Origin of the sequence: Pseudonocardia kujensis, assembly GCF_021283305.1 — a bacterium.
GTDB lineage: Bacteria > Actinomycetota > Actinomycetes > Mycobacteriales > Pseudonocardiaceae > Pseudonocardia > Pseudonocardia kujensis.
The window spans coordinates 1-57,194 of the sequence record NZ_JAJSOK010000017.1; the positions used below are offsets into that span (position 1 = coordinate 1).

Annotated in this window: 52 protein-coding genes and 5 pseudogenes (1 of these 57 running past the window's edge); 22 read left to right on the top strand and 35 right to left on the bottom strand. The window is 68.9% G+C overall.

The genetic code is table 11. The features are described from left to right. Window positions 1-220, top strand: a 220-nt coding sequence (locus tag LWC35_RS14290; protein WP_232870601.1) for a transposase, incomplete at its 5' end; no start/stop codon positions are given. Between the two features lie 51 nt (window positions 221-271). Here LWC35_RS14290 and LWC35_RS14295 read toward each other — a convergent pair. The 4 genes from LWC35_RS14295 to LWC35_RS14310 all read right to left on the bottom strand — a co-directional run bounded on the left by LWC35_RS14295 (window position 272) and on the right by LWC35_RS14310 (window position 4,675). Further along, window positions 272-739: a hypothetical protein gene (locus LWC35_RS14295; protein ID WP_232870705.1), complete on the bottom strand. Its 468-nt coding sequence runs from the start codon at window positions 737-739 to the stop codon at window positions 272-274. Window positions 740-1,035: 296 nt separating this feature from the next. Next, on the bottom strand, window positions 1,036-2,307 hold the full coding sequence (locus LWC35_RS14300; RefSeq protein WP_232870602.1) for an amidohydrolase family protein: 1,272 nt from the start codon (window positions 2,305-2,307) through the stop codon (window positions 1,036-1,038). Window positions 2,308-2,447: 140 nt separating this feature from the next. Continuing rightward, on the bottom strand, window positions 2,448-3,296 hold the full coding sequence (locus tag LWC35_RS14305; protein ID WP_232870603.1) for an HpcH/HpaI aldolase family protein: 849 nt from the start codon (window positions 3,294-3,296) through the stop codon (window positions 2,448-2,450). 14 nt (window positions 3,297-3,310) lie between these two features. Beyond that, complete coding sequence (locus LWC35_RS14310) at window positions 3,311-4,675, bottom strand: NAD-dependent succinate-semialdehyde dehydrogenase (RefSeq protein WP_232870604.1); 1,365 nt, start codon at window positions 4,673-4,675, stop codon at window positions 3,311-3,313. Window positions 4,676-4,860: 185 nt separating this feature from the next. Between LWC35_RS14310 and LWC35_RS14315 the strand changes: the two genes are divergently transcribed. Then, a complete protein-coding gene (locus tag LWC35_RS14315; protein ID WP_232870605.1) occupies window positions 4,861-5,661 on the top strand; it encodes a cyclase family protein in 801 nt (266 codons plus the stop codon). Between the two features lie 75 nt (window positions 5,662-5,736). Here the strand turns inward: LWC35_RS14315 and LWC35_RS14320 are convergent, their stop codons facing one another. Continuing rightward, window positions 5,737-6,237 (bottom strand): carboxymuconolactone decarboxylase family protein, encoded by a 501-nt coding sequence (locus LWC35_RS14320; RefSeq protein WP_232870606.1) that lies wholly within the window; start codon window positions 6,235-6,237, stop codon window positions 5,737-5,739. 118 nt (window positions 6,238-6,355) lie between these two features. On the opposite strand from LWC35_RS14320, the gene LWC35_RS14325 reads away from it, so the two are divergent. The 5 genes and pseudogenes from LWC35_RS14325 (at window position 6,356) to LWC35_RS14340 (ending at window position 8,707) form a co-directional block, all read left to right on the top strand. Beyond that, window positions 6,356-7,291, top strand: coding sequence for an IclR family transcriptional regulator domain-containing protein (locus LWC35_RS14325; RefSeq protein WP_269804145.1), 936 nt, complete (start codon window positions 6,356-6,358; stop codon window positions 7,289-7,291). Window positions 7,292-7,336: 45 nt separating this feature from the next. After that, window positions 7,337-7,582 (top strand): annotated as a pseudogene (locus LWC35_RS14330) (IS21 family transposase); the annotation flags it as partial. Between the two features lie 607 nt (window positions 7,583-8,189). After that, window positions 8,190-8,414 (top strand): annotated as a pseudogene (locus LWC35_RS40925) (SDR family NAD(P)-dependent oxidoreductase); the annotation flags it as partial. A gap of 25 nt (window positions 8,415-8,439) precedes the next feature. Next, window positions 8,440-8,490, top strand: a pseudogene (locus LWC35_RS40930) (hypothetical protein); the annotation flags it as partial. Between the two features lie 40 nt (window positions 8,491-8,530). Next, window positions 8,531-8,707 carry an SDR family oxidoreductase gene (locus tag LWC35_RS14340; protein WP_232870607.1) on the top strand — a complete coding sequence of 59 codons (177 nt, stop codon included), beginning with the start codon at window positions 8,531-8,533 and terminating at the stop codon, window positions 8,705-8,707. A 326-nt stretch (window positions 8,708-9,033) separates the two neighbouring features. On the opposite strand, the gene LWC35_RS14345 is transcribed toward LWC35_RS14340, so the two are convergent. Genes LWC35_RS14345 through LWC35_RS14360 form a run of 4 tightly spaced genes read right to left on the bottom strand, consistent with a single transcriptional unit; the run spans window position 9,034 to window position 12,947 of the window. Next, the gene (locus LWC35_RS14345) at window positions 9,034-10,557 is read right to left on the bottom strand and encodes a CoA-transferase (RefSeq protein ID WP_232870608.1); all 1,524 of its coding nucleotides are present in this window, start codon (window positions 10,555-10,557) and stop codon (window positions 9,034-9,036) included. Next, window positions 10,554-10,910 (bottom strand): amidohydrolase family protein, encoded by a 357-nt coding sequence (locus LWC35_RS14350; RefSeq protein WP_232870609.1) that lies wholly within the window; start codon window positions 10,908-10,910, stop codon window positions 10,554-10,556. The genes LWC35_RS14345 and LWC35_RS14350 overlap by 4 nt, the downstream gene beginning before the upstream one ends. After that, complete coding sequence (locus tag LWC35_RS14355) at window positions 10,865-11,950, bottom strand: amidohydrolase family protein (RefSeq protein ID WP_232870610.1); 1,086 nt, start codon at window positions 11,948-11,950, stop codon at window positions 10,865-10,867. The genes LWC35_RS14350 and LWC35_RS14355 overlap by 46 nt, the downstream gene beginning before the upstream one ends. Window positions 11,951-11,981: 31 nt before the next feature. After that, a complete protein-coding gene (locus LWC35_RS14360) occupies window positions 11,982-12,947 on the bottom strand; it encodes a cyclase family protein (RefSeq protein WP_232870611.1) in 966 nt (321 codons plus the stop codon). Window positions 12,948-13,427: 480 nt separating this feature from the next. Between LWC35_RS14360 and LWC35_RS14365 the strand changes: the two genes are divergently transcribed. The 4 genes and pseudogenes from LWC35_RS14365 (at window position 13,428) to LWC35_RS40935 (ending at window position 16,589) form a co-directional block, all read left to right on the top strand. After that, window positions 13,428-14,687, top strand: coding sequence for an MFS transporter (locus LWC35_RS14365; protein ID WP_232870612.1), 1,260 nt, complete (start codon window positions 13,428-13,430; stop codon window positions 14,685-14,687). A 54-nt stretch (window positions 14,688-14,741) separates the two neighbouring features. Further along, window positions 14,742-15,743, top strand: a complete 1,002-nt coding sequence (locus LWC35_RS14370; RefSeq protein WP_372463050.1) for an aldo/keto reductase — start codon at window positions 14,742-14,744, stop codon at window positions 15,741-15,743. A gap of 46 nt (window positions 15,744-15,789) precedes the next feature. Beyond that, window positions 15,790-15,942, top strand: a pseudogene (locus LWC35_RS14375) (CoA transferase); the annotation flags it as partial. Window positions 15,943-16,280: 338 nt separating this feature from the next. Then, window positions 16,281-16,589 (top strand): hypothetical protein, encoded by a 309-nt coding sequence (locus LWC35_RS40935; RefSeq protein WP_372463044.1) that lies wholly within the window; start codon window positions 16,281-16,283, stop codon window positions 16,587-16,589. Between the two features lie 328 nt (window positions 16,590-16,917). Here LWC35_RS40935 and LWC35_RS14380 read toward each other — a convergent pair whose 3' ends face one another. The 4 genes from LWC35_RS14380 to LWC35_RS14395 all read right to left on the bottom strand — a co-directional run bounded on the left by LWC35_RS14380 (window position 16,918) and on the right by LWC35_RS14395 (window position 20,595). Beyond that, the gene (locus tag LWC35_RS14380) at window positions 16,918-17,664 is read right to left on the bottom strand and encodes a GntR family transcriptional regulator (RefSeq protein WP_232870613.1); all 747 of its coding nucleotides are present in this window, start codon (window positions 17,662-17,664) and stop codon (window positions 16,918-16,920) included. 172 nt (window positions 17,665-17,836) lie between these two features. Continuing rightward, the gene (locus LWC35_RS14385; protein ID WP_232870614.1) at window positions 17,837-18,760 is read right to left on the bottom strand and encodes an NAD(P)-dependent oxidoreductase; all 924 of its coding nucleotides are present in this window, start codon (window positions 18,758-18,760) and stop codon (window positions 17,837-17,839) included. Continuing rightward, window positions 18,744-19,121, bottom strand: coding sequence for a carboxymuconolactone decarboxylase family protein (locus LWC35_RS14390; RefSeq protein ID WP_232870615.1), 378 nt, complete (start codon window positions 19,119-19,121; stop codon window positions 18,744-18,746). Before LWC35_RS14390 ends, LWC35_RS14385 begins: the two co-directional genes overlap by 17 nt. Before the next feature lie 10 nt (window positions 19,122-19,131). Next, a complete protein-coding gene (locus LWC35_RS14395) occupies window positions 19,132-20,595 on the bottom strand; it encodes an aldehyde dehydrogenase (RefSeq protein ID WP_232870616.1) in 1,464 nt (487 codons plus the stop codon). A gap of 141 nt (window positions 20,596-20,736) precedes the next feature. Here LWC35_RS14395 and LWC35_RS14400 point away from each other — a divergent pair, with 141 nt between their 5' ends. The 4 genes from LWC35_RS14400 (at window position 20,737) to LWC35_RS14415 (ending at window position 26,017) form a co-directional block, all read left to right on the top strand. Beyond that, complete coding sequence (locus LWC35_RS14400) at window positions 20,737-22,980, top strand: acetate--CoA ligase family protein (RefSeq protein ID WP_232870617.1); 2,244 nt, start codon at window positions 20,737-20,739, stop codon at window positions 22,978-22,980. Further along, a complete protein-coding gene (locus LWC35_RS14405; RefSeq protein WP_372463045.1) occupies window positions 22,958-23,416 on the top strand; it encodes a Zn-ribbon domain-containing OB-fold protein in 459 nt (152 codons plus the stop codon). Before LWC35_RS14400 ends, LWC35_RS14405 begins: the two co-directional genes overlap by 23 nt. Continuing rightward, window positions 23,413-24,555, top strand: coding sequence for an acetyl-CoA acetyltransferase (locus LWC35_RS14410; protein WP_232870618.1), 1,143 nt, complete (start codon window positions 23,413-23,415; stop codon window positions 24,553-24,555). Before LWC35_RS14405 ends, LWC35_RS14410 begins: the two co-directional genes overlap by 4 nt. Window positions 24,556-25,594: 1,039 nt before the next feature. Next, entirely contained in the window at window positions 25,595-26,017 is a 423-nt protein-coding gene (locus LWC35_RS14415; RefSeq protein WP_308194550.1) for a transposase, read from the top strand. A 491-nt stretch (window positions 26,018-26,508) separates the two neighbouring features. On the opposite strand, the gene LWC35_RS14420 is transcribed toward LWC35_RS14415, so the two are convergent. The 18 genes and pseudogenes from LWC35_RS14420 to LWC35_RS14510 all read right to left on the bottom strand — a co-directional run bounded on the left by LWC35_RS14420 (window position 26,509) and on the right by LWC35_RS14510 (window position 46,455). Continuing rightward, the gene (locus LWC35_RS14420) at window positions 26,509-27,504 is read right to left on the bottom strand and encodes a helix-turn-helix domain-containing protein (protein WP_232870620.1); all 996 of its coding nucleotides are present in this window, start codon (window positions 27,502-27,504) and stop codon (window positions 26,509-26,511) included. Window positions 27,505-27,735: 231 nt separating this feature from the next. Beyond that, a complete protein-coding gene (locus LWC35_RS14425; protein ID WP_232870621.1) occupies window positions 27,736-29,058 on the bottom strand; it encodes an MFS transporter in 1,323 nt (440 codons plus the stop codon). 32 nt (window positions 29,059-29,090) lie between these two features. Continuing rightward, window positions 29,091-29,780 (bottom strand): VOC family protein, encoded by a 690-nt coding sequence (locus LWC35_RS14430; protein WP_232870622.1) that lies wholly within the window; start codon window positions 29,778-29,780, stop codon window positions 29,091-29,093. Between the two features lie 66 nt (window positions 29,781-29,846). Beyond that, window positions 29,847-30,542 (bottom strand): VOC family protein, encoded by a 696-nt coding sequence (locus tag LWC35_RS14435; RefSeq protein ID WP_232870623.1) that lies wholly within the window; start codon window positions 30,540-30,542, stop codon window positions 29,847-29,849. A gap of 151 nt (window positions 30,543-30,693) precedes the next feature. Further along, window positions 30,694-32,421, bottom strand: a complete 1,728-nt coding sequence (locus LWC35_RS14440; RefSeq protein ID WP_232870624.1) for a CocE/NonD family hydrolase — start codon at window positions 32,419-32,421, stop codon at window positions 30,694-30,696. Continuing rightward, window positions 32,418-32,726 carry an EthD family reductase gene (locus LWC35_RS14445; RefSeq protein ID WP_232870709.1) on the bottom strand — a complete coding sequence of 103 codons (309 nt, stop codon included), beginning with the start codon at window positions 32,724-32,726 and terminating at the stop codon, window positions 32,418-32,420. Before LWC35_RS14445 ends, LWC35_RS14440 begins: the two co-directional genes overlap by 4 nt. 295 nt (window positions 32,727-33,021) lie before the next feature. After that, on the bottom strand, window positions 33,022-33,717 hold the full coding sequence (locus LWC35_RS14450; RefSeq protein ID WP_232870625.1) for a GntR family transcriptional regulator: 696 nt from the start codon (window positions 33,715-33,717) through the stop codon (window positions 33,022-33,024). A 55-nt stretch (window positions 33,718-33,772) separates the two neighbouring features. Further along, window positions 33,773-35,458 (bottom strand): class I adenylate-forming enzyme family protein, encoded by a 1,686-nt coding sequence (locus LWC35_RS14455; RefSeq protein WP_232870626.1) that lies wholly within the window; start codon window positions 35,456-35,458, stop codon window positions 33,773-33,775. A 21-nt stretch (window positions 35,459-35,479) separates the two neighbouring features. Then, window positions 35,480-36,289 carry an enoyl-CoA hydratase/isomerase family protein gene (locus LWC35_RS14460; RefSeq protein ID WP_232870627.1) on the bottom strand — a complete coding sequence of 270 codons (810 nt, stop codon included), beginning with the start codon at window positions 36,287-36,289 and terminating at the stop codon, window positions 35,480-35,482. Between the two features lie 56 nt (window positions 36,290-36,345). After that, window positions 36,346-36,873, bottom strand: coding sequence for a nuclear transport factor 2 family protein (locus LWC35_RS14465; protein WP_232870628.1), 528 nt, complete (start codon window positions 36,871-36,873; stop codon window positions 36,346-36,348). A 20-nt stretch (window positions 36,874-36,893) separates the two neighbouring features. After that, a pseudogene (locus tag LWC35_RS14475) lies at window positions 36,894-37,645 on the bottom strand (SDR family NAD(P)-dependent oxidoreductase). Window positions 37,646-37,661: 16 nt separating this feature from the next. Continuing rightward, on the bottom strand, window positions 37,662-40,169 hold the full coding sequence (locus LWC35_RS14480; RefSeq protein WP_232870631.1) for an ATP-binding cassette domain-containing protein: 2,508 nt from the start codon (window positions 40,167-40,169) through the stop codon (window positions 37,662-37,664). Then, entirely contained in the window at window positions 40,166-41,308 is a 1,143-nt protein-coding gene (locus LWC35_RS14485; protein WP_232870632.1) for a substrate-binding domain-containing protein, read from the bottom strand. Before LWC35_RS14485 ends, LWC35_RS14480 begins: the two co-directional genes overlap by 4 nt. A 45-nt stretch (window positions 41,309-41,353) precedes the next feature. After that, entirely contained in the window at window positions 41,354-42,244 is an 891-nt protein-coding gene (locus tag LWC35_RS14490) for an ABC transporter permease (protein ID WP_232870633.1), read from the bottom strand. Between the two features lie 127 nt (window positions 42,245-42,371). Then, window positions 42,372-43,355 carry a quinone oxidoreductase family protein gene (locus LWC35_RS14495; protein WP_232870634.1) on the bottom strand — a complete coding sequence of 328 codons (984 nt, stop codon included), beginning with the start codon at window positions 43,353-43,355 and terminating at the stop codon, window positions 42,372-42,374. 41 nt (window positions 43,356-43,396) lie between these two features. Continuing rightward, a complete protein-coding gene (locus tag LWC35_RS14500; RefSeq protein ID WP_232870635.1) occupies window positions 43,397-44,407 on the bottom strand; it encodes a zinc-dependent alcohol dehydrogenase family protein in 1,011 nt (336 codons plus the stop codon). Then, window positions 44,407-45,243, bottom strand: coding sequence for a mycofactocin-coupled SDR family oxidoreductase (locus LWC35_RS14505; protein WP_232870636.1), 837 nt, complete (start codon window positions 45,241-45,243; stop codon window positions 44,407-44,409). The genes LWC35_RS14500 and LWC35_RS14505 overlap by 1 nt, the downstream gene beginning before the upstream one ends. Window positions 45,244-45,282: 39 nt before the next feature. After that, complete coding sequence (locus tag LWC35_RS14510) at window positions 45,283-46,455, bottom strand: thiolase family protein (RefSeq protein ID WP_232870637.1); 1,173 nt, start codon at window positions 46,453-46,455, stop codon at window positions 45,283-45,285. Between the two features lie 402 nt (window positions 46,456-46,857). Here LWC35_RS14510 and LWC35_RS40940 point away from each other — a divergent pair, with 402 nt between their 5' ends. From LWC35_RS40940 to LWC35_RS14520, 3 genes are all read left to right on the top strand, one after another. After that, window positions 46,858-47,142, top strand: coding sequence for an MFS transporter (locus LWC35_RS40940; protein WP_372463046.1), 285 nt, complete (start codon window positions 46,858-46,860; stop codon window positions 47,140-47,142). Window positions 47,143-47,173: 31 nt separating this feature from the next. After that, entirely contained in the window at window positions 47,174-47,683 is a 510-nt protein-coding gene (locus tag LWC35_RS14515; RefSeq protein WP_232870638.1) for a helix-turn-helix domain-containing protein, read from the top strand. A gap of 97 nt (window positions 47,684-47,780) precedes the next feature. Then, a complete protein-coding gene (locus LWC35_RS14520; protein ID WP_269804147.1) occupies window positions 47,781-48,107 on the top strand; it encodes a P27 family phage terminase small subunit in 327 nt (108 codons plus the stop codon). A gap of 566 nt (window positions 48,108-48,673) precedes the next feature. On the opposite strand, the gene LWC35_RS14525 is transcribed toward LWC35_RS14520, so the two are convergent. Both LWC35_RS14525 and LWC35_RS14530 read right to left on the bottom strand, forming a co-directional pair. Further along, entirely contained in the window at window positions 48,674-49,720 is a 1,047-nt protein-coding gene (locus LWC35_RS14525) for a coiled-coil domain-containing protein (RefSeq protein ID WP_232870640.1), read from the bottom strand. Then, on the bottom strand, window positions 49,717-49,971 hold the full coding sequence (locus tag LWC35_RS14530) for a hypothetical protein (RefSeq protein WP_232870641.1): 255 nt from the start codon (window positions 49,969-49,971) through the stop codon (window positions 49,717-49,719). The genes LWC35_RS14525 and LWC35_RS14530 overlap by 4 nt, the downstream gene beginning before the upstream one ends. Window positions 49,972-50,735: 764 nt before the next feature. Here LWC35_RS14530 and LWC35_RS14535 point away from each other — a divergent pair. The 3 genes from LWC35_RS14535 to LWC35_RS14540 are packed head-to-tail and all read left to right on the top strand — an operon-like array spanning window position 50,736 to window position 54,471. After that, a complete protein-coding gene (locus tag LWC35_RS14535) occupies window positions 50,736-51,047 on the top strand; it encodes a hypothetical protein (RefSeq protein WP_232870642.1) in 312 nt (103 codons plus the stop codon). Window positions 51,048-51,067: 20 nt separating this feature from the next. After that, window positions 51,068-51,829 (top strand): nucleotidyl transferase family protein, encoded by a 762-nt coding sequence (locus tag LWC35_RS40945; protein ID WP_372463047.1) that lies wholly within the window; start codon window positions 51,068-51,070, stop codon window positions 51,827-51,829. Next, window positions 51,826-54,471, top strand: a complete 2,646-nt coding sequence (locus tag LWC35_RS14540; RefSeq protein ID WP_232870643.1) for a class III lanthionine synthetase LanKC N-terminal domain-containing protein — start codon at window positions 51,826-51,828, stop codon at window positions 54,469-54,471. Before LWC35_RS40945 ends, LWC35_RS14540 begins: the two co-directional genes overlap by 4 nt. Here LWC35_RS14540 and LWC35_RS40265 read toward each other — a convergent pair. Beyond that, window positions 54,443-56,278 carry a M36 family metallopeptidase gene (locus LWC35_RS40265; protein WP_232870644.1) on the bottom strand — a complete coding sequence of 612 codons (1,836 nt, stop codon included), beginning with the start codon at window positions 56,276-56,278 and terminating at the stop codon, window positions 54,443-54,445. The two genes, LWC35_RS14540 and LWC35_RS40265, sit on opposite strands and share 29 nt — an antisense overlap. Before the next feature lie 134 nt (window positions 56,279-56,412). Here LWC35_RS40265 and LWC35_RS14550 point away from each other — a divergent pair, with 134 nt between their 5' ends. After that, complete coding sequence (locus LWC35_RS14550) at window positions 56,413-56,574, top strand: hypothetical protein (protein ID WP_232870645.1); 162 nt, start codon at window positions 56,413-56,415, stop codon at window positions 56,572-56,574. Here the strand turns inward: LWC35_RS14550 and LWC35_RS14555 are convergent. Beyond that, a protein-coding gene (locus tag LWC35_RS14555) for a hypothetical protein (protein WP_232870646.1) crosses the window boundary here: on the bottom strand, window positions 56,561-57,194 show its 3' portion. Its footprint extends 179 nt past the window's final position; 634 of the gene's 813 nt are visible here — the last part of the coding sequence; the start codon falls outside the window, past its right edge; its stop codon occupies window positions 56,561-56,563. The genes LWC35_RS14550 and LWC35_RS14555 overlap by 14 nt on opposite strands.

Below are 57,194 nucleotides of genomic sequence, written 5' to 3' on the forward strand. Positions count from 1 at the left end.
GCCCCGCCGGTGGGTGGTGGAACGAACCTTCGGCTGGTTGACGAGGTGTAGACGGTTGGCCCGGGACTACGAACGCAAGACCGCTCACGCCGAGGCGATGATCAAGTTCGCGATGATCCGGCTGATGACCGCCCGGCTCGCCGGTGAGGAACTCCCCGCTCCCCGCAGTGAGATCGAGAAGGAAGCCGCTCGCCGGTTAGCAGAAGACCTCAAGGACTGATCGCGAAGGTTCTACAACACTCTCTAACTAAGAGCGCCCGGCAAATGATCGTTAGCGGAGGCGGCGGGTAGTCGGCCGGGTGGGCCAGCGGTAGCGGGTGCGGGCTCGGTTGATCAGACGGCGGATGACGGTGAGCGCCGCGGCGAGGTTGAGATAGAACTTGACGATGGCCTTGCGCTTGTCCGCGCAGCGGGCCTTGGTGATCGCCCCGTCCACGGACAGGTCGTCGAGGTCGAGCCCGATCACGCGGTGGTAGGCGGCCAGGCTCAGCCGCAGCAGGGTGCGGCCGTGCCCGGCGGCCGCCCAGGTGTCGAGGCGGCGGCGGATGGTGCGGTCCGAGCAGCCCAGGGTGGCGATGCGTTCGTAGCCGCTACCGTGCACCAGCGCGGCGATCACGTGGTCGAACACGACGCGGTCGCCGATGCGGCGGCGATGGCAGCCCCACGGGTGGCTCGGAGCGAACTCCGGGCGCTCGTCGACCCCGATCAGGGCAGCGAACTCGACCCACAACGGCTCGATGGCCGAGGACGCAGCAGGGGCCGGACCCTACCGGCGATCGTGAGACCTCAGCAATCCCATGATCAACGGTTGGTCCGTGCCCCTACCTGCAACGACACGCCAGCAACATCATTTGCCGGACGCAAAGTTCGAGACAGCGTCCTCGGGCCTCCAGCACGTCCCCGGACCGGTGTTCGACCGGCGACTGCATCCGACGCTGGGCCTGGTCAACCTGGCGGCGCCGACACCAACACCGAGCCCGCGAAAGTCACTACCGCCGACGAGAATAATGTACCTAACGAACTGCGGCTGGAGTACTAATCGGTGAAGTCGATCGGGCCAAGCTGCCACCCGGCACGCCGCAGCAGACGTTCCTGTGACGCGAGCACCCGTTGCTTCAACGACGCGAAGTCGACGTCTACTAGCCGGCTGTCCCACTTGACGAAGCAACCGTCGACCATCACGTCGCGTACGACGCCCGCGTGCGCCGCCTGCACCACGGAGGTGTAGGCGTTGTTGATCGGCGTGAGCAGGACGTTGTCCGTGTCGAGCACCACGAGATCGGCAGCACGACCCGGAGCGAGCTTGCCGGCGACGTCCCCGAGGCCACAGTTGTCGGCACCGCGGGTCGTCGCGGCCCGCAGCGTCTCACGCAGGGTAACCTCCTCGGCGCGCTCGCCCTCCCGGTGCCGGGAGGCACGCCCATGGCCGTAAAGGGCGTGCATCTCCGCGAACATGTCGACGGCGTACGTCGCCGGGTTGTCGTTGCTGAGCCCCGGGTAGACGCCGAGATCCGTCCATTCGAGGTAGGGCACGTGTCCACGCCGGAACTGTGTCTCCAGCCTCGGGCACACGTTCACGCGGGTGCCGCCGTCGCGCATCTGCTTCTTCTGCTCGGCCGACAGGAAGCAGGCGTGGTTGAGCGTCTCCCGTCCGTCGAACTCACCGCGCTCGTAGAGCTCGCGCAGGGGTTGGGTCTCCAGACCACTGTCGAACGTCACCCAGAGGTCGAGCTCGCGCCGCACCCGCAGGATCTCGCGGATCTCCGCGAGATGGTCGCGGCCGAGCGCGTACATGCGCATCGTAAGTCGCTGCTTGTCGGTCGCGAAGTACGTGTCCCGCAGCCTCGCCGCGTTTCGGAGGACGTCGGCGTCCCAGCTGCCCACGCGCGGCCTGCCGTAGGCGTGCACACCCCGGATCCCGCTGTCGACCAGGGCCTCGACCGCGGCCGCCGCATGCTCGTAAGTCCGGGCGTTGTGCATGTTGTCGCACACCGTCGTGATCCCACCGGAGAGCGCCGTGAGCATGGTGAAGAGCGTGCCGATGTACATGTCCTCGGGCTCGTACAGCGGCGCGAACTGGTGGTGCAGGACGTTGAAGTAGCTGCGCGTCGGGCTCGAGCGCTCGTCCGCGTACTCGGGCAGCCCCGAGTCCTCCTCCACGGTGGTCAAGTTGTTCGGGATGAGCCGCGCAAGGGCACCCTCCCAGGAATGCACATGTGGATCACAGAAACCGGGAAAGACGATCGTGTCGGTCAGGTCGACGACCGCCGCGTCAGACTCGATATGTGGCGCGATGTCGACGATCACGCCGTCGTCGACCAGGATGTCGCCCGAGGGAAGGTCGCCGACTCCCTCGTCCATGGACAGGATGCACCCGCCCCGTAGGAGGAGTCGGGATTCTCGCGGAACAGACGGCCGCTCGGATCCTCCCACGCTCACCCTCTCCCTCACGGCTTCCGGCCGGTCTCGCCGGGAGCGTTCTCGAGGCTTCGACGCGCTCGGGCTATCGCGGACCGCACACCGCCACTGAGCACCATCGAATCCATCGCCGCGATCTTGTAGCAGCCGGGGAAGAACGGCCTCTCCGTATGTTCAGGGTATATCGACATGCCGATCTCCCTGCGGCGACATGCGTCGTAGACCCGCCGCTGGGCGGCGGCGTAGCAGGCGTCCCGGTCGAACCTGCTCTCGACCGAGAAGTCGCCCCAGCCGAACAGCACCAGGTCCGGCTGCCCGTCCTGGAGGATCTCCGCGACGTTGGAGAGGCCCTCGTTGTCCTCGATCATGAATATCGAGACGATCTCGTCGATCGACTTGCGGACGTAGTCCATCGTGTATGCGCCGCGCAGGCTCTCGTCGTCCTGGGTCAGCGCCTCCACGGCACCGGGCGGTTGCCAGAGCGCGTGCCGGGTGTGCTGGCCACCCCACCCGCGGTCGCCCTCCGGCCGACAGCGCAGGGTGCGCCAGGCGCGCGTTGCGTCGTCGGCGGTCGTGATCCGAGGGAAGACGATTCCCTCTGCCCCAGCGCAGAGCGCCTTGCCGATCTCGACGTGGTCGATTCCCGTCACCCGCACGAGCGTGGTGACGCCGGCGAGCTGACCGGCGGTGATCATGCGTTCCGCCACGTCGAGGCCGTGGCTGGTGTGCTCCAGGTCGATGATGACGCCGTCGACCCCGCATTCGCCGTACAGCTCCATGATCGGTGGCCAGGGGATCGTCGCCCAGGCGACCAGGTTGTGGGCACCGGCGCGGGTCTGCTCCTTCAGTCGGTTCGTGCGGGTCATCCAGGTCGGCATGGTGCGGGCGCTCCTCATGCGATCGCTACCGACTTGAGGTTGGTGAACTCGAGGAAGCCCCACTCGCCGAGCTCGCGTCCGAGTCCGCTGCGCTTCTGCCCGCCGAACGGGAGGCGGGCGTCCGACGCGACAAGCGTATTGACGAAAACCATGCCCGCCTCGAGTCGATCGGCGACCGATCGCGCTCGTTCGACGTCGCTCGACATGACAGTGGCCCCGAGCCCGAACGCAGAGGCGTTCGCCGCGGCGATCGCCTCGGACTCGTCGCGCACCCGCAGGAGGGGGGCCACCGGCCCGAACGTCTCCTCGTGGAAGACCCGCATGTCCGGAGTGACGTCGGTGAGCACCATCGGCCGGACGTAGGAGCCGGGCCCGTCCCAGTCGAAACCGCCGACTCGGAGCACAGCGCCCTTGGCCACCGAGTCCTCGACCTGGCCGCGCAGCCGCTCCCGTGCTCGCTCGTTGACCATCGGGCCGACGTCGGTCGCCGGGTCCCGTGGGTCACCGACCCGCAGGGCACGGACTCGTTCGGTCAGCTCCGACTCGAACCGGTCGGCCACGGAGTCGACGACGATGAACCTCTTAGCCGCGATGCACGCCTGTCCGACGTTGATGTTCCGTGCCCGGCAGCCCACCCGCGCGGCGAGCGCGATGTCCGCGTCGTCCAGGACGACGAACGCGTCGGAGCCGCCCAGCTCCAGGACCGCGTGCTTGAGCTGGCGACCAGCCAGGGCGGCGACCTGGCTGCCGACCTGGTCGCTGCCGGTCAAGGTGAGCCCCTTCAACCGCGGGTCGGCCAGCAGGGGCTCCACGACGTCGGGCTCGGCGAGCAGGGTCTGGAAGACCCCCTGGGGAAAGCCGGCCTCCGTGAACAGCTCGGCGATCCGAAGCGCACACTGCGGGACGTTCGAGGCGTGCTTGAGGATCACGACGTTGCCGGCCATGAGGGCAGCCGGGGCGAACCTGAAAACCTGGACGTACGGGAAGTTCCAGGGCATCAGGGCGAGGAGTGGCCCCACGGGTTCTCGCACGACGTAGTTCTCCGAGTGCCCGCCCGGAATCGGCCGGGGAGCGAGCGCGGCCGGACCGAACTCGGCGGCGTATTCGCAGAACCAGGCGCTTTTCACGACCTCCCCGCGTGACTCCGGGAGGATCTTGCCCATCTCGAGCGTCGCCAACTGCGCGAGCTCGTCGACGGACTCGCGCAGCCGCGCCGCCAGTGCCCGGAGCAGGCTGGCGCGCGCGGCTGGCTCGACGTGGCGCCATCTCTCGAACGCCGTCGAGGCCTGGGCGAGGCACGCTTCCACCTCGCCGGACGTGGCTTCGTCGTACTCGGCGACCAACTCGCCGGTCGCAGGATTCGTCGATCTCAGAGTCAAAATTCACCTCGAATGTTCGCAATGCGCGCCTCTTGCGCGCAAGGCGAACTTGACTTTAGGCTCGGCATCGCAGGGTGGTCAAGCGATCGACTTGCGTCTGGTTGCGCAGAGGACACCACCGCCGGTTCGGTTCACGACCCGCGCGGGCCGGCGCATCGACACGCTCAATGCAGCGGGAGGTACAGATGAATCCTGATGTCGTCGAGATCTTCGGAAAGCGCGTTGCTCTGCTCGATCTCAGTTGCGTGCTGTCGAACGACACAAGGGACTTCGAACCGCTTCGCCATGATATCGAGTACATCGACCACAAGGCGTCCGCCGAGAACCCGCGACAGCCCGTTGATCCCGCATGGTGGCCAGACGGAAACGCGTCGGCGATCGAGAAGGTCTCGCTGTTCACGCATTCGGGCACGCACGTCGACGCGCCGTACCACTACGGCCCTGTCTCGGGCGGCCTGCCGGCGAAGACGATTGACCAGGTCCCCTTGACCTGGTGCTGCGGCCCCGGGGTGCTCCTCGACTTCCGGCATCTGGACGAGCAGGCGTCCATCACAGACGCCAACGTCGCCGAGGCGTGTTGCGCGGTCGGCCACGAGCCCGGGCCGGGCGACGTCGTCCTGATCCACACCGGCGCCGCCAGACGCTTCGACGAGCCCGGATACGACCAGTTCCACCCCGGTATGCGCCGGTCGGCGACCAAATGGCTGGTGGAACGCGGCGTCAACCTCATCGCCATCGACGCCTGGGGATTTGATCGCCCCTTCTCGGTAATGGTCGATGAAGCCCGCAAAGGAAATCCCGAGCAACTTTGGGAGGCGCACCTGTACGGGCGCGAGCGCGAGTACAGCCACATCGAGAAGGCCGCGAATTTCGAGCGCCTGCCCAAGGCCACGGGATTCTTCGTGTCCGCATTTCCCTACAAGATCGCCGGTGCGAGCGGCTCCTGGACCCGATTGGTCGCCTACGTGCCGGAGGAGGACTTCTAGCCGGCGACGGACCGCCGCGACCGTTGCCCGACCCTGCCGTGCGGGGCCGGCAGCGGTGTGCCCACCGGACGGCTGCTACCGCACACCGAAGACGGAGAGCTGGAGTGCGATCAGGCCGTAGTAGCCGACGAGGGTGACAACCTCGAACAGGTGTTCCGGGCCGATCATGTCGACCGCCTCCCCATAGGCCTCATCCGAGAGGGCTCCCTGGGCCAGGAGGGTGCCGGCGAGCCGCGACACCGCCGCCTCCCGTCGATCGGTCAGATCGAGGTCTCGACCCTCCCTCAGAGCCGTGAGTTCGGTCTCGCTCAGACCTGCCGCCGCCCCGGAGAGCTCGTGGGCCCGCCACTCGAACTCCGATTTCCAGTGCGTCGCGACCGTGAGGACGACGATCTCGCGCTCGCGGGCGGTCAGCTCGCCGCGCCGCACCGCGTCACCCAGGGCCTGCAAACGGCCGCCGATGCGAGGGGCCAACAACATGGCGTTGAAGGGGCCGAGCAGACTGCCGTCGTTGTCGGTGACAGGGAATCCGGGTGAGTTCGATCCCGTCCGTGCTGCCAGGATCTGGTCGTACACCTGGCGTTGCGGGTCAGACAACTCGGCAGGCCTCAGTAGCGGTACTCGTGACATGCCACTCCGATGCTTGCAGTACAGACATGATGCGCGCATTGCGCGCGCGTGATACCGTACGCGGATGGAAGACGTGAGGTCAAGCTCGGCGACCCCACGGCAGCTTCCCGCCCGCTCAGTTGCGAGTCTGACGATTGGCAGGACCGAGGAATTGGGAACCAACCAGATCGATGACATCGACGCAACGGACACATCCGGAGCAGAGACCGAGGATCCGGCTACGGACCGCAACTTCGTCCAGTCGCTCGAGCGGGGGTTGAGCGTTATCCGTGCCTTCGAGGAGGCGCGGCCCAGCTTGACGATGACCGAGATCGCCCGCATCACCGGCCTGCACCGGGGAGCGATCCGGCGGCTCCTCCACACCTTGGTTCAGCTGGGCTACGTGCAGTCGGACGGCAAGAACTACACGCTGCGCCCCCGCATCCTCGAACTCGGGTACTCGTACATGGCCAGCCTCTCGTTCCCCGAGATCGCGCGGGTGCACCTCGAGCGACTCGCCGCCGAGGTCGACGAGTCGGTGTCGATGGCCGTCCCGGACGGCGCGGAGATCGTGTACGTTGGCCGGATCACGGTGCGCCGGACCCTCACCGTCGACATCACGATCGGCTCCCGCTGGCCCGCCCACGAGACCTCAATCGGGCGACTCTTCCTCGCCGACCTGGCCGAGCCCGATCTCCGCGCGTCGATCGCGGACGTAGAGTTCCATCCTCGGACCGGGCGGTCCGTGCGTACCCTCGACGACCTGCGCGCCATCATTGACAAGGTACGGGCCGACGGGTACTCGGTGATGGACGAGGAGACGGAGGCGGCCGTCAGGTCGATCGCGGTCCCCGTGCGCAATCATCGCAAGCAGGTCGTGGCCGGGATCAACGTCGCGATCAGGGACGCCGGGCCGCGACGCTCGTTGGAGGAGTTCCTGCCCGCGCTCCGGCGCGCCGGGGAGGAGATCGAGCACGACATCGCGGCGTCGGTGACGATGAAGGCGAAGAGCCCCCGGTAGGCCGTCACCGGCACCCCTCCCCCTCAGACCACGTCGCGTAGGGCGCGGGCGCTGGTCTGGGACAACGAGGCCGCGGTCGGGTCCTGGCGCGGTGTACGGCCGAAGCTGACCGCGCCATTCCAGGCGTTCCGCGGTCTGCTCGGCATCCGGATCATCCAGTGCTGCCCGCGGGACCCGGAGGCCAAGGGGCTGGTCAAGCCGGCCAACGGCTACCTGGAGACCAGCTTCCTGCCGGGGCGCTCGTTCGCCTCGCCGGCCGACTTGAACGCCCAGCTGGAGGCCTGGCTGTCACCCGCCGCAGGACTGTGAGGCCGCGACCCAAGTCGCGTTTCTCACCCGCGCGTTGAAGGCACCGACCCTCCGCGAGTTGTTGCGCGACTGGCCGAGCGCGCCAGAGCCGAGACCTGGACTCATGAGGAGTTCCTCATCGCCTGCCTGCAACGCAGAGTCTCCGCCCGCGAGGCCCACGGCGGCGAGGTCCGCATCCGCGCGGCGCGGTTCCCGGCCCGCAAGTCGTTGGAGGACTTCAGCTTTGATCACGCCCGGGGCTTGAAGCGTGACAGGACAGCGCAGGGTGCAGGTCGGCAAAGCCATCCGGGGTGCCGCCGGCAACCGGCCGCCACCGGCGGCAGCAGCGGTCCACGCAAACCACGGCCTTCGTCGGACAGTCAACAAGTTGGTCTAAGGAGCTCGTGGGGATCGTCTGCCGACGGCAGTCCCTGCGGCTTCCCGGCGATTCAGGCTCCCAGACTGTGTCGGAGCTGCTCACGAGCCGGGCGGCGAGCTGACCCGGCTGCGCCGGTGTCCGCCCCCTCGGCGGGCGCCTGCCGCCGCTCAAACGTGGGCAAAGATCATCCGTAGGTGTCCGGTGAGCTCCCGGTGCGGTGAGGTTAGGGCTGTGGGACCCGTCGAGCTCCAGCACTCGGCAGTTCGGGGCTGCCGCGCGACCGCCTTCGCCCATCCCGGCTCGACCCTGGCGGACTACGAGCGCGTGATGGCAGTCAACGCCACGAGCGCGTTCCTCTGCCTCAAGGCCGTCCTCCCCGTGCTCAAACAGTCGGGCCACGGCGCAATCGTGTCGACGGCCTCGATCGCGGGGCTCGCCGCGGTCCTCGGGCAGGGCATCTACTGGGCTGGCCAAACACGCGATGATCGGACTGACCCGCGCAGCGGCCGTGGAGGCCGGTCCCTTCGGGATCCGTGTCAACGCGGTGCTGCCGGGCCCGATCGACACCCGGCATGATCGCCCGCATCCGGGAGGGCTCCGCGACCACGCCCATCGGCGGGGGCACCCTGCTCGGCCGCATGGGCACACCCGCCGATGCCGCCGCCGTGATCGCGTTCCTGCTGTCCGACGACGCCGTGTTCGTGACGAACTCCTACTGGACCGTGGACGGCGGCAGACATCAGATGTAGAACCACGCGGCAATGGATCCTGCCAAGAGCACGGTTCTGCGCCTCAGTTCAGGGGATCTGGGCTGGTCGTTGACGCAGCTGGTTCCTGGCCGGCGGCGTCCTCGGCGAGAACCGCGAGGCTCCAGCACCAGCCTCCGGGTTCACGGGCGACGGCGACCGCGCTGACGATATAGCGTCGGCGTGGAGGTCGCGCCGGCCCCACATCGGTGCAGTCGACGATTGCCCACGGGGCCGCGCCCGCACCGCTGCAGGGTGCCCCTCAGCGTCGCGGCTGTCGGCGCCCTGGCTCGGGGCCCGAGGGGCAGGAGTACGTGCCCGTGCCGTCATCACGGCTCCACCTTCCGGCATCGGCTGACATCAACAGGGCCGGGGAACTGCGCCGTCAGCGCAGCGACGTCGCAGCCGGGGGCAACCTCGACGAGGGCGAGCCCCCGCGGCGTGAGCTCCAGGATGGCGTCCTCGGTCACGTAGTTCACCTGCTTGCCAGCTGCCAGGGCGTTGCGTGCGCTGAACGAGACGTGGTCGACCCGCTCGACGAACTTGGGATGCCGGCTGCGGATGGTCAGGCAGAAGCAGATGCGGCGGGCCCCGTGCACGATGTCGACGAACCCGCCTACGCCGATCAGCCGACCGCCAAGCAGGCTGACGTTGACGTTGCCCTCGAGGTCGACCTGGCCCGCACCGAGGAACGCGATGTCCAGCCCGCCCCCGTCGTAGAAGCGGAACTGTGCGACGTGCGGGATGATCGCGTCCGCGCCAACGGCCGTGCCGACGTCGGCGCCGGCCGACGGGGTACCCCCGTACACGCCGCTCTCAATGGTCAGGACGACGCCGTCGATCGCGTTGTCCGCCGGTCCCACCCCGCCCTGGCCGGTGCGGGCGTCGTGCAGGGCCGCCGCGATCGTGTCGAGAGGCAGCCCCGCGCCGATGTTGGCGATGTCACCACGGCGCAGCATCCTGAGCGCCCGCTGACCGATCCGCTCGCGGTCACCGGGCACGACGGTCGCGTGCACCGGCTCCTGGACGAGTCCTTCCCGCGCGATCTCGGCGGGAGAGGCGAGTAGACGCGGGTCGAAGACCGTCCTGGCGGTCTGGCGGTGCGACTGGGCGGGGTCTTCGGCCAGGACGACTCGGTCGACGAGGACGCCGGGGATGACGACCTCCTTGGGACGCAGGGTCCCACGGGGGACGCGACGTTTCGCCTGGACGATCACGGTCCCGCCACTGTTGTGCGCGGCCTGGGCGACGGCGAGCGCGTCCAGGTGCAGTGGCTCCTCCTCGTTGCTGCAGTTGCCGTCGTCGTCGATCGACGTCGCCCGGATGATCGCGACGTCGATCGGAATCGAGCGGTAGAAGAGATGGTCGGCGCCGGCCAGGTGCACCCGTTCGACCAGAGCGGGCGCTGTGCTGCCGGGGACCGTGGTGATGCGACCACCCTGCAGCTTCGGGTCGACGAAGGTGTCGAGTCCGACCGGGCTGACGTGTCCAGGACGCCCGGCGGCGGTGGTCCGGTACAGCTCCGAGAGCTGCCCCTGGGGCAGGCAGAACACATCGACCGAACCGGAGGTGAGAAGCGCCGCCATGCGCGGCGCCAGTCCCCAGTGTGCTCCTACTACCCGCCGCAGCAGGCCGGGGTGGGCGAAATGCTCCAGTCCATGCACCCCGTCGGTCGGGCCCATGGCGTGCACCAGGGTGAGATTCCGCGGGGACCCGGTGTTCAGGAAGCGTTCCTCGAGTGCCTGGAGGAACGCCTCCGCGACCCCCACCATGCAGAAGCCGTCGACGGCGATCGTGGCGCCTTCCGGGATGGCCGCCGCCGCCTCGTCGGCCGAGCAGAATGCGACGGTCATCGGGTGAGCCGAGTCAGGGTTGTCCGCTCGACCTCGCTCGGCTCGGAGTGGAGGCCCCCGGCGGCGCGCCATGCGCCGGCGACGCGGTACCCGACCTCGGCCGAGCGCCGGGCCCAGTGTGCGACCTCGACCCCGGTGAGATTGCCACCGGACTTCACCCGGCGACCACCGACCAGGACGGTGTCGACGACGCCGGGGTGGCTGTGCAGCAGGACGGACACGGCGACGTCGAGCACCGGCGTGAGCTCGAAGGCGCGGGGCCGCAGGACGACGAGGTCGGCGACGGCGCCGACCTCGAACCGGCCGGTCACCCCTGGGCGCCCGGTCGCCTCGGCCCCGAACTCGGTGGCCATCTCAGCACGTCGCGTGCGGTGAGCGGGATGTGCTCAAGCATCCCGTCACGGTGGATCAGGGCCCGCTCGGTCTGCAGCGCCAGACGCGCCTGGGCGAACAGGTCACCGCTGCAGTCGGACACCACGTCCACCCCGAGGGTGGGTTTCATGCCCAGCTCACGCAACTTGCCGATCTTCGGGAAGCCCATCCCCATCTGCATCTCGGTCTCCGGGGTGCACGAGACCCAGGCCCCGGCGTCCCGGACGAACCGCAGCTCGTCGCCGGTGGCGTTGGTGCAGTGCGCGAGGATCATGTCGGGACCGAGGAGCCCCGCCTCGTGCAGCAACGTGACGGTCCCGTACGGGGTGCGCGGGCGCAGCGCTCCGGGGTGCAGCGTGATCGGCACCTGCGCCTCGCGGGCCACGGCGATCTCGGTGCGCAGCGTGTCTAGGTCGGTCTGGTTGAAGTCGCTCAACGCGACGCCGACCGTGATCAGCTCGTTGCGACCGCGGTAGGTGTCGACTACCCGCCGGAAGTCGGCGATCCGCTCGTCATGCGATCGGAAGGCCACCGAGTCCCCCGGGACCGCGTTGAAGCCGTAGGCGAAGGTGGCGCGGATGCCGGACGCGGCCAGCGCCTCGTACGCGGCGTCGGCGTGGTCCGGGCTGTTCATGCAGTGTGAGAAGTCGACAACCTGGGTGACGCCGCCGTCGAGCATGTCCAGGGCACCCACGTAGGTGCCGGTGTAGACGTCGTCGGCCGTGAAGTGCCGGGCGACTCCCCATCGGATGCTCTGCAGGTACTGGATGGCGGACATGTCGCCGCAGAGCCCGCGTACGACCGCCTGCCAGGTGTGCCGATGGGTGTCGACCATGCCGGGTACGACGATGCCGCCGCCCGCGTCGAGCACCTCGTAGCGGCCGTCGCCGTTATGCATCGCGACGTCGGTCTCACCGACGGCGGCGATCCTCCCGTCGCGAACCAGGAGCGACCCCGGCTCCTGGAAGGGGGCGTCGGGAAATCGAACGTTCGTGATGAGCAGGTCGACGGGATCGTTCATGTCCTCAGCTTCGTCTCGGGGTGCGGGCTTCTCACAGGACCGCGACGGGGTTCACCGGGGACCCGACGGCTCCGGTGAACGGCAGCGGCGGCGCGCAGAGCATGAATTCGTAGCGGTTCTCGTCCCGGCAGGCCACGGACAGCTCCTCCATGTGCCAGATCTCGCCGATCCACAGACCCATGAAGACGAGCAGGATGATGTGCAGCGGCTGGGACACGTCGGGGGTCTGGTTCGGGCGCACCTCCATGCCCCAGGTGTCCGTGGCGATGCCGGCAAGTTGTTTCTCGGCGATCCACTCGACGGCCTCGAGGCCCAGCCCGGGTGCGTCCCCTCCGGCGAAGCCGCGCCAGCCGTTCCCCTGCCGGTCGGGCAGCTGTCCGGTCCGGACGAGGACGATGTCGCCCTCCCCCACCGACACTCCCTGCGCGTCGGCGCACCCCCGGAGGTCGTCCGCAGTGATGACGTAGCCGTCCTCCAGCGGGGTCCGATTGAGGTGGCGGGCCATGTCCAGGAGGACCCCGCGGGCGACGAGGCGGTCCTGAGCCGCGGTGACGTCGTTCTTCAGGGCTCCGACGCTGGTGACCTGGTCGGCGCTGTAGCCGTTGTAGATCTGGCCGTCGAAGACCACGTGCGACAGGGCATCCCACTGGGTGCCGCACTGCAGGGGCATAATGACGATGTCGTCGGTACCGCGGACGTGCCCGTCCCGGCCTCCGTAGAAGTCGCGCACCATCGTGCCCGCCAGCGCGTCGGCCCCGTCACGCAGCATGAGGTGGATCGGGTTGAAGCGGTTGAACCCACCCTCCTGGGGGCCCCGCGAATCGAAGGGGAGGGCCAGCGAGACGGTGCGCCCCGTACGCACCAGTCCGGCGGCCCGGACTACGCGTTCGGGCGTAATGAGGTTGAGCGTGCCGCGCTCGTCGTCGGGACCCCACCGGCCCCAGTTCGACACCTTCTCCGCGAGGGCACGGACGTCGTCGATGTTCGGCGGGCTCATGGTGATGTTCCTTCCGCGCTACGCACCCGTGAGGTCGTTGTCGACATGATGTCGCAGCTACTGACGGCCGCCGACCGTGCGATACGCGAGCCGGCGCCTTTGTGCGGCCAAATGTCTTTCGGACCTTGCCAGCACGTGCCGTCACAGTCAAGGGTCCCACCGCTTCTCCTGCCTGCTGATCGCGGTGCAGTCCATTGTTTTGGTCGCTCACCACGCATCGGTGGCCCGCGGTCGGCGCAGGCGGTGCGTTGACACGAGAATGATTTGGCCGTACGTTTCTACCACGGCACGTCGACGTGGCATGTGCGAAGGCGGCATCCGCATCCACGGAAACCTGCTCGTTCCACAGGTTCCACAGAGTCCGTTGCCCTGGCCATCCCCCAATGAAGCTGGGTGATCAGCATGCCAAACTCCTCCACCGCACCGGGACAGCCGACAACGGCGCCCCGGTCGGGCGATCGCGCGCGCCATCGTCGCGCGATGCTCGCCAGCACCTTCGGGACCACGCTCGAGTGGTACGACTTCTCGCTGTACGGACTCGCCTCGGCACTCGTCTTCGGCCCACTCTTCTTCGCCTCCTCCGGCGTCGGCGGCATCCTTGCCTCCTTCGCGACGTTCGCCGTCGGGTTCGCCGCCCGCCCGCTGGGCGGAATGCTGTTCGGCAACCTGGGCGACCGGATCGGGCGCAAGCGGGTCCTGATCATCACGCTGCTCACGATGGGCGCGACGACCACCCTGCTCGGCCTCCTACCCACCCACGCCGCCATCGGCGTCGCCGCGCCGATCCTGCTGGTGCTGCTGCGGATCGTGCAGGGCGTGGCCGCCGGCGGGGAGTTCGCGAGCGCGGTGCTCCTGACCGCCGAGGGGGCTCCGGACCGCAGGCGCGGCCTCTTCGCCGCGATCCCGGTCATCGGGACCTCGCTCGGCCTGGTGCTGGCCAGCGCCGCCTTCGCCCTCGCTTCGCTGTTGCCGGACGAGCAGTTCCTGGCCTGGGGATGGCGGATCCCGTTCCTGTTATCCATCGTGCTGGTCATCGTCGGAACGATCGCCCGGAGCCGGGTGGAGGAGACCCCCGTCTTCCAGCAGATGCAAGAGGAGGAGGAGCTCGCGTCATCCCCGCTACTGGCAGTCCTCCGACGTCAGCCGCGGACGGTGCTCCGGGCCGTGGCGGTGATCATCTCCAGCTTCGTATGGGGCTACATGGTCCAGACGTTCGCCCTCACCCACGCAACGAGTGACCTCGGGGTCTCCCGGCCGGTGATGCTCTGGGCGATCGCGGCGGCCTCCACACTGTCAATGTTCACCATTCCGCTCTGGGGCTGGCTGTCGGACCGGGTCGGAAGGCGGCCGTTGATGATCGGGGGTTCAGCGCTGTCGGCTGTGTACGTCTTCCCGTTTTTCGCCCTGCTCGGGTCCGGCAGCGTCTGGCTCGTCATCCTCGCCGTCGTCATCGCACTCGCGGTGATCAGGGACATGCTGCTGGGCCCGCAGGCCGCCATGGTGGCGGAGATGTTCGGCGCCCGGGTGCGTTGCAGCGGGGTCAGCGTGAGCCGCGAGATCAGCGGAGCCGTGTTCGGAGGGACCGTCCCGTTGGTGTCTACCGCCCTGGCCTCTGTCGCGGGCGGGACCTGGCCGGTCGGCGTCTACATCGCGATCGCTGCGCTGGTGTCGATCGTGGCAATCTGGCTCAGCCCCGAGACCGCGTTCGACTCGGGCGACGGGTTCGGACGACCCGGTTAGGGGTGCGGGAAGCACTCGAAGTGTCACGACAAGCGAAGGGTAAATACCTTGACGGTGGGAAAGCGCCAGTTGGGCAAGACCGGCCCCACGGTGGCGGCCATCGGACTGGGGTGCATGGGCATGTCTCAGTCCTACGGCTCGGTGGACGAGCAGGAGGCGATCGCCACCATCCGGCAAGCGCTGGAGGTGGGGTCGATGATGCTCGACAGCTCGGACGTCTATGGCCAGGGACACAATGAGCGACTCATCGGCCGAGCAATCGCGGGGCAGCGGGACAAGGCCGTCGTCGCCACCAAGTTCGGGCTCACAGTCAACCCGGACAACTCCCGCTCGATCACTGGGCGTCCGGACTACGTGAAGCAGGCGTGCGATGAGAGCCTGCGCCGGCTGGATGTCGACCACATCGATCTCTACTACCAGCACCGGGTGGACCCGACGGTGCCGATCGAGGACACGGTCGGGGCGATGAACGAGCTGGTGGAGAGCGGAAAGGTCCTGCACCTGGGCCTCTCTGAGGCCAGCGCGGACACGCTGCGTCGCGCGACGGCCGTCGCCCCGATCGCCGCGCTGGAAAGCGAGTGGTCGCTGTGGACCCGCGACATCGAGCAGGAGGTTCTCGGCGTCGCGCGTGAGCACGGCGTCGGGATCGTGCCGTTCAGCCCGCTCGGGCGAGGGTTTCTGACCGGAGCCATCACCTGCCCCGACGACTTCGCCGAGGACGACTTCCGCCGATCCAGCCCCCGGTTCCAGGGCGAGAACTTCACGCTGAACCTGCGGTTGGTGGACGAGGTGAAGGCGATGGCTGCCGAGAAGGCGTGCACGCCCGGGCAGCTCGCACTGGCGTGGGTGGTCGCCCGCGGTCAGGACGTCGTCCCGATCCCCGGGACCAAACGGCGCAAGTACCTCGCCGAGAACCTCGCGGCCGCGGACGTCCGGCTCGACGACACCGACCTGCGACGGCTCGAAGAAATCGCGCCGATCGGCGTTGCGTCCGGGTCGCGCTACGGGGGTGCGCACGCATACGGGGAGTCTCCCCTGCGGGACGAGCGCGCATAGCCAGCCGTGCCGACGACGACGAGGACGCCGGGCATCCGGGCCGCCGCTGGGCGGAATCACCTCCGTCAGCCCGGAGCAGGCGTCGTGGCACCAGTTCGCAACCCGCCCGCCCGCCGATCTCGGCGCCCGTGTCGTCAAGAGCGAGCGCTCGGACGGCGGCGACTTCACCCGCGGCTACGACGAGACCGTGCAGGGGCAACGCGAGCCAATCCTCGGTGCGGCAGGGCCCCGGGGCAGGCCAGCGCTCATCCGTCAACATCAGCAGCGGCGGGAAGTTCCCGCTGGTCCACCTCCACCACCGGGAGAGGACCTTGGCAGCGTGACCCTCGAGGTCCAGCGGCAGACTCGTCCCTCCCGGTGGTGGTCGTTCCTCGATCGGCCAGTGGGAGTCGTGCCACGAGCACCTGGATGAGCGCCCGAAGGGGATCGGCCCGGGAGCGGATCCGTCACCCGAAGGGGCACCTCTTGTCCGATCGAGACAACTCGCGGGACTGACCGGCGTTCGTCGGCATCGACTGGGGCGGCAGCGAACATCAGTTGTGCGTCCTCGACCCCGCCGGAGCGCGGCTGACCCAGCAGTGCGTCACCCATGACGTCGCCAGACTGGCCGAGCTCGATACCGTGCTCGCCCTGCACGAGACAGCTTTGCCGATCGCCGTCGAGCGCGCCGAGGGGCTGCTCGTCGAGCATCTGCAGGCCCGCGGTCACATCGTGTTTCCGGTGTCGCCGCGCATCGCGGCCGGGCGCGGGAGCGCTACCGGGTCGCCGCGGTCAAGGACGACCGGCTCGACGCGTTCGTGCTGGCCGACACCCTGCGCCACGAGCCCCCGCACTGGCGGCCCCTGACCCCGCCGTCACCGCTGCTGGCCGAGACCCTGGGCCAAGGCGGCGTTCCGCGAGGCTCGTGACCAGCGCGGCCAGCACTACGACCGCGCGCTTCGTGGCCTCGCCGCCCGCTGGATGCGCGTGCTCTGGACCTGCTGGAGCACTCACACCCCCTACGACCCGAAACGCCCACCACCGCCCAGGCCGCACTCACCACGGGCTGACCAGCGCCCTTCTTCAGCCGCAGGCGACCAGGCCCCGCGGCCGCCAATGGTGCGCCGCTCCAGAAGATCGAATAGCTCGCAGGTTGACAGTGGGAGTCTGTCGCGTGCACCTGGAACCGAACGGGCTACCGGGCGGAGCGGTGCAGGACGACGCGGTAGGAGTACTGCTCCGGCAGGAAGTAGCTGATCGTGAACTCCGGCGCGTAGTCGGTCTCGTCCTGAAACAGGCGGTCGACCCGCAGGAGCGCGTGACCGACCGAGCATTCCAACTGCCCAGCCAGCTGCTCGTCAGCGGGCGCGACGGTGATCGTCTGCGTCGCCCGCACGATCGGCCTGTCGAGCTTGTCCTCGAGCATCCCCAGAACCGTGGCGCTCTCGAGGCGATTCTCGTCGAACGCGTGCGTGTCGACGAGAATCCGCCCAACCTCCTCGGGGAGGAAGACCTTGGTCACGACGAACGGCTGCCCGTCGTACAGCCGCCGGATGACGACCTTGTACAGGGTGTCGGTCTCGAGCCGCAGGCGATTCGCCGCGTCCACGTCGACGAGTCGGCGGATCGGCTCGACGACCTCCCGCACCGTGTCGGACGACAGGCTGATCAGATCCTCGATCGAACCGAGCTCACGGGCGTACCGCTCCGCCCTGTTGACCGCGAACGTCCCGCGGCCGCGCACCCGGTAGACCGCGCCCTCGGCGACTAGGTCGTGGAAGGCACGCCTGACCGTCTGCCTGCTGACCTGGTACTGCTGCGACAGATCCGCCTCGGTCGGGAGGCGCTGAGCATCGGGGAAGTCACCCTTGGCAATCCGGTCCCGCAGATCCTGGGCGATCATGGCGTATGCCGGACCCGCCTCGCCGGTTTTCCCGCCCATAATATGCCGATCCTAGCCGTCCGGGGACGTTTCCTCCGCCCGGCTCGACATTCGGCCGGCCATGTCGAACTGTGTCAGGTGCGCCACGAGCGACCGGACCTCCGCGCGTGACGAGTCGGCCGCAACCTACCGGACGACCGTCCGCGGCGATCCGGTTCGCCCGCGGCGTCGGTCAGGTAGCCCGCGGCGCCCGGACCTCGACGTCGGCCTCCCGCTCGAGAACACGCACGATCTCGGTGAAGTCTGCCGCACCACCCAGCTCCTGCAGGGCCGACTGCCAGAACCCGATCAGCGTGGGTACCACCGGGAGCGAGACGTCGGCCTCTGCGGCCATGGTCTCGAACAGCCTCAGGTCCTTACACATCAGCTCCATCGCGAAGCCGGCGTCAAAGGAGCCGGACAGGATTGCCTGCGGAAACTTGTCCTCGGTGGCGCTGTTGCGGCCAGACCCGGAGTTGAGCACGTCGAGGACCGTCCTTGGGTCAAGGCCGGACCGGGTAGCGAGCACCAGGGCTTCCGACGAGGCAGCCAGCGCGACCGCCGACAGGTAGTTGTTGACCAACTTCATCACCTGGCCCATTCCGGGCGTGTGGCCGACGACCACGACCCGGCCCAGCTGTCCGAGCACCGGTGCGACTGTGTCGATCGCAGCCGGGGCGCCCGCCGCCATCACCGCCAGCCGACCCGCTGCGGCGCCGCGCACGCCCCCGCTGACCGGACTGTCGACGAAGGCGACATCTCGCCGGGCGAGATGGTCGGCGATCGCGCGGGACACGCGCGGGCCGGTGGTCGACAGGTCGACCACCATAAACCCACCTGGCGCCGAGGACAGTCCACCGGAGCCGATCGTCACGGCCTCCACGGCGGCCGGTGTGGGCAGACAGGTCAGGACGACGTCGCTCTCGCGGGCAAGTTCCTCCGGCGACCCCACGACCCGGCCGCCGTCGGCGACGGCCGCGGCCGCCGCGCCGGGGTCCCGATCGAGACAGGCGACCTTGTACCCCGCCGCGATCAGCCGACGCAGGATGGGGCTGCCCATGTGCCCCAGGCCGGCGATCCCCAACCGGCTCGGGTCGGTCTCAGACTTTGGCGTCATCGAGCACCGCCCGTGCGACGCGGAATCCCTCGATTCCGGCGGGTACCCCCGCGTACACCGCGACCTGGAGGAGGACCTCCTGGATCTGCTCCGGGCTGCAGCCGTTGGTGCGGGCCCCCCGCACGTGCGCGCGCAGCTCCTCGGCGCGTCCCAGCGCGGCCAGCATCGCGATATTGAGGAGGCTGCGTGTGCGGCGGTCGAGCGCCTCGCGGTCCCAGACGGTGCCCCAGCAGTACTCGGTCACGAGCTCCTGCATCGGCCGGTCGAAGTCGGTGGCCGCGCCCTGGGCGCGGCGCACGTGCTCGGCGCCGAGGACCTCTGCCCGGATCTGTGTTCCTCGTTCCATTCGACTGCTCGTCATATGCCTCTCCTCATCCCAGGACGAACGGATCCCGGCTGGCGCCGGTCGTCTCGGTCCAGACCGCTTTGGTCTCCCGGTACGTGTCCATGGCACGTCGCCCGCTTTCCCGCCCGATCCCAGAGATGCCGATCCCGCCGAAGGGCACCTGCGGTGCCACCGTCCGGTAGGCGTTGACCCACACCGACCCCGCGCGCAGTGCAGCGACCACGCTGTGGACCCGGGACAGGTCCTGGGTCCACAGCCCCGCAGCAAGCCCGAAGCTCGTGCCGTTGGCGAGCTCGATCGCCTCGGCCTCGTCGTCGAAAGGCAGCACCGACAAGACCGGCCCGAAGATCTCCTCGCGCCAGAGCGCCGACCGGGTGTCGTCGTGACGCAGGATCGTAGGCTCAAAGAACAGCTTGCCGAGGCTCTCGCGGGGCCCGCCGCCGGCGAGCACCTCGACCCCTTCGGCACGCGCGGTGTCCAGATAGCCGATGACCTTCTCGAACTGGGCCGGGTTGGCCAGCGGCCCCATCTCGGTGGCCGGGTCCATCGGGTCCCCCATCCGAATGCTGGTGGCGCGGTCGACCAGCCGGCTCACCAGCTCGGCTGCGACCGAGCGCTGTACCAGCAACCGCGAGCCCGCCATACAGCTCTGTCCGGACGCGGCGAAGATCCCGGCGAGGACCCCGTTCGTGGCAGCGGTCAGGTCGGCGTCGTCGAACACGAGCTGCGCGGATTTGCCGCCGAGCTCGAGCGTGGTCCGCGCCATCCGGTCGGCGGCGACGTGGGCGACCTGCCGGCCGACCCCGACCGAGCCGGTGAACGCGATCTTGTCGACGTCCGGGTGCCGGACCAGGGCCTCTCCGGCGGCGGCCCCGCTTCCGGTGATCACGTTGAACACCCCAGGCGGGAAACCGACCTCGAGGGCGATCTCAGCAAGTCTGACCGCGGACGCTGGGCTGTACTCGCTTGGCTTCGCCACGACCGTGCAACCGGCGGCGAGCGCCGGCGCGAGCTTCCAGGCGAGCAGGAGGGCAGGAGAATTCCATGACGTCACGGCCGCGACTACGCCGACCGGCACCTCAGTGGTGTACACGAAGTAGTCGGGCTTGCCGGTGGAGAGCACCTCGCCCCCGACCTTGTCGGCCAAGCCGCCGAAGTAGCGGAACCACTCGGGGAGCGCGTCGATCTGACCGCGCATCTCGCGCAGCAGCTTACCGGTGTCACGGGTTTCCATCTCGGCGAGCAGCTTCGCGTCGGCGACCACCGCGTCCGCAAACGCGGTCAGCAGGCGGCCGCGCTCCGGCGCCGGGACCACCGACCAGGCGGCGAACGCTGCACGTGAGGAACGGACGGCACGGTCGACGTCGTCGTCGCCGGCGTCTGCGACCGTCGCCCACGGTTCACCTCGATACGGGTCATGTGACGGATACACGCCACGACCGCCCACGGCGTTCACCCGCCCGTCGATCACTAGGCCGACGACGTGCACCGCCCCACCCTCTTCCGTCGATCGGGGAGCAAGCTTCTGAACCGAGGAGCAGGCTCTCAATGTACGGCCATATATGTCAATCCCGACCAGGGCACTTCCCCAGCTTCGGCCATTATCCATCGACATGCTGGACATGGGGCGTTGAGCTATGCCATGGTCATGGCCGTACATTTTCTCGGCTCGGAGGAGCGCATGACGAGTACCGCCCCCACCCGCCACGAGTCCCGAGCCCGCAACCTACGGCGGCTGTTCGACGCGCGGAGCATCGCCGTGGTCGGCGCATCCGACGACCCGGACCGGATCGGCGGACGGCCAATTGCCTTCATGCTCCAATCCGGCTACTCGGGGCGCCTGCTGCCGGTAAACCCCCGATACGAGACGGTGCAGGGCTTGCCCTGCTACCCAGATGTCGGCGCTCTCCCCGACGACGTCGAGGTCGCCATTGTCGCGATCGCTGCGCGCCTGGTGCCGGACACCATCCGTGCCCTCGGGGACAAGGGCGTCGCGGTCGCCGTAGTGTTCAGCTCCGGGTTCGCCGAGGCCGGGGAGGCCGGTCGCCGGCTCCAGGACGAGCTGGACCGCGCCGCGCATGAGTCCGGGGTGCGGGTGCTCGGCCCGAACACGAACGGCTGGACCTCCTCGGACGCACAGATCATCGGGTCCTTCGGCTCGACCTGGCTGCGCCCGGGCTCGGTACCGCTGGGGCCGGGATCGGTCTCGTTCGTCACCCAGAGCGGTGCCTTCGGCAGTTTCGTGTACGCCATGGCTCAGGACCGGGGGGTGCAGTTCCGGCACTTTGTCGCCACCGGGAACGAGTCTGACATCTCCGTGGTCGAGCTGCTTGAGAACCTCGTTGAGGACGACGCCGTCGCGGTCCTCGCGACCTACATCGAGGGTCTACGGGACGGCCCGCGGTTCCGGGCGGTAGCCGCCCGGGCACGCGAGCTGGGCAAGCCACTGGTCGCGATCAAGGTCGGTCGCTCGGAGCGGGCCGCGAGTGCCGCGGCGAGCCACACCGGCGCGCTGGTCGGCACGGACTCGGCCTACGAGGGGGTCTTCGACGAGTGCGGCGTCATCCGGGTCGAGGACCCCGGTGAGCTGGTCGACGTGCTCCAGATCGCCGCGGCCGGACTGCTGAGCCCCTCCCCGCGCCTCGCTGTCCTGAGCATCTCAGGCGGTACCGGCGTGTGGGCTGCCGACCAGGCGGAGCTCCTGGGCCTGCCAATGGCGGAGCTGTCGCCCGCGACCCGACAGCGGCTCGATGACCTCCTGCCGCCGTTCGGTTCCTCGCTCAACCCGGTCGATGCGACCGCACAACTTGTGAACGATCCGCATATGCTGCGGGCGGCCCTAGAAGTGCTGCTCGGCGACCCAGGCGTCGACGTGTGCTACCTCGCAATGGGGCTGCAGGAGGGGTCGGGGGAACGTTACGCGCGTGACGTCGTCGCCGCCGTTCAGCATGACAGTGCCTCGCTGTTGGTCTCCTGGGTCTGCGGGCCGCAGGCGCTCTACGACCGGCTCGCCGAAGGCGGGATCGCTAGCTTCCGGGACTTCCGTCGGCCGCTGGCAGCCCTGGCCAAGGTGGCGACCTGGGCGGAGAAGCGCGAGCAAGCCCCCGCCGGGCTCACTGCTGCCCCGGTGCCGCCGGATGCGCAGGACACCGCGGGTGAGCCAACGTCGCCCGGCCCGCCGGTAGCCGAGGACGTGGCCAAGAGGCGACTCCGGGAGGTGGGCCTGCCGGTGCCGGCGTCGGCAGTGATTGCGTCCCGGTCTGATCTCGCGCCCGCCTTGGCCGCAATCCCGACGCCGGTCGTCATGAAGGTCGCTGCGCCGGGTGTGGTCCTACACAAGACCGACGCCGGTCTGGTCCGGGTCGGTCTCGCCACCGTCGCGGCCGCCGAGCAGGCCTTCGACGAGATGGCCGGGAGAGCCGGGCTCATCGGCTCCGACTGCTATCTCTTCGTCGAGCAGCAGGCGTCGCCGGGCGTCGAGCTCATAGTGAGTCTGATCCGCGACCCGACATTCGGCTGGCAGGTCGTCGTCGGCCTCGGCGGTGAGCTGGTCGAGCTGCTCGCCGAGTCCGTCATCCGTTGCGCTCCACTGTCGTCGGCAGACGCCCGCGCGTTGCTGGCCTCCAACGAACGCATCTCCGCGATCCTCGCCGGTGTGCGGGGCCGCCCCGCCGCCGATGTCGACGCCCTGTGCGGGCTGCTGGTCGAGGTCAGTCTGCTGCCGTGGCGGACTGCCGGTGCGGACCTGCACCAGCTCGAGCTCAACCCGGTACGGGTCCACCCACGGGGCGAGGGCGTGACCATCCTCGACGCGGTGTGGCACACCGCGGCAACGACGCACGGAAAGGCGGATGTCGAAAGTGACCACGAGTAGTACGGCCAGGCGACCCGAGAAGCGCCCCTTCGCTCACCTCAGAGGCGAGGAACGCATCTACTTCCGGGCCGCTGCCGAGAACCGGCTGGTGTTCCAGCGCTGCGTCGCCTGTAGCGCAATGCAGTTCCCGCCCAGGTCCGTGTGCTCCTCCTGCCTCGGGCACGAGCTCACGATCGAGGACGCACAGGGGCAGGGGAGTATCTACTCCTTCACCGTCGTGCACCGCCCGGGGCACCCCGCTTTCCGCGACTGCGTCCCCTATGTCGTCGTACTGGTGGACCTCGACGAGGGGGTGCGTGTGATCGCCGATCTCGAGATCGAGAGTGGTACGACTCCGCGGGTCGGCGACCGGGTCGAGGCGTTCTTCGAACCCCACGACGAGGAGTACGGGGTTCCTCGGTTTCGTCTGATCCTGGAAGGGCGGTCCACCCAGTGAGCATCTCCCGCAAGGTCGCCATCGTCGGTGCGGCGGAGTCCGACGTCTTCGAGTCCGACGGCCGGTCCCCGGTCGGTCTCATGGCGCAGGCCATCGCCCGCGCTCTGGAGCAGGCCGGCCTGCAGAAGTCGGATGTTGACGGGCTCTTCTCGGCGTCTGCCTACTACTACATGCCCGTGCTGAACCTGACGGAGTACCTGGGCATTCACCCGCGGCACGCGGACTCGAGCACGATCGGTGGCTGCAGCTTCGTCTCGCACATCCAGCACGCCGCGGCCGCCATTAATGCCGGGCTGTGCGAGGTCGCGGTGGTCGCCTACGGGAGCACCCAACGCACCGACGGCCGACGGCTGGTGAGCATCGCCGAACCATCGCCGTACGAGCTGCCCTACGGCCTGATCTATCCGATCTCGTCGTTCGGCCTGATCGCGCAGCGACATATGGCGCAGTACGGGACGACGTCGGAACAGCTCGCGGAGATCGCGGTGGCGGCCCGGGAATGGGCGATGCTCAACCCCCGGGCGCGCTACAAACAGCCCCTCACCGTCGACGACGTCCTGTCTTCACCGCTGATCAGCTCGCCGCTGCACAAACTCGACTGCTGCCTGGTGACGGACGGCGGCGGGGCGTTCGTGCTCACCTCAAGCGAGCGGGCGCGCGACCTCACCCCGAAACCGGTGTACGTCGAGGGGACCGGAGAGGCGATCAACCATCGCTACGTCTCGGGGATGCCCGACCTCACCACCACCGAGGCCGTGCACAGCAGCCGCCGGGCGCTCCAAATGTCCGGCCGCAAGCTGAGCGAGATGGACACGATCCACCTCTACGACGCCTTCACCATCAGTGCACTCATCCAGCTCGAGGACATCGGCTTCTGCGCGAAGGGAGAGGGCGGCGCGTTCGTCGAGGGAGGACGTCTCGCCCCCGGCGGGTCTTTGGCCCTCAACACGAACGGCGGCGGTCTGTCCTACTGCCATCCCGGGATGCTGGGCATGTTCGAGGTGATCGAGGCGGTGCGCCAGCTCCGCGGTGAGGCCGGCGAACGGCAGGTGCCGAACGCATCGACGTCGCTGGTGCATGGGATGGGGGCGACACTCGCCGCACACGCAACCGCAGTGCTGTCGACCGAGGACTGGTAGCCGCAAGTGCCCGTCCACGTCGGCCACGACTTCATCGACCGGAGTCCGGCACGCTCGCGTAGCCCAGGCCCGACCATTCCGACCTGTCAATGGGTCGACGCCATGGGGGTCCTCGTGCGTTGCGAGATCTCGGACGCCCTGAGGATCTGGGTACCGGGGCCGGAAGACCTCGAGCACGCAGGTGGCCCAGCTCAGCCTCGATTCAATCCGCAAGGTTAAGCGCCTGCGCGAGCCTTTTCTGCTGATCGTCGGGCACGGGCGCACCGGGGAGCTGGCGCTCGACCGCGACAGCGCCCTGGGGCCGGCGCCCCGCGGGACCGTGCACGGGCTGACGCAGGCGCGGGCCGCGATGGCGGAGTTCGCCGGGTTGGGACCGGTCACCTCGTGGAGAGCGGGACATCGTCTACCGCTCGGAACCGCAGTGCACCCCGCCGCGGACCGCGCCCTGCTCGACGAGTGGGCCTACGCCCGCCCCAAACCGGACCGAGTCCGAGCGACGAGCCGCCCTGTCCAGCTGGCAGCACTTCTTCCATCACCACCGCGGCCATACCGGAGTCGACGGCCACCCACCCGGCATCCGCGTTCCCACCTCTCCGGGCAGAACAACCAGGGGCAGGGCGAGTAGGCCCCTGATGCGATGAAGGGGCGGGGCCGGCCTCCCGCTCCTCGTGACCCTCGGCTCATGCTCGAGGTGCTTCACGCCAACGAAGTGGGGAGGCCCCGGTGAGTCTCGGAGGCCTGGATCCCCCACCCGCGACTCGTGAGCTGCGCGGCTGGGTGCGCCACCGCGCGAAGCTGGTCGGGTAGCGCAGCAACCTGAAATGCCAGGTCCACGCGGTACTGGCCGGCGCCGGGGTGGCGGTGCCGATGAGTGATCTGTTCAGCCCCGGCGGGCACCACACCAGCTGCTCACCGCCACCGCGCTGGCGGTCGAGTCCAGGGCCCGGGTGGACTCGCTGCTGAGGTTGATCACCGCGCTGGACTTTGAGATCGACCTTCGCCCGCCTCGTCGCCGGCAGGTTGCGAACCGACCCCGGCTATACCGCGATCCAGGCCATCCCCGGGGTCGGGCCGCTGCTGGGGCGCGGTGTTCGTCGCCGAGATCGGCGACATCAGCTGCTTCGGTCGGCCCCAGCAGCTGGCCTCGTGGGCCGGGCTCACCCCGACCCACCGGGAATCCAACACCACCATCTGCCGAGGTCGGATCACCGAACAGGGCTCCCGGCTGGTCCGCTGGGCCGCGGTCGAGGCGGTGCAACGGGTGGCCGCGCACACCCGCCTCGGGCAGCGCCGTGAGCGCGAGGCCGAGCGTCGCGGCCGCAACATCGGCGTCGTCGCCGCGAGAGACCTCGTCACGCTGGTGTTCTACGGGCTACGGGACCATCACATCTGCAGCCTCCCCCGGCCCGTGCGGCGTGAGTACGCCCGACAACGTGGTGGGCGCGGATCGTACGCGTCATGATCCCCGAGCCGGCTCGGCGTGATCGTTCCCTCTGATCGACCCCGCCCACCACCCCAGTTCTCGTCGCAGCGCACCATGCCGCCCGCCTCTCACCGGCCGGCGCGGCGAAGGGATGACCGATGACCCGTAAGCGGGGCTCGTCCACATCGAGCCCGGAGACCACGGCTTCAGGCGCAGCACACACCGAACTCCGCCCCAACGGGCAGGAGCACCGACACCCCCCGCGATCTCGCCAGCTGAACAGCATGCGCCGCCCCGGCGACGGCCTCAAGGACCTCCGGCCGCTACGCGGGCGCCCTCACAGGCGCTCCTTGACCCCGCCACCAGGTCGTCGCGCCCACAACACCCCGGCGAGCCACCGAGAGAAGATCAACGACAGCAAGACACGGGGTTGACCGGCCCCGCCCCTTCAGGGCTTGGCCGATGCGGTCTTCTCCGCGCTGCACGAAGGTCTATCAGACTATCCTTCTCCCGGCACGCGCAACCGTGCGCTAATTCTCTTGCGCATTCTTGGTGTTGCGCAACTGGGAAGGAGGGAATCCGTACATCGCCTTGAACGATCTAGTGAGATGGCTTAGGTCGGAAAAGCCGTTGTCATGGGCGATGCGTGACAGCGACTGTGATGTAGACCAGATCTCTTGTTTCGCCTTCGCCAGCCTGCGCCCGCGGATCGCATCGCCCGCCCGGTCGTTCGAGCTTGAGAAGACTCGGTGTACGCTCCTCTCGGAGATATTGAAGGCCGCCGCGAGGGACTGGGCCGTCAATGCGCCTGGATCCCTGCAATCTTCGATGTACTTTATCATGCGGACGTACAGTGAACGTTGCGCGGCCTCGGGAAGCGACACCGTCTCCGATCTCACTGCTGCCCGAATAAGGTCCCTGGTCGCTCCGATTGCAGCAGAACGCGACGCATGATCGAGCCCTTCGCTGGTGTCAGCAAATGCCAACAAGAAGGCACGAGTGAGGGCCGTACTCGGAGCCGTTGGATCCAACTTGAAGGGAGCCGAAGTGCGCACTCCAATTGCCTTCCAAAAGTCCCGCGAGAACCGCAAGGCAATTTTCGTGACAGCGCTACCGATGGCGAATCTGCCCGGAATGCTGCTATCCCAGATTGCAATATCGCCCTCGACGAGCGACACGGCCGAGTCCATCTGTTCGATCACTTGCTGACCTTGCAGAATGAGGATGACCCCGATGAAGTCGGCCGCAGTCGCCGCAATGTGGCCTCTCGATCTGTAGCCGGATACTGGATCGCAGCTACAGCGAACAACCGACATGCCGTCGAGTTCGCGGAGCGAGCATCGGTGCTTGCCGCGCGTACGCCCGGCCGCGGTGTCGTCCACTACAACCGACCATGGAAGATGATGAGCCGCGAAAGTGTCGTTCCACCTGTCGGAGATGCTGTGGGCTCCCGCCGCAGATCCTCGGCGCCAGTCCCACTCCAGTACGCTGGGCTGCCCTGCGGCATCACTGACCAGTTCTCGCATGGTGCCACACCTCCGCTCAGGAGGAGTGTAGGCGTGCTCAGCGTCGTCACCCGAGCTTGCCCCATCCGGCAACCGCAGGTGGCGCTCCGCAAGCGCTCTGCAGCTGTGAAGCGGGCAAGCAGAGTGGCCTCCCTCAGGGAGGAAATCCTTCAGGTAGCGCCGACCACATTCTTGGAGGGTCCGGTCCGGCATTATCTATGACTTCACAATCCTCGTCTCATGCGAAGGTTTTCACTGCAACCCCAACTGCCGGGTTGGCAAGCGGCTAGTCTCGGGGCCAAGCCAGACGGCAATGCCAGAAATGGCAGCGAAGGAGGCGCACAGTGAGGCAGCGACAAGCCACGAAGTGTTCGGCTCAAATGACTCCGCAATGGCTGGCGTGAAGCCGGCTACCACGAGTCCGGTCATAAGTCCGATAGACATCCCGGAGTACCTCACACGTGCTGGAAACTGTTCCGGGAAGTACGACGGCCCGACACTGTTGGGGGCAGAGTAGAAGATGCCGATCAAGACTATTCCGGTCAAAAGAGCGCCACTCGCACTCCCTTGCTCAAGCGCGTAGAAGAATGCAAAGCTCATGATCGCTGCGCCAAGCAGCCCGACGACAATTACGGGTCTTCTTCCTAAGCGATCGGATAGGTGCCCGTAGAGTGGAGTCGTCAGTACCGCGAGCAGGTTTGCCAATGTGATCGTCGTGATCATCGATGCGCGAGAGATGCCCCCGGTAGCGATCCCGTAACTCAGGCCGAAGACATTTACCATCGTGTTGATCATACAAAAAGTTGCGAACAGAATCGATCGTACTACCGGCCGAATATGGCTCCGCGCAATCTCGGTGAGAGGCGCCTCTTCCGGCGATTCCCCGGCAGCAGCCCTAGTTTCTTCGAAGACCTCCGATTCTTCGAGGGTGCGCCTGACAAAGAGCGCCACGACCGTCACGACAGCACTGGCCCAAAATGGAACTCTCCATCCCCATGAGTGCAGATCCTCGTCAGGGAGAGAAGCAACGGGCAGGAACACGAGGCTCGACAGCACCGTGCCGAGCATGATGCCCCCCATCGTGAAACTCGCGAAGAAGCCTCGTCGATCCTCAGGGGCGTGCTCGATGGTCAGGGAGGCAGAGCCAGGAGACTCGCCACCAGCAGAAATCCCCTGCAACAGCCTCAGAAGTACCAGGATAATGGGTGCAAGGATTCCGACTTGGTCGTAGGTCGGGAGGCACCCGATCAAGAAGGTGACAGTACCCATGAGCCCGATCGTGGCGACCAGCGCACGCTTTCGCCCGTACTTGTCGCCTACATGGCCCCAGAAGATTGCTCCGGCCGGTCTCGCCAAGTATGCCAGACCGAGGGTGGCGATTGAAAGTAGAACGCTGGTTTCACCGGTCGGAAAGAACAAGTCGCCAAATACCAGAGCTGCGGCAGACCCGTATACGAAGAAGTCGTAGTACTCCAGGGCGCTACCAATGAAGCCAGAGATTGCAGTTTTGCGCGCCTGTGCTGTCTTGAGAGGATCGCGACGTTCCTCATTGGCGCCCGCAGCGACATCTTTCATGGCAATTCGCTCCTTACTCTCTCGGGAAGGGGCTAGCCGGCAACGGTTGTAACGCTGTTCAAGCGAATTGTTTTCTCACAAGTCGAGGTGCCGAAGGAGACGGCATACAGGCCGTGCGCGCGGCCGTTGTACGCGATCTCGAAGGGAAACGAGGTGGGGTCAATGAGATCACCGAGCCACGAGCGCAATTCTTCCTCGCTCCCACCAACTTCGATTTCGGTAACCCCAGTTGCGACCTCTGCGCCCGTCCCCGGTTGAATTGGCAGGCGGCTGGGGTGCTCTGATAGATCCGGGACGTAGTACAGATTGGGTAGTCCGAGCATCCAGGAGTCTGAAAAGACGGGTACGTTGGCTAGACCTCTTGTAGGTCCAGACATGCGCATCTTCCCGCCCGGGATCTCCGGCATAACCCTTGTCGAACGGATCTGCGCGAAATGTTCCATGTCCTCGTAGCGATCAGTCCGGAGGCACCAACCGACGAAGCAGGGACCGTTGGCAGTTTGGCGTTCAACCTCGAGCGCAATCCACGAGCGATCCAGAATCATGCGATGGTTTGCGATGCTTTCAACTTCGATGTAGACGTCACCGCCGAGCGATATTACTTTCTGGCCGAGGCCAAGGCCGGGGAAGAAGCCGCCATCACGATTGCCGAGCCCCGTTTGGGAGCTGAGCTCGTAGGTGGTCTCGAATAGATTCCGGCTCCATACTGCGATGTGATCCAAGCTTATCAAGGCTGCTCCACTTCGCAAAGCACGACAAGTAAAAGAATTGGGTGAGGATCGCGCAGCTCATCTTGAGACTACGGGATTGAGACGAATGGACTTAGGTCCGTCGTCGGTATCGAAGAAGACCTCGTAAAGTCCGTGGTCCTTGTTGTTGTACCCAATGTCGAACGAGAACTGTCGTGGGTCGCACACGTCGCCCAGCCAACGTTTGAGGTCGTCTTCGGACCCACCGATTTCGATCGCTGTGACCCCTTGGGCGACGACCTTACCCGTACCTTCTTGGGGCGGGAGCCGACTTGAGTGGCTGGACAGGTCAGGAACGTAGTAGATGTTCGGCATTCCGATGAACCACGACTCCCAGAATACGGGGATGTGTCGCGTCTTGGCCGAACTTTCACCAGACATTCGGAATTTTCCGCCGGGGATCCCCTCGGTGAGGGGCTTCCCAAAGTGTCGAGAGAAGGCGTTCATCTCGCCGATGTCGTCAGAGCGGAGGCACCAGGCCGCGAAGCAGTCGCCATGCGCGATCTGTCTCTCCATTTCGATGCTGGTTCTTGAGCGATCCAATACTTGCTGGTGGTCCGCCATGCTCTCCACCTCAATGTAGACGTCCCCGCCGAGCGAGATGACTTTCTGCCCGAAGCCCAGTCCAGGAAAGAATCCGCCGTCACAATTTCCTATCCCTGTTCCCTGGCTGATGCGGTAGGTGGTGTCGAAGAGATTGTTGGACCAAATGGCGATGTGATCTAGAGCGATCATTGCTTGTGCGTTCCTTAGGGGTGGCTGTTTCGATTCCCGTACATATTCCTGAGATTCCACTTCGAAGACGCAGTACGCCGCGGAATTCGCAAACGTTGGCGCGGGCGTGCCGACGATCGTGCCGATCCGACTGGATGCCGCACGCCGAGGGCTAGCGAGGCGGGATCACCGGGACCAGAAGTACGCTGTCGTGGTCGGGGCCGGTGTGCAGGGTGGTCCGGCCACCGAACTCGGGGAGCGGACGGTCCTCGGGATGGTTGTGCAACCAGGGGCCGGAGCCACGCGATACCCAGGCCTCGTTCGGGTCCTCGGGTGGCTCCCGCTCGAAGTCGTGTCCGCTCACCTGCAGCGCCAAATGGTATCCCGCCGGCAGGACAATGCTGGTCGGCCAGATCTCGACATCACAAGTCACGACCTCGCCGGGTGCCAGCTTCTGCAGCTGGTCATGGCGGTGGTAGGGCCGCCACGGCAGGCTGCGCTCCTCGTCGAGCGCGCGGTGGCTCGCCCGCAGCCATCCCTGCGCGAGCGGGGTGTGCGGGTCGATCGTGCCCTGGAACTCGACCTCCCTACCGTCCGGTGCGAAGGCCTGCAGGGTCACGAACAGGTCCGCGTCCGTGGTCGACGACGAGACATGTAGCCGCACGGCGAGCGGGCCGGTCAGCTCGGTCTCCTCCTGCAGCGGCGCGGACAGGAAGGTGACCGGCTCACCCAGTGCGTCAAAGGTGACGGTCGCCGAGTCCGCCGGAGCGTCGCCGAGGGCACGATCAGCGGCAGATAGCCGCAGCTCCGTCCACCGCGTGTCGGGTAGCGGCCAGGATTCCTCGCCCCGCTGCTCGACCTCAGTGCTGAATGGTCTACGTATGTTGAGCTGCACCCGCGGCTCGCGGTCCCATCCGTTGTCGATGCCCTTCAGAAAGTGGTCGAGGAAACGCTTCTGCAGGTCGAGGCCGTACTCCAGGTAGAACCACTCCTCGTGGCGGCCGGGGTGGGTCTCGAGCCATTTCAGCTCCGAGGCGGCCTGGACGAACGCCTCGAAGTTGCCGCGCGGGTGCAGGCCGTAGCCGGCGAGGCTCGCCGCGCTGAGGAAGGGCACGGTGACCTTGGACCAGTCCGGTGAGCGATCGCGGTACCACGGGCCGTCTAGCTCACGGGCGAGGATGTTCGGTAGCGGATCGGACCGGTTGCGGCGCAGTTCCTCCTCGTCGAGCTTGTCCGGGCCGGACGCAAGCTCGCCGAGGTAAGGATCGGTCAGGGCTTCGGGATTGCCGTGCTGCACCGAGAGCACCTGGCGCGGATACCAGGTCTCCAGGAAGCCGTTGCTGGCGATCCCGCCGTGCCGGGCCCAGTCCCGGTAGAAATCTGCGGCGCCCTCCCACGGGATCATCGCGGTCAGGTGCGGCGGCTGGAGCGCGGCGACGTGCCACTGGTTGACGGCGTAGTAGGAGATCCCGTTGAGCCCCACCTTCCCCGTCGACCATGGCTGCAGACCCGCCCACTCGATTGCCTCGTAGTAGTCGCGGATCTCGCGCGGCGAGAAGATGTCCAGCACGCCCGGCGAGCGGCCCGCGCCCCGAGAGTCGACTCGGACGCAGGCATAACCCCATGGCACCCACGTCTCGGGATCGACCGTCTCCCACGCCATCATCGACCGCGTCGAGCCGGGCAAGACGTCGGGATGAGTCCGCATCATCCACTGCCACTGCGGAGCGAAGCCCTCCTCGTACTTCACGCCCTTCCCGTACGGGCCCAGGGTCATGATCACGGGAGCGGGATCGACGGTGTCCGGGCGGAAGACGTCCGCGCGCAGCACCACCCCGTCCTCCATCGGGATCGGGACGTCGCGCTCGACGATCATCGGCGGAACCTTTCGCTCGGTCACAGCTCGACGACCTCCTCACCCAGGTCGATCTGCACACCCGCAGTCGCGAAGTTCTCCAGGTCCTTGACCGCCTCCGCACCCACGGGAGAGGCGAGTGCCTCCAGCGCGGAGTCCCGGTCCGCGAAGCCCACCCGCGCGATGAGCTGATGAGGCGGCGGCGTCCCGTCCGCGGACTCGCAGAGCGACCAGGACAGGTGACGCAGGCCGGGGAATCGGCGCACGATCGGTGTGTGAACCTCCCTGAAGTGCGTCATGAAGCGCTCGGGGTCCTCGGGACGGGCGTAGCTGGCAGTGAGCACGTACATCGTCACGGACCTCTCATCTCGGGAACGTGTCGGCGCCCGACACTTCCACCGAGCGCGATCTGCTGCTTGAACCTCGTCGCCTGCGCCTTGAACCCCGGCGCCAACCATCAGCGCGGCCGTCACGACGGGGTACGGGAAGGCGGTTCACGCTCTGGCTGGAGGCGGCCTTGAACGTGCGGGCGAATCGGGCAAGATCGGTATAGCCGCCAGCGGTGTGTGCCGCCAAGAGGGGCTGCCGCTGGCCAGCAGGTCACGCGCACGTTGTCGCGCGCACGTCCGAGCCGCCGCTGGGCGTCTATTCTCCCCACACGCCGGTGCTTGCCAGCTCGTCCCCGAGCTGGCGAGCGCTGGCGACGAGATGCTCCTGCATCGCCTGCCGGGCGGCCTCCGCGTCTCGGCGGCGTAGTGCGTCGAGGACCGCAGCATGCTCGTAAGTGCACGAGCGGGGGCGGGTGTCTGCCGGCATGCCGCGGTAGCGGGGCACGTAGCGGCTGAACCTCTCGGCGGTCCAGGCGAGTTCCGGGGAGGACGCCGCCAGGTTGATCGTGCGGTGCAGGTTGCGGCTGTGCTCCTCGGCCGCGTCCCGCGCACCTTCGCTCTCAGCCCGCAGCAAGTCGGCCTGGAGGGCGTCGAGACGATCGAGCTGCGCGTCGTCGAGAACCGGGGTTGCCCGGGCCGCGAGCTCGCCCAGCACCATACCGAGCACGAGCACCCGGTCCTCGAACCCGGAGCGGGTCAGTTTCGACACGACATAACCCCGCCGCGGGCGGCGCTCGACGAAGCCCTCGGAGGCGAGCTCGACGAGCGCTTCCCGGATCGGGGTGACGCTGATCCTGAATCGGGCTGCAAGGTGCTCGACCCGCAGCCGGTCGCCAGGTCGCAGCTGCCCGATAAGGATCAGGTGACGAAGGTACTCGGTCACGTCGTGCCCGAAGGAGGCACCTCGAAGGTCCGGCGGTGGGGGTGCCGCCGCGAAGTCCGGTTCGGCCATCACCGCGGCACCTCCCTGGTCGTCGAGTCTCTCAGAAGATATCAAGGGCCCAAGGTCAGATGTGTGCAGCCGCCCGTGCCCTCGTACTCCGCACCCGGGGCGCCTCGCGGATCCTGGCCGCGGCGAGCTCGGCGCGGATCCGCTCGCGAAGCTCGACCTTGCGGATCTTTGTCCCGGACATCGGCCAGCTGTCGACGAAGCGCACGTAACGCGGCACCTTGAAGGTCGCGATTCGGTCAACACAGAAGTCGATCAGCTCCTGCTCCGTCGCCTCGGCACCCGGTGCCAACTCCACGTAGGCCACCGGCACCTCGCCGTAGTACTCGTCCGGCGCTCCGACGACCGCGACCACGTTCACCGCGGAATGGCGCAGCAGGTAGGACTCCACCTCCAGCGACGACACGTTCTCCCCGCCGACCTTCAGCATGTCCTTGAGCCGACCCCGGAAGGTGAGCCGCCCCGCCGCGTCGAGCGTGCCGCGGTCACCCGAGCGGAACCAGCCCTCGGCGTCGATCGCCGCGGCGGTCGCCTCGGGATCCTTGTAGTACCCGAGGAAGCGGGAGGGGCCGCGGAACTGGATCTCCCCGGGCTCGTCGGCACCGAGCACCCGCCCGGAGTCGGGATCGACGATCCGGACCTCCATGTGCGGTAGCGGGAGGCCACCGGTGGTCACCCGTATCTCCAGGGGATCGTCGATCGCCGTCATGGAGAGGTGCCCCGTTGCCTCGGTCATGCCGTAGTTCGCGACCTGGGACACGTGCGGGAGCCTGGCCTGGAGCTTGCGCAGCAGGTCCTCGCTGCCCGCGTTCATCACGACCCGCAGCCGCGACAGGTCGGTTCCGGAGAAGTCCGGGTGATCGAGGACCCGCAGCCAGATCGTCTCGAAGGCCGGGATGCCGTGCGTGACCCGCTCCTCCTCCAGCATCTGCAGCGCCTGGCCCGGCTCGAATGCACCGGCGTGCACGAACTTCGCGCCGGCTGTGATGCAGGCGGTCAGCGTCGCGAGGCCGGCGTTGTGGAACAGCGGCAGCGGGCACCAGAACGCGCAGTCGGGGTCGAGCATGTACCGGTGGTGGGCCAGGGACTCCGCCTGGACCAGCACCCCGTGGTGGGTGATCATGCAGGCCTTCGGCGCTGCGGAGGTGCCGGAGGTGTACATCAGGTAGGCCACCTCGTCCTCGTCGGCCTGGTCCTGGCTGGGCCGTACCGGATTACGGCCGGTGGCGGGCGGGCGGCGCAGGCCCAGCTCGCGGGTACTGCGGAAGCCCGCTGGGGCCTCGTCGCCGAGGACGAGCAGGCGGCGCAGGAGGGGTGCCTCGGCGCAGCTCAGCTCACCGGACGGCGCCACCTCCAGCGACGGGAGGGCCTCGCGGATCTCGGCGGGCCGGTCGCTGTGCGCGGTGGCCGGTCGGGTGAGCAGGGTGACGAGATCGGCGTGCCCGGCGACGTAGCGCAGCTCTTCGGCCCGGAAGCGGTCACTGATCGGGACCGCCACGCCGCCGGCCCGCATGCAGCCGACGATCGCCGCGATCATGTCGATCGAGGGCGGTACCCACAGGCCCACCTTGTCGCCGGGGGCAACTCCCGTGGCGGCGAACACGGCCGCGAACTCGTCGGCGAGCGCGTCGAGCTCGACGTAGGTGCAGCGCTCGTCGGGGAACACGATCTCGGCGGCCGGGAAGCGGCGGGCCGACGCCCGCAGGAGGCCGCCCAGCGAGGTGGGGGTGTCGGTGGTGCTCATCTGTTTCTCCGTGGTCGGACGTCAGCATCCCCGGAACCGGGGAGCCCGGCGCTCCCGGAAGGCCTGCATACCTTCGCGCAGGTCGTGCGAACGGACATAGCCGGCGAACGCGTCGAGCTCGAGCTTGAGCCCCTCGGCGGCGGGCAGCGTCGAGGCCTCGCGGGCTACCCGCTTGACCTCGGCGAGGGCCAGCGGGCTGAGGCCTGCGATCCGCTCGGCGAGCGCGGCGGCCTGCTCGAGCAGCTCGCCGCCGGGCACGACCGAGTCGACGAGGCCCCAGTCGCGGAACCGCTCGGCGGGCTCGAGGTCGCCGGTCAGTAGCAGCCGGTGGGCGACGTTTACCGGGACCTTCTTGGTCAACCGGGCCGCGCCGCCGCCGCCGGGCAGGACGCCGTAGCGGAGGTGGCCGTCGCCAATGCGGACACCCGCAGCGGCGAGCACGATGTCGCAGCACAGGATCAGCTCCAGCCCGCCGGCCACCGCGGCCCCGTTCACGGCGGCGATCACCGGCCGGGGCGACTCCTCGAGACGCCGCAGCGTCTGCGCGGCGCGATCGACGAACGCGACGAGCGCCTCGGGGTTGCCGCTCTCGAGGTGCTGCCGGAACTCTGTGAGATCGCCGCCCGCGCTGAAGGCGCGCCCGGCGCCGGTCACGACCACGACGCGGCACCCGGGATCGGCATCGATCCGTTCCAGTGCGGCGTCGAGGTCGCCGATCAACGTGGCGGAGAAGGCGTTCAGCTGCTCCGGGCGGTTGAGCGTCACCCATGCGACCGGGCCCCGCATCCTCAGCTCGACGGCCCTCGGCCGGCCGTCCCGTTCGTCCTCCACTACACCTACTCCTTCGACGATCACTGAGCGAGTATTTTGACCCAAAGTCAGGAAGGTTAGAACGGTGCGTCGAAGCTCGCATCGAACCGGGCGACTCGCCAGGCCCCGTCGCGCTCACGCCGCATCCGGGCGCGGTAGACCCCTGCGGTCACCGCTCGGAAGGTCCCGTTCTCGGCTGCGGTCACGAGGATCATCGCGGTCACAGTCGCGCTGTTCGCTGGATCCAGGTCATCCACCACGGCATTCGTGACGATGTGCCGCCGCTGGTCGGTCTGCCCGGGCCAGCCCGCGGTGAGCCAGCCCAGCACGGTTTCACGGCCCTTGCTGGTGCCGAGGTCGCGGTGTCCGCCGATGGTCGCCGTCCAGACGGCGTCCTCCGTGAAGCATGCCGTGAGGCTCTCGCGGTCATGCTCGTCGAACGCCCAGGCGAAGCGGTGAAGTGTGTCGGTCGCAGCCTGGCGGGCGGCGGCGGTCTCCGGGGTGTCGACGGCCTGGGGCCCGGTGGTGGCAACGCGTCCGGCACTGCGAACCCAGGCCGGGGCCGGGTCGAGCACTGTGGCGTCGGTCGTGCTGGTGTCGGTCATGGGTGTCTTCTCCCTGCGGTTTACTGGGCGAGGTAGCCGCCGTCGGCGGCGAGGTTGTGGCCGGTGACGAAGGACGACGCGTCGGAGCAGAGCCAGGCAATCGCCTCGGCGATCTCCTCCGGGCGGCCGAGTCGGTTCATGGGATGGAGCGCGGCGATCTGCGCGTGGGCGTCGCTGCCGGGCCGGGCGTGGAGGCCGCGGTCGGTCACCATCGGGGTCTCGCAGAAGCCGGGGGCGACCGAGTTGACGCGCACACCTGTCGTCGCATCTCGAGCGCGGCGGTGCGGGTGAGGCCGACGACACCGTGTTTGGAGGCGTTGTAGGCGGAGAAGCCCGCGAAGCCGGCGATCGACGAGACGTTGACGACCGAACCGCAGCCGCGCGGCACCATCACCGCAAGCTCCTGCTGCAGATAGGTGAAGACCGCGCGGAGGTTGAGGGCAAGGACGCGGTCGAAAGTCTCGATCGGGTAGTCGACGATGTCGGCGATTACTCCCTCCGTGCCAGCGTTGTTGACGGCGCAATCCAGGCGGCCGTGACGCTCGACGGCCGTGCCGACGAGCGCGGCCACGGAGGTCGGGTCCGTGACGTCGCAGTGGACGAACTCGGCGTGTCCGCCCGTGGCTTCGGCGAGGGCGCAGGTCTTCTCCCCCTCGGCGGCGTCGATGTCGGCGACCAGCACGGTTGCGCCGTGGCCGGCGAGTGTCACGGCGGCCGCCCGGCCGATCCCGAGCGCGCCCCCGGTGACCAAGGCGACCTTGTCGTGCAGCATGGGTACTCCCCAAGGCTCAGTGCGCGCTCCGTGCGCGACGGACGGACAGGGCTACGGCCAGCAGGATCACGGCGCCGGGGAGCCAGAACTGCCAGTACTGGCCCAGGCCGAGGAAGCTCGTCGCATTGGAGATCACGCCCAGGAGCAGGGCACCGCAGAGCGCGGCGACGAAGGAGCCGCGGCCACCACGGACACCGGCGCCGGCGATGATCACCGCGCTGATCGACGTCAGGGTGTAGGGGCCACCTTGGCTCGGGTCGCCGACCCCGATCTGCGCGCCCAACAGGAGCGCTCCTAGCAGGGTGCAGACCGCGCAGGCCAGGTAGGCCGCGAGGACGGTGGACCGCGCCCGTACCCCGATCCGGGTCGCGGCGCCTCGGTCCGGCCCGACGGCGCGCAGCGCGACACCGACCCGGGTCCGGCGGAGCACGAGATCCGCCCCGACGGCGAGGACCACCGCCACGCCGAAGACCACCGGCGTACCGCCGACGGCGGTCTGCACGGCGGTGGTCAGGCCGCCGTCGATTGAGCCGCCCGCCTGGGGGCGGAGCAGCAGCGCCGCCCCCTGGGCCGCGATCGACGTCGCGAGGGTGGCCACGATCGGCGGCAGCTCCACGACCGCGACCAGGGCTCCGTTGACCAGCCCGACACCGAGGGCGACGGCGAGCGCGACGAGCAGGCCCGTGACGAGGTCGGTCCCTTCGGCAAGGACGAAGGACATCACGACGACCAGGAGCCCGGCCAGCGGCCCGACCGCGAGGTCGATCCCCCCGGTCAGTACGACCGCGAGCTGCCCCACCGCGACGAACGCCAGCGCCGCGACCGCGTACAGCAGCAACTCGATGTTCAGCGGGCCGAGGAAGGCCGGCACGAGTGCGGCCGTGGCGCCCGCGAGCACGGCCGCGAGCAGCAGCAGGACGGGCGCCGCGACCGCGTCGGCCCGACTGAGCCGCGAGCGCCGCTCTCGCGGCGGGGCGTCGGTGGCGGGCAGATCCGCGCGCCCGCCAGTGGCGCGGACGGCGGTGCCGGTGATGCGGTCCTCCGTGAGGTCGTCTCTGGAGAGGACCTCCTGAACCTGACCTCGGGAGAACACCACCACCCGGTCACAGAGCCCGGCAAGCTCGGCAGCGTCGGCCGAGAGCACAACCACCGGCTTGCCACGCTCCGCGAGCCCGCGCAGCAACCCGTAGATCTCGGCCCGGGCGCCGACGTCGACCCCGCGGGTCGGCTCGTCGCAGAGCACGACGGTCGGCTCGGCCAGCAGCATGCGGGCGAGGACCACTTTCTGTTGGTTCCCGCCGGACAGGGTGAGGATCCCGGTCTCCGGCGATGCGGCCTTTACCGAGGTGGCTGCCATTTCCCGCTCGACAGCGCGGCGTTCGGTCGACGTCCGCACGACGCCCGCGGTCGCGAACCTGCTCAACGATCCGATGGCGACGTTCTCCCGCACGGACAGCGCCGCCGCGACGCCCTCGCGGAGTCGGTCGGCGGGCACGAACCGGACCCCGGCCGCGGCGGCCGCGGCCGCAGAGACCGGCTCGATTCGCGTGCCGCCGAGGGCGAGGGTCCCGGTCGTAGCCGGGTTCAGGCCCGCGAGCGCGCGCAGGAACTCGCGCTGGCCGTTGCCTTCCACGCCGGCGAGACCCACAATTTCGCCGGCGTGCACGGTGAGATCGACGTCGGTGAACCCGGTCCCGCCGAGCCCGGTCACGGTGAGGGTCGCGGCACCGATGTCGTCGGCGCGGGCCGGGAACACCGCCTCCAGCGACCGACCGACGATCATCTCGACGATGGCGTCGTCGTCGATGCCCTCGGCCGCGCTCGTCCCCCGGATCCGACCGTCGCGCAGGGTCGTGATCCGGTCGGCGATCCGGCGGACCTCCGCGATCCGGTGGGAGATGTAGACGACGGCGGTGCCGGCTGCCGCGAGACCGCGGACCAGCGCGAAGAGTCGCTCGACGTCGTCCGCGGCGAGGGACTCCGTGGGTTCGTCAAGGATCAGCACCGCCGGTTCCGCGTCGAGCGCTTTGGCGATCTCCAAGAGCTGGCGCTGCGCGGGCCCCAGCTCGGCGGCCCGCTGCCGGGGGTCGACCTGCAGGCCAACCCGTTCCAGGCACGTAGCGACCCATTCCCGCGTGGCCGCGCGACGCGACCGGTGTACCGGTGCCGCGGCGAGCAGCAGGTTCTCGGCGACCGTCAGGGCGTCGAGAATCGCCGGGTCCTGGTAGACGACGGCCACGCCCATTTCGCGTGCCGCGGCGGGGGTCGCGTGTGCGAGCGGCCGCCCGCCGATCACGACCGAGCCGGAGTCCGGGATGACGGCGCCGGCCGCGACGCCGATCAGGGTGCTCTTGCCGGCGCCGTTCTCGCCGACGAGGGCGTGTACCTCGCCCGCGGTGACGGTGAGGTCGACCTGGTGCAGGGCGGTGACCGCTCCGTAGGACTTGCTGATCCCCCGCAGTTCGAGCGCCGGCGTGCCGTCGGCGACGGCGGGTGCGTCCGCGGTCTCGAGCGCGCCCGTCACGGGGCCCCACCGCCTCGGGTGAGGGCCTTGAGTTGGTCGTCGGTCATGCGGTTGGACAGCAGCGCGCTCGGCGGCTGCGCCGGGTCGCAGGTGGGCCTGCGCGCGCCGTCGAGCGAGTTCTCGATGAGCCGGTCGGGCACCATCGGGTTCGGGCTGAGTGCGTCGTCGGGGCTGATCTCGACCCCGGCAGCCTTCGCGATCGCCAGCTGGGCGGCGATGCGGCCGACGAAGTTGCCTGCGGACACCGTGGCGACCTGCAGGCCCGGGTTCGCCGCAGAGAGATTCGCGTAGTCGCAGGCCAGGGCGTTGGCCTCGAGACTGGCGATCGGCACCAGCGGACGGCCGGCGGCCTGGAACGCACGGATGATGCCCGTTGAGCTCACGCCCTCATCGGAGAAGACCCCGGCGATGTCAGGGTGTTGCGACAGCAGGCCGGCGGCGGCCTGTTGTGCCTTGGCCGGGTCCCAGCCGCCGTCGATCCAGGTCGTGTCGCCACTGACGAGGGTGGCGTTCGGGAACGCCTTCAGGCCCTCGACGATGCCGGCGACCTCCTGGGCCGAGGGTGCATTGCCCGCGGGCCCGCCGATGAAGGCGACCTTGCCGCCCTGGGGCAGCTGCCTGCCCATCCACTCCGCCCACTCGCGCCCCGCCTGACGGTGGTCGATGTCGGCGTAGGCGAGGTAGTCCTGCCCGGGTGCGCCGCCGGGGTCCGCGCCCCAGGGGACGATGGCGACGCCGCGCTTGTGGGCGGCCCTGATGCCGGGCAACTCGGCGCCGGTCCCGCCGGCGTCCGGGATGATCACGATCGCATTTGCGCCCTGGGCGACCATGCCCTGCAGACCGGAGATCGCCGCCTGGAGGTCGAACTGGGCGTTGACAGTGAGGACCTTGGTGACGTTGGGGCATTGGTGGACGGTCTTGAGCACCTCGTCGGCTGAGGTCTTGGACCAGGCGTTGAGGCCGCCGCCGTCCTGCATGCCGAACACGACGGGCTTGGTGCCACACCAGGCCGGCGCCGGGCCGCTTGTAGCGGCCGCGCTGCCGCCACCACCGCCCGAACAGGCGGCCAGGGCGGTGGTCGCGAGCACGGCGGCGAGGCAGCCAAGGCTGCGACGGGCAGAACGTGGGAATGCGCGCACGGTGTCCTCCTTTGGACATGCCGTAACTGCAGGTGAGGAGGCCGCCTACCGGCGGCCGGGTCGTCCCCCGACGATCCGGGCGAGACCGGTGCGTCCACGCAGGCCAATGCCCAGCACGATCACGCCCGCCTGGATCAGGTACTGCACCGCGGTCGGTGCGCCGCTGGAGAGCACGACCTGACCGAGTTGGGTGAGGAAGAGGGCACCGACCGCGGAGGCAATCACGCTGCCCCGGCCGCCGCCGAGCGCCGTCCCCCCGATCGCGACCGCGGCGATCGTGGAGAGTAGGTAGTCGTGGCCCTGGTAGACGCCGGGGCGACCAAGGAAGCCTGCGAGCAGGACACCGGCCGCCGCGTAGGCCAGCGCGGCGAGCACGTAGGTCGTCGTTTCGACCCGGCGCACCGGCAGGCCCATTGTGTGCGCCGCCGCCCGGCCCGCACCGACGAAGGTGAAGTGGCGGCCGGCGACGGTACGCCCGATCGCCCACGCGGCCACGGCGACGAGCAGTGCTGCGATCCACACGACCAGCTGCACGCCGAGCACCCGGTGCCCCACCAGACCGATCAGCGCCGCCGGGACCTCGCTCGACATGTTCCCGCCGGTCAGGAAAAGCACGACCCCGGTGAGGAGCGCATTTACCGCGAGCGTAGCGACGAGCGGCGTGACGTCGAGCCGGGTGACCGCGAGCCCGGTGAACGCGCCCGTGGCCGCCGCACAGCCGAGGGCGACCAGGACCGCCGGCAGGGCGCCGCCGTCCGTGCCCCCGGAGACCTGCACCACGAGGACGCACGTCAGGGAGATGACGCCAGCTGCCGAGAGGTCGATGCCCCCCTGCTGGATCACCAGGGTCTGTCCGATCGCGGCTACCGCGAGGACCGCCGCGAAGGGCAGCATGGACTGCAGCGCCGCACCCGTCAGGCCGCCAGGCACGGCCACCGCCGATACCGCGAACAACGCGGCGGTTAGGACCCACACCGCCACAAAGGGGCCGCGTGACCGCGGCAGGGCCCGGAGAGTGGGTCGCGGCGGCGCGGCGGTCGTCATGCCCGGCCCCGGCTCGTGCTCATGCCCATGGCTGCAGCACGACCTTGCCCGTGGACCGCCGCTCCTCGACGAGCCGGTGGGTCTGCGCGGCCTCACGCAGCGGCAGCACGTGGTCGAGCTGCAGGCGCAACCGACCGTCGACGACCAGCTCGACGAGCTCGGCGACCGTCGACTTGATCAGTTCGGTGTTCGGGAAGTACTGGTGGACCCCAAACCCGACCATCGACCGGTTGTGGTTGAACAGCTCGCCGGAGTGCACCAGGCTCGGGATGTTGCTCGCCGAACCCAGCACCACTAAGCGGCCGAAGGGCGCCAGCGTACCGAGGGCGGCCAACAGGGTCTCCCCTCCGACGGACTCGATGACGAGGTCCGTCCCCCGGCCCTCGGTCAGCCGCATGACCTCCTCGCCCCACCCACTCAGGCTGTAGTCCACACCGAGATCGGCTCCGAAGGAGCGGGCCAGCTCAACCTTCTCCGGGGTGCTCGCTGCGGCGATCACGCTGCCCGCGCCCCAGACCTTGGCCAGCTGGACGGTGAGGATGCCCAGCCCACCCGCGGCGGCCTCCACCAGGACGGTGTCGCCCTTGCCCAGCCGCCCCGCCTCGCGCAGCGCAAGTGCGGCGGTGATGCCCTGCAACCACAGCGCCGTCATCTGCACCGCGTCGATCCCGTCCGGGATCGGGATCGCCTTCTCGGCGGGGACCACGGCGTACTGGGCGTAGGCACCGGAGCCGGAGTGCACGAAGACCGGGGTGCCCGTGGCCGGGCCGTCGACTCCCGGGCCGTGGCCCGCCACGACACCGGCCATCTCGTAGCCGATGGTGAAGGGAGTCGGGCTCGGCTCGTGCATGGGGTCGCCGCGCCGCCGCATGATGTCGACGTAGTTGACGCCGGCGGCCTCGACCTTCAGAAGGATCTCGCCGCGACCGGGTACGGGGTCCGGGACGTCCTCGTAGACGAGGACCTCCGGGCCACCTGTCTCGTGGAACCGGGCAGCCTTCATCGCAGAATCACCTTTCTGGCAGGAGGAAGGAGTACGGGCGCTCAGTCGAGCGAGATGACGACCTTGCCGAACAGGTCGCCGCCGTCGAGGTGGCGGAACGCGGCGGGCGCCTCCGCGAACCCGAACACGGAGTCGATCACCGGGGAGATCCCACCGCGGGCGACGGCAGCGACGACCTCGGCGAGCCCTGCCCGGTCGCCCACACGCACCTGGCGCAGATGGGCGGAGCTGCGGAACAGCTCACCGAAGTCGATGGTCGTCGCGGAGCCGTCGAGGAAGCCGACGAGAGCGATCTCGGACCCGGCCGCGATGGCGATCATCGACTGCGAGAGCGTCCCCGGGCCCCCGACCTCGACAACCCGGTCGACCCCGGCACCGGCCGTGATCTCCCGCGCGACCCGGCCCCAGGCCGGGGTGGCCCGGTAGTCGATGACGTGGTCGGCGCCGAGGTGCTTGAGCCGCTCGGCCTTTGCCGGGGACGAGGTCGTCGCCACGACCTGTGCCCCGCTCGCCTTGGCGAGCTGCACGGCGAACAGCGAGACACCACCGCTGCCGAGGGTCAACACGGTCTGGCCGGCCCGCACGGGCTCGGGTCCACCCAGGCAGGTCCACGCGGTCAATGCGGCGCACGGAAGGGTCGCCCCGTCGACATAGGACACCGAGTCGGGCAGCGGGACCACCGCCTCGGCGCCGACCGCTTTGTACTCGGTGAGCCAGCCGTCGCGGCCGCGCCCGTACTGATCGAGCGCGAGCGTCGCCGGGGGGCGCCCACCGAACCAGCGGGGATGGAAGGCGCTGATCACGCGGTCCCCGACCGCAAACGGCGCCCCCTCCCCCACCTCGACGATCTCACCGGCGGCGTCGCTCGTGGGGACCATTCCGGGATCGTGGTGCGCCGGGTGCCGGCCGGTGGGAATGGCGACGTCCCGGAAGTTGAGCGAGACTGCCCGGACCCGCACGACCACCTCGCCCGGCCGCGCGGCCGGGACCGGCGCGTCGTGGACGTTCAGGTGGTCGAACCCGCCGAACCGGTCGAAGCGGTAGGCCTTCACTACGCAGCTCCGTTCTGTGCCGCCGCGCCGGCCAGCGGGCCGACGGACTCGCCGGTGATGTAGCTGGTCCCGGGCCGGACGAAGAAGAGCATCGCGCGCGCGACCTCCGCCGGGTCCAGCCACGGGACACCCATCGGGTTCAGCGCGAACGCCTGACGGACCTGCTCGTCGCTGGGGTCCTCGACTCCGGGCACGAACGCGCGCACGCACTCGTCGTTGCGGATCATCGGAGTGTCGACCATGGTCGGGGTCAGCGCGTTGACGGTGATCCCATCGTGGGCCAGCTCCAGCGCGGCCGACTTGACCAGGCCGAGGACGCCCCACTTCGACGCCGCGTAGTGGCCGACGTTCTGCATCCCCATGTGTCCGACCGCGGAGGAGGTCGCGACGATCCGCCCGTAGCCGCGGGCGCGCATGTGCGGGATCACCGCGCGCATCGCGTTGAAGATCCCTGTCAGGTTGATGGCGATGGTCTCGTCCCACGTCTCGGCGGACATGTCGCCGATCGTGCCGAACGTCAGGATCCCGGCCTGGGCGACCAGAATGTCCAGCCGGCCGAAATCGGCCACCGTACGGTCGGCGACCTCGATCAGGCCTGGGAGGTCGCGCACGTCCACGACGTGCGCGACGCATCGGCCGCCGAGCGCCTCCACCTGGCGGACGGTCTCCTCCAGGTCCGCATGGTTCGCCATCGGGTAGCGCGTGGTCGTGTTGTCCTTGACCGAGTCGACGAGGACGACGTCGGCTCCTTCCTCAGCGAGGGCGACCGCGTGTGCCCTGCCTTGGCCGCGCGCGCCCCCGGTGATCAGGGCAACCTGGCCTTCGAGTGTGCCCATGACGTTTGCCTCCTTGCGAACGTTGGACTTCTTGAGGGGTCAGTCGACGAGCTCGAGGACGGTGGCGTTCGACAGTCCGCCGCCCTCGCACATCGCCTGCAGTCCGTACCGGACACCGCGACGGCGCATCTCGTGCACCAGGGTGGTCATGAGGCGCGCGCCGCTCGCCCCAACGGGGTGCCCCAGCGCGATCGCGCCGCCGTTGACGTTGACCCGGGCCGGATCCGCACCGGTCTCGGCCTGCCAGGCCAGCGGCACCGAGGCGAATGCCTCGCTGATCTCGAACAGCCCGATCTCGTCGATGCCCAGGCCCGCGCGCTGGAGGACCTTGTGAGTGGCCGGGATCAGCGCGGTCAGCCGGAAGACCGGGTCGTCCCCAGCGACGGCGGTGCTGTGCACGCGCACGATCGGCCGCAGCCCGTGCCGCTCGGCGTACTCCGCCGAGGTCAGCAGGATCGCCGCGCTCGCGTCGCTGATCTGGCTGCTGCTGCCGGCCGTGAGGCGCCAGTCCAGGTGCGGGTAGAGCCGCTGGGCGGCCTCGTTGCGGAAGACCGTCTTCAGCTCGCCCATCGACTCGAGTGTGCCGCCCGGTCGGATCCCCTCGTCCCGGTCCAGCTCCGGCAGGGTCACGAGCTCTTCAGCGAACACGCCGGCCTCGGTCGCCCGCTGCGCGTTCTCGTGGCTGCGCAGGGCGAACTCGTCGAGTCGGGTGCGTGAGAGGTCCCACTTCGCGGCAATCAGCTCGGCCCCGACGCCCTGGTGCGGGATCCCGTCCGGGTACCGCGCGTCGTGCAGCGACCCGTAGACGTCCGTGCCCTCGGGGAAGTCCGAGCCCATGGGCACCCGCGACATCGACTCGACCCCGCAGGCCACGACCACGTCGTAGGCGCCGGCCACGATGCCCTGGGCCGCGAAGTGCACCGCCTGCTGGCTGCTGCCGCACTGCCGGTCCACCGTCGTCGCGGGCACCGACTCGGGGAAGCCCGCCCCGAGCACCGCAGTGCGGCCGATGTTGACGGCCTGCTCGCCGATCTGCGTGACGCAGCCCGCGATCACGTCGTCGATCACCACCGGGTCGATTCCCGCGCGCTCGACCAGTGCGGTGAGGCTGCGGGCGAGCAGGTCCGCGGGATGGACACCGGCCAGGGCACCCGAGGCCCGGCCCTTCCCGATCGGGGTACGAACGGCCTCGACGACGACGGCGTCCCTCATCTGTGCAGCTCCTCCGGCTCGATCTCCACCGTCCCGACGCCTGCACGACCGCGGCGGCATTGATGTGGGGCGGCTCTCAACATCGGATACTTCTTGACCAAAAACTAAAAGTCAACCCTCTGCGTGTGGGTCGAGGATCCGATTCGCTGTGGGCCGCTCCGTCCGCTCCGGGGTCACCTCCAGCGAATCGAGCCGAACGATGACGTCCGAGCCCTGCCGCCCCGATCACGAGGTCAGCGCCACCCGCACCCACAGCGGCAGGCTGCGCAGACGTGCGATCCTGGCCGCCACCCTCGGGCACGGCCACCGGGTTCTACGACGTGACCGGTTACGCCTACCTGACGACCGTGATCGCGATGGTCTTCTATCCTCGAGGGATCCGGCCGCGGGCTGCTCGCGGCCTTGGCGGCCTTCGCGGCGCCGTTCGTGGTCCGTCCGCTCGGCGGAACCCTGTTCGGGTGGATAGGGGAGACCCTCGGCAGACGAAAGCCACTGGTCATCGCCCTGTTAGGGATGGCGCTGGCGACCTTCGCGATCGGCCTGCTGCCGACCTACGCAGCATCCGGCCTCGCCGCGACGGCTCTCTTGATGGTCGCGCGGATAGCGCAGGGCATCTCCGCGGGAGGTGAGATCGGGGGTGCCGCGGCGTCCCTTAGCCTTAGCTCTGGAACTGACGGACGTCGTTGACAGTCTGGGCTCCTAGATCGAGGAGTCCCACGTGAGCGAGCGCGTGTGGAGTGAGAAGGACCTGGTCCGTCGGGCGAAACGCCGCCTGGCGGTCCTCCAGCACGCAGAGGAGGTCAGCGGCAACGTCGCCGCGACCTGCCGCTACTACGGCATCAGCCGGACCGTGTTCTACCGCTGGAAACGACGCTACGAGGACGAGGGCCTCGACGGACTCAAAGACCGCTCGAGCACGCCGATGCACTGCCCGACCACGACCCAACCCGAAGTCGTCGGCAAGATCATTCACCTGCGCCAGCACTACCACTTCGGCCCGATGAAGATCGCCATGTACCTGCAGCGCTACTTCTATGTGCGCGGGCGCGATCGGACCGCCCAGGCAGAGCGTGAGCTTCTGTCCGTTGCGGTACGCGTGCAACGTCGGCCAACTTGTAGCCGTCCCGACAACCTGCCGGGGAATCGACGCTCCGCAGTTGACAGCCATACGCTGGCGGAATGGCCCCTCCACCCCCAAACCCACCAGACTCGCCCTGCGGCACGGTGACGACAAAGTCCACCCCGGCAGGATCAATCGCGACGAGCCGGAACCGGGTCCTGACGAGCCGGAGAGGCCGGAGGGGCTGTCCGACGCACAGCGGGACTTGTGGATCAGAACCACGAACCAGTTGCGGACCATGGGAGTACTGCATGCTCCCGACGCCCCGATCATCACTGCGTACGTCACCATCACGGAGAAGGCCGACCGGCTGCGGGTGAAGATGACGAACGAGCCGGAGATCGTCCGCGATCCCCGGTCCGGCCATCCCATGGAAAATCCTGTCTTCGGCCAGTGGCTGCGCGCGGTCACGAAGATGGAGCAGCTCGGCGGCAAGCTCGGCCTCAACCCGAGTGCCCGCGCGGGCATCCATACGAAGAACGCCGGCGTGTCCCCTCCGGCGACGGGGACGGCCCGACTCTTCGGCCGGTAGGGCGCCCCGCGGTGAGCGCTCCGGGGAGCAAGCCGTCTTTCACCGGGTGGACGACCTCTCCCTGGACCGGATCGCGTAGGCGTTCGGACGGACGACGGACTGGGCCGGGATCGGCGTGAGCATCTGGTCTCTGCTGCCGTGGGCGTAGCTATACCTGTGCAGATGCTCGGTGTGACGATACAGATACACGAGATCGGGGCGACACCGGAGCGGGGCGTGTCCGGGGCTGGGGATTCTGCGCTCGTGGAGGGCGAAACCTGCCTACCGGTGCGGCGGATCGGGCTCGCCTCCCAGGCCGCGCACCGCGGCGACACCGAGCCGCTGCGGCGGATGCTCGAGCAACTCGTGGACGACCCGCAGGCGCCGGCGGTGGTCCCCGCTCGGAGTCCATCTGGCTGTACTGGCTGTTACCAGGCGTGTCGTCCCCGCAGGCGCGGGGGTGGTCCCGAGTGGGTCATTGCGGGGTCAACTACAGCATGGTCTTCCCCGCAGGCCGCTAACAAGCCCGGAGGGTGCCCTCGAGCTACCGGTTTCCGCCCTGACCACGCCGCGCAGGCCCGAGGCGCTCACCGCGACCCGGGGTTGCGCTGCTCGATCGTGGCTGTCGCCGCCGCTAGCCGAGTGCGCAGCTCCCGGATCTCGTGGTCGGCGGCGCCGAGTTGGCGGTGCAGCGCGGCGAGCTGGTCGGCGTGTTCGGTGGCCAGCTGCTGGGTGGCGGCGGCGAGCTCGGCGCGCTGCCGGTCGAGTGCGGCGGTGTGCCGCGCGCGGGCCTGGTCGGCGGCCGCCGCCGCAGCGCGGCGCAGCCGCTCCAGCTCGGCGGCGTGCTCGGCGCGGGCGGTGGCCAGGGCTTCGTCCCGGGCGGCCAGCTCGGCGTGGTGCGCGTCGACGAGTTCGCGGGTGCGGGTGCGTTCCTCGTCGAGGGCGGTCTGAGTGGCGTGCCGGCTGGCGTCGGCGGCGGCGAGCCGGTCGCGCAGGTCGCCGACCTGGGCGGCGGCCGCGTCGGCGAGTTCCTCGGCGCGGAGCAGGCGGTCCTCGAGGGCGGCTTGGCGGCCCTCGGCCCGGAGCTGTTCGCGGGTCGCGGCGGCGGCATCCTGCTCGGCCCGCTGTTGGGCACGTTCGGCGGCCGCGGCGCGGTCGAGCGCCTGCGCGGCCCGGGCCGCGTCGGCGCCGGCGTCGTCCTCGGCGGCAGCCGCGCGCTGCTCGGCGAGCGCGCGAGCCCCGAGCGCGTCGGCGGCCGCGGCGAGCGCCGCGTCGCGCTCGTCGAGGGCCACCCGGGTGGCCTCGCCGACCTGCTCCCCCACCGTCCTCACCGCGTCGAGCAGCTCCTGCAGCGGACCGCGGGCCGCGGCCAGCCGGTCACCGAGCTCGTCGAGCACCGCCGGCCCGAACGCGCCGTCCTCGTCAGCGGTCAGGGACTCGACCGCGACGAAGGCGGCCTCGGCGGCCCTGCAGGACAGATCCTGGGGGCCCCAGGTCTTACCGTCCTGGCAATAGCGGGCCCGGTTCCCCCGCCCGGTGGCCGGCGGGATCGGGGCGCGGCAGCGGCGGAATGCGCACAACCGCCCCTCCCCCGCCGGCACCGCGACCCCGGACTCAGCCGCGGGAGTTGTCATAACGAAGGGCCTGCGAGCTCGGCGGCGATCGCCTGGGCCACCGGGTCGCCCGGGTGCAGGTGCAGGAACGCGGCCAGGACGTGCAGGGCGTCCAGGGCCTCGCGTTCCCGGCGCGCCCACTCCCCCGCCGGGAACAGCGCCTCACCGGCGCGCAGCCCGGCCGCGCAGCGGCGAGCCTGGGCGCGCACCGCGGCCACCACCGCGCGACGCTCGGGCTGCTGACCAGCGGAAACCGTCGCGTCCGGGCCCATCGGTGCACCACCTTCACCAGTTACAGAATTCGAGGTGTGACAGCAATTCGATAATTAGTGAAGTGGAGACGTGGTCAACCAGGGAGAAACGCTGATCTTCCGGGTGGCCGAGGAGCTTCCGAGCGGGCCCCCGTTCGAGTAGGGGGCGATCTTGGCAGCCGGGGCCAGATCCACTTCGAGCCCAGGCCGCCCACTTACCTGAGACGCGGGACCACCTACGCAGAACCGCCGGGCCCGCCTACTTCCGCTGAGACAGGACACAGTTCTCGGCCGGTGGATGGCGGGTTGGTGGGGGGTGGCAGCCAGGTCGCCGATCTCATGATCGGCGTGCGCGCTCTGTGAGGGCCGGATGCCGATCAGTCGTCGATGCCAGTCTTGCGGAGCCGAATCGGATCGGGGCCCCCAGCGTTGCTTGGCAGCGCTTCTTGGGGACGTTGGTTGGAGGAGGTGAGAGTCGGCGGCGGGAACCGTAGGAAGGATCACCACCATGACCGTCATGTCATCACGCGAGCCCCGGCCGTTGCGGTTCGGAGTCGTCGCTCCGATCAGCGGTCACTCGACGATCTTGATGCCGGACGTTCCGCAGTGTCATTCTCCCGGGCACTCGGGCCCTGATCATGGGAGGTGCGCCGGCTCATCTGCGCAGGTCAGAAGCCTGAGGTTCACAGCCTCGGTAACGGACTGGTCTGCTCGGCCGAGTACCGACACGACGGAACGTTCGCTGAAGAGACGGCCATTCGGGTCGATGGAGGGGAAGTGCGGCTATGACCAGCTCGAACGACCAGAAGTTCTCACTCACCGTTAAGCGGGGGGTGATGGTGCCCGACCTGGATGCGTTCCGCGAGTTTGTAAAGCAGCTGCAGGACGAGTTTAAGAACGCTCCAGAACTCCTCGAGAGCTTCTCCGATAACCCCGCGGGCTTCCTCGGTGAACGCGGCGTGAACGCAGACCTGCAGCGGGAATTTGTCACCGAGCTGGGGATCGGTGGGCACGAGTTCGGGTGCAGCGTCCTGAGTTGCGTAGCGACCGACGGCTGCGTAATCACTGAGGTCACCCTGCCTCCCATCATCCCTTAGGTCTAGAGGCGTCGCGACCGGTGGAGATCTCTGCGCAGGGCGATATCCCTCGGGCCAACGTCGCACTGATCGGTCAGTGGGACCCGATCTCTACCACCCACCAGGCCTTGTTTCGAAACGAGGTGGCAGCCGCGGCGCGGACCGGGCGGGGGGTCGTCGTGCTCACCCTCGATCCCGCGCCCGCCGCCCACGTCTTCGGGTTCCGGGCGCGACCACCATTGGACGATGTGGCGGCCCGCATGCGGATTCAACGCGGCTGTGGTGTCGCTGTTCGGGCCACTGTCGCCCTCACCGAGGCCGAGAGCGCCCGTAGTGGCGCCGCCGAGATGCTCGGTGAGCTCCGTGCCCGGTTCCCGATTGACGAACTGGTGCTCGGGGCCCGGCAGACTCTCGGGGTTGGGAGCCGAGGAGATTTCGCCGCCGTGCTCGAGGCCGCTTGGTCCCACCGACTCGCCGTGCGCCGGCTCGATCCGACCGTGAATCGGCTACGCACCTCGGACGCTCGGCGAGCCGTCGCCAGCGGGCGGGTGGCGGAGGCAGTCGCAGTTCTAGGCCGGGAGCTGTGCTGGGCACGCCCGCACGACGGACGCGTGCGCCTGCCTTGGCCCGCGGGCCTATACAAGGCAGTTGGCCTCATAGCCCCGGGTGCAGGGGCGCGACGAATCGGCGACGAGATCCAAATAATGCTGCGAGACGACGGGGATGTGAGCTCCTTCGCCTGGCCGGACGACGCCCTGAGCTGGATCGGATTCCACAGCGGACCAATGGACGACAAGCCATGACGCTTCCGCTGGCCCATTCTAAGTACGCCGAGGCACTCGACACGCTGACGGCGTCCTTGGGCTCAGAATGGGCTATTACACGCACGCCTGTTGGACAGTGGTCGTGGATCGGTTTTCAGCGATCCGACGTCGTCCTGCCTGCTCAAGGATGGAAGCTGCACGTTTCGGCGCCTACACACCTCGCGCACTTACTACTCATAGACGTGGCCCCGGAGTTGATTCGGTCCGCAGTCGCGTTCAAGGTGCCCGACCGGATCGGTGGCGTGATCGAGCTCAACTCCGGCAAGGCGGGCAGCTCACAGGTTGGCAAGGTCATCACGGTCTACCCGGTGTCGGGCGGCGAGCTCCGAGCGGTGGTCGACCAGCTGCAAGAGATCTGGAGGCCCGCCACCGCACCCGAGGTGCCGTCGGACCTCCGAGCGGGCGAGGGACTCTGGATCCGCTACGGCCCTTTTGATCACGCCCCCATCATCGTTGATGCGCTCGGGCGGTTGTCCGCTGGCCTACTCGGCCCGAACGGCGTGGTGGTGCCCGACTCACGCGTGCGTGCCGCAGCCCCCGCCTGGGCTCCCGAACCACCGGTTCCGGTGTCGGTGCCGACGCCACCGCCGCCCGGGCCAATCGTCGTCGATGGGCGCCGATACCTCCCGCTGAAGGCATTGTCCACGCGAGTCGATAGCTCGGTTGTGGCGGCGTTGGCGGTACACGATGTCCGACTGGTTGTGGTCCGACAGGCCGTGGCGGGCATGCGAGTGGATACCCGGGGGCATGACGCCGTCAGCCGATTGGACAACGAGTACCGCATGCTGACCGAGCTGAGGGACGTCGACGGCTGTCCCCCCGTACTGGCCTACGACGCCGCCGCGCACATCCTGGTCACCGGCGACGTAGGCGGCCAGACGGTGGAGTCGTTGCCCGCGTCGGATGGCTTTCGTGCGCTTCCGCCGCTTGCGCGGCTCCTTAGCGGGATCCACGAAGCCGGCATCGTCCACCGGGACGTGAGCCCGCGCAATGTCCTGGTCGACGGGACGTCTGTTCACCTCGTCGACTTCGAGCTGGCGGCGCACGTCGATGAGCAGACCCCGATCGCCGGGGGCACCCCTGGCTACCTACCTTCGGGGGCTGGAGACCGGACCGTGGAGCTCGGTGACGACGTCCACGCGCTGGGATCCTGCCTCACCTATGTCGCGCTCCGTTGCTGTCCCGGACGGCTACCGACCGGCCAAGGGCGGAGGATCGGACTGTTGCGCCGTGCTGGGCAGGACGCGGCGGCCGACCTCGTCACACGGCTCTCCGACGAGCCGACCCGGCCCAGCGCCGGGAAGGCCGCGATGATCCTGGACGCCATGCTACCGATCCTCTCTGACCAGGCGGCGGCTGCCTGGGCCGCGCCGACAACCAGAGAGGTGCCCGGCGAGCTGCGGTGGAGTCGTCGTGCGGCGGTCGCCGCCGGACACGCAGCGCGGTCCTTCGCGACGGCGGGCCGTCGTGGTCGGCGCTGGCGCACAATGCACCTTTACAAGGGGTTCGAGCCGCAGGCGATTAACCTGGGCACCGCCGGGATTGTGCTGGCGCTCACGTCGATCGACGAGGCGATGGGCCGCATCGACTTCTCCGCGGACGTGCTGGACGCGGCCGAATGGCTTGCAGCCGAACCGCCCTACGAGCGCGCTCACGGGCTGTTCACGGGTAACGCGGGCGTAGCTGTGGCCCTGGCCGTGGCCGGACGCCGCCACGACCGGCCCGAGTTGATCGACGCCGCTCGTGTACGGCTGGGTATGGCAAGCATGCATGCCGTAGCGGACTACGATCTCTTCTCCGGCGCCGCCGGCATTGTCCGGGCGGGTTGCCTGGTCGCCGCCGTATCCGGGGAGGCTTGGCCACTGGATCTGGTATCCGGCCAGGTCGGCCGCCTCCACACCGCCTGCCGCGCCGGTGCTGCGCCCGGATGGCCCGCGAGTCCGGACTTCGACACCTCCCGCGCGGTCTACCACGGAGCTGCGCACGGGTCGGCGGGGATCGCGCTGGCGCTGGCGGAGTGGGGCGCGATGACCGGCGCGGCCGAGTCGATGAGCCTCGCCGTCGAGACCTTCGAGGGCATCCATTGGCACGCTCGCACACCCGAGGGGGACAACATCGTCCCCTCCTCCGCGGGCGGTCGGACATTCCCGGCGCTGGCCTGGTGTCACGGTCTGGCCGGTGTCGTGTGGTGCCTGGAGCAGGCGTTCGGAGGATCCGACACTCTGGCCGAGGTCCGCGAGCAGGCCGTCGAGGCGGTTCTCGGACCACCGCCCCTGCTCCACGATCCGACCCTCTGCCACGGCACGGCGGGAGCACTCGAGGTCTACCGGATTGCGCGTGCATCGCCGACCCACGGTGACCAGGCAGGCAAGCGGGTCGCGGATGCCGTGGCCGTCCTGCGGGTGCTGCAGCAACGGACGCCGGAGGGCACCGTCTGGGGGGCGGAGGAGCCCTCTCTCATCACCCCGGACCTGTGGGTCGGGTTCCTTGGCACAGCCGCGGCACTGGCGATGAGCGCCGCGGACGTGTCCCATCCGCTGCTCTCCCTGGCCTGGTTGAGCCGATGCGCCCAGCAGCCTGTGAGCAGGGAGGTCAGGGCGGGGGAACCGTGGCATCGGTGACGATGCCCGCCAGCGTGGGGCCTTGGGACGACGCCGCGAGGCCCATACCGAACGCGGCGAAGGCGGCCCAGATCCCGGCGCGGGCCTCGGCCGCCGCAGGCCCGTCGATCGCTCCGTCGTCGAGTCGGTCCTGCAGCGCCAGCAGGATGGTGTCCCGGCCGTCGATTAGGCTTGGGTTCACCGGGAGGTCGCGCAGCGCGTCGAGCACCAGCCCGACGGCCAACCGGGCGCCGATCCGCCGGTGCATGGCGAGGAGGGTGGCGCACCAGATCTCGCCGATCGCGTAGGGTTTGCCTCGTAGGTCGGGCAGCGAACCGAAGTTGGCCTCGGCTACCGGAAAGTTCTCGTCGTAGGGGAAACGGCGAGTGCCGCGGTCCTCGCCCGAGGACCAGCCGCCCATTGCCGTCCGTCCGGTGACCACCGTCGCTAGATAGTCGCCCCAGCCCTCTGCCATGCCGCGGCTCTGCGGCTCGACGAACGGATTGGCGGTGGACCCGCCGCCGACCAAGCGCAGGGTGACGCCGTGCATGTACTCATGAACGACGATGGTCATGTCGAGCGCGGTCGACCGACCGGTATCGGCGTCCGGCCCCAGACGCATCGCCGGGACCCGGCTCAACGCCCACCAGTGCGCGGTCCCCATGACCGGGTCCTTCCGGACCTCAACGTTCACGCGAGTGGTGGGCCGACCCGCGGCGCTCACCGCGCCGTCCTGATAACAGCCCTCCGCCTCCCGGAAACCCAATAGGTATAGGAGGTCGTGCACCGAACAGACCCCGTAGAACGCGTTGAGCGCTGCCTGCTCGGGCCCGGTAACGTCGACCGGCGCAAAGCGCACGACCCCGCCGGCGCCGTCACTGGCGATGGGTGGGGTGTTCGCGCCGACACTCGCCCGTGCGGCGTATCCCTCGGTTGCATCGATGGCGACCCACGCCGAGGGTTTGGACTGGATGTCGATCGTTTTCGGGTCGACCAGGGAGCCATACACCGTCCATGGACGCGGGAACTCCACCTCTTGCCGATCACTGCTCGGGTCGACTGGATAGACGGTCCCTGTGCAGGCTCCCGGGACGAGCTGGACTGCATAACAGACGTCAGGGGTGTCCGCTCCGACGAGCACCCGATAGCCGCCCTCAAGAGCCGACACGGCGATGGTCATGTCCCAACACAGGCGCAACGAACCCCCGAGAGGCAACCAGGTCAGACTCGCCTGCACGGGCTCGTCGAGCGGCCCGGCATCCAGGACGGTGGGGCGGGTCGGCAAATCGACGAACTGCCCTAAGATCCGGCCGACGAACGCCCCGAGTTCGACCGGCAACGCGTCAGGGTGAGGGTCCTCCAGCGGCTCGGTCGCCAAGTGGCGCACGGCGGCCTCGGCCGCAACGTCCGCGTCGACGAATACGTCGGCTTCCGCCGCCGGTCCTACTGCGAGTCGGCCTTGAGTGCGTTGCACGTCCTCGAACCGTCCGAATCGAACGACCTGGTTGCCCATGAACACCGGGATGCCCCGCAGCTCCTGCTGCAGGTGCACACTCGCGCCGCCGCGTCGTCCCACCGCCGCTGTCTGGTCGGGACGGAACTCGATCGGCTCGACCTGCTGAGCCCCGAAGACCTCAGTGGTGAGGCGGGCGACCGTTAGGGCGCGGTCGATCAACGATCCCGCACGATCCTGCGCGCCGAACGGCAGGTCCTCCGCACGGAGCACGAACGACACGTAGTCGTCCTCGGTTCGCAGGTCCACCTCACGTGCCATCACGCGCTCCCCCGGCCCGTCGTCATCCACCGAGACTCGATCCCGCTCGAGCACCCGTTACCTGCGGGTCTTGCAGGCCGCTCGGCCGGGGACAAGAGGACGACGAGTGGGTCCTTCAACAGGACGAGCTGGTTCTCCTCGCCGGAGCTGTCCGCGAGGCCGACCTCGTCGCCCAGCTGCAGACCGAGATGGCCGGCGCCGAGCTGCTCGTCGACGGCTCGACGGGCCTGCGTGCGCATCCGTTGCTGATCGAGCTCCGGCTGCACAGCGCCAATGCCCGCGCACGACTGCTCGGGTCGGCACTGAGCAGCGCCGTCCAGCGAGCAGGCGTTGGCGTTACCCGCGGTTGAGGGGAACGCGCACCCGGCTGATGTCGACGCGCAGCTCACGTGGGCCTGGTGGGATCCGGTCCGAGTCGTATCTGACCAGCACAGTGTGTCGATCCCGGCGCACGACCGTCGCGTGCCGCCAGCGTCGCGCCACGAAGGCGACCACGGCCTGACCGTCCTTGAGCGCGAACCCGGTTGGGGCCGCGACTCCGAGTTCGGCGAGGTCTGCCGGGTCACCAGCCAGCGGACTGCTAAGTGGCGACCTGGGCTCCTCCGGCAGCTCGGGCTCATCGCTGGGGATGTCGTCGAGCTCGTCGTCGGGCTTGGAGGGCTCGTCATCCGCGTGCTCCTCGACTTGGTCAGCATGGTCAGGCTGGTCGTCGGGCCGCGGGTCATTGAGTCGCGCGTGCTCGTTGTCGAGGACTGGCTCGGCGGCATCGGCACGCCGCGACCCGATGGAGACCACCCGCGAGGACGGTCCCGTCCGTCGCCCCGCCCCACGTGATCGAGGCCCGGTGGGAGCGGCGATAACACGCTGCGGTGTCTGCGCCGGCGCTCTGGCTTCGACCGCCTCGACGGCCACGTCGAGGCCCGCTCGCACGTTCGCCGCCGACAGGACATCAGCGACCGCGACGCCGACG

Bases quoted from the DNA above. Each gene is read 5' to 3' on its own strand.
- LWC35_RS14365 (WP_232870612.1), top strand. From the start codon at position 13,428: ATGCTCGCCAGCACCTTCGGGACCACGCTCGAGTGGTACGACTTCTCG.
- LWC35_RS14435 (WP_232870623.1), bottom strand. From the start codon at position 30,542: ATGATCGCTCTAGATCACATCGCCATTTGGTCCAACAATCTCTTCGAC.
- LWC35_RS14530 (WP_232870641.1), bottom strand. From the start codon at position 49,971: ATGGGCCCGGACGCGACGGTTTCCGCTGGTCAGCAGCCCGAGCGTCGC.
- LWC35_RS14535 (WP_232870642.1), top strand. From the start codon at position 50,736: ATGACCAGCTCGAACGACCAGAAGTTCTCACTCACCGTTAAGCGGGGG.
- LWC35_RS14360 (WP_232870611.1), bottom strand. From the start codon at position 12,947: ATGAGCCCGCCGAACATCGACGACGTCCGTGCCCTCGCGGAGAAGGTG.
- LWC35_RS14510 (WP_232870637.1), bottom strand. From the start codon at position 46,455: ATGAGGGACGCCGTCGTCGTCGAGGCCGTTCGTACCCCGATCGGGAAG.
- LWC35_RS14505 (WP_232870636.1), bottom strand. From the start codon at position 45,243: ATGGGCACACTCGAAGGCCAGGTTGCCCTGATCACCGGGGGCGCGCGC.
- LWC35_RS14495 (WP_232870634.1), bottom strand. From the start codon at position 43,355: ATGAAGGCTGCCCGGTTCCACGAGACAGGTGGCCCGGAGGTCCTCGTC.
- LWC35_RS14390 (WP_232870615.1), bottom strand. From the start codon at position 19,121: ATGACGAGCAGTCGAATGGAACGAGGAACACAGATCCGGGCAGAGGTC.
- LWC35_RS14385 (WP_232870614.1), bottom strand. From the start codon at position 18,760: ATGACGCCAAAGTCTGAGACCGACCCGAGCCGGTTGGGGATCGCCGGC.
- LWC35_RS14525 (WP_232870640.1), bottom strand. From the start codon at position 49,720: ATGACAACTCCCGCGGCTGAGTCCGGGGTCGCGGTGCCGGCGGGGGAG.
- LWC35_RS14340 (WP_232870607.1), top strand. From the start codon at position 8,531: ATGATCGCCCGCATCCGGGAGGGCTCCGCGACCACGCCCATCGGCGGG.
- LWC35_RS14425 (WP_232870621.1), bottom strand. From the start codon at position 29,058: ATGAAAGATGTCGCTGCGGGCGCCAATGAGGAACGTCGCGATCCTCTC.
- LWC35_RS14405 (WP_372463045.1), top strand. From the start codon at position 22,958: ATGTCGAAAGTGACCACGAGTAGTACGGCCAGGCGACCCGAGAAGCGC.
- LWC35_RS14355 (WP_232870610.1), bottom strand. From the start codon at position 11,950: ATGAACGATCCCGTCGACCTGCTCATCACGAACGTTCGATTTCCCGAC.
- LWC35_RS14315 (WP_232870605.1), top strand. From the start codon at position 4,861: ATGAATCCTGATGTCGTCGAGATCTTCGGAAAGCGCGTTGCTCTGCTC.
- LWC35_RS14445 (WP_232870709.1), bottom strand. From the start codon at position 32,726: ATGTACGTGCTCACTGCCAGCTACGCCCGTCCCGAGGACCCCGAGCGC.
- LWC35_RS14380 (WP_232870613.1), bottom strand. From the start codon at position 17,664: ATGGGCGGGAAAACCGGCGAGGCGGGTCCGGCATACGCCATGATCGCC.
- LWC35_RS14465 (WP_232870628.1), bottom strand. From the start codon at position 36,873: ATGACCGACACCAGCACGACCGACGCCACAGTGCTCGACCCGGCCCCG.
- LWC35_RS14345 (WP_232870608.1), bottom strand. From the start codon at position 10,557: ATGACCGTCGCATTCTGCTCGGCCGACGAGGCGGCGGCGGCCATCCCG.
- LWC35_RS14550 (WP_232870645.1), top strand. From the start codon at position 56,413: ATGGCCGGCGCCGAGCTGCTCGTCGACGGCTCGACGGGCCTGCGTGCG.
- LWC35_RS14420 (WP_232870620.1), bottom strand. From the start codon at position 27,504: ATGCGAGAACTGGTCAGTGATGCCGCAGGGCAGCCCAGCGTACTGGAG.
- LWC35_RS14305 (WP_232870603.1), bottom strand. From the start codon at position 3,296: ATGCCGACCTGGATGACCCGCACGAACCGACTGAAGGAGCAGACCCGC.
- LWC35_RS14325 (WP_269804145.1), top strand. From the start codon at position 6,356: ATGGAAGACGTGAGGTCAAGCTCGGCGACCCCACGGCAGCTTCCCGCC.
- LWC35_RS14455 (WP_232870626.1), bottom strand. From the start codon at position 35,458: ATGAGCACCACCGACACCCCCACCTCGCTGGGCGGCCTCCTGCGGGCG.
- LWC35_RS14450 (WP_232870625.1), bottom strand. From the start codon at position 33,717: ATGGCCGAACCGGACTTCGCGGCGGCACCCCCACCGCCGGACCTTCGA.
- LWC35_RS14350 (WP_232870609.1), bottom strand. From the start codon at position 10,910: ATGGCCACCGAGTTCGGGGCCGAGGCGACCGGGCGCCCAGGGGTGACC.
- LWC35_RS14540 (WP_232870643.1), top strand. From the start codon at position 51,826: ATGACGCTTCCGCTGGCCCATTCTAAGTACGCCGAGGCACTCGACACG.